General features: G+C 45.6%; 53 protein-coding genes and 3 tRNA genes (2 of these 56 cut by a window edge). 28 read left to right on the top strand and 28 right to left on the bottom strand.

The window, feature by feature from the left end:
• The 8 genes in view from BUR09_RS05095 to fliQ are tightly spaced (at most 42 nt apart) and all read left to right on the top strand, a layout consistent with a single transcriptional unit that may run on beyond the window.
• Positions 1 to 26 carry the 3' portion of a flagellar motor protein gene (locus BUR09_RS05095; RefSeq protein WP_074215880.1) on the top strand. 736 nt of this gene lie to the left of the window's left edge, so the window shows 26 of its 762 coding nt (coding positions 737–762); its start codon lies off the left edge, out of view; the stop codon is at positions 24 to 26.
• 34 nt (positions 27 to 60) lie between these two features.
• Entirely contained in the window at positions 61 to 930 is an 870-nt protein-coding gene (locus BUR09_RS05090; RefSeq protein WP_074215879.1) for an OmpA/MotB family protein, read from the top strand.
• Positions 931 to 933: 3 nt separating this feature from the next.
• The gene (locus tag BUR09_RS05085; RefSeq protein WP_074215878.1) at positions 934 to 1,662 is read left to right on the top strand and encodes an OmpA/MotB family protein; all 729 of its coding nucleotides are present in this window, start codon (positions 934 to 936) and stop codon (positions 1,660 to 1,662) included.
• A 35-nt stretch (positions 1,663 to 1,697) separates the two neighbouring features.
• Complete coding sequence (locus tag BUR09_RS05080) at positions 1,698 to 2,177, top strand: flagellar basal body-associated FliL family protein (RefSeq protein WP_139296740.1); 480 nt, start codon at positions 1,698 to 1,700, stop codon at positions 2,175 to 2,177.
• Positions 2,178 to 2,219: 42 nt separating this feature from the next.
• A complete protein-coding gene (fliN, locus tag BUR09_RS05075; RefSeq protein WP_407645267.1) occupies positions 2,220 to 2,747 on the top strand; it encodes a flagellar motor switch protein FliN in 528 nt (175 codons plus the stop codon).
• A complete protein-coding gene (fliO, locus tag BUR09_RS05070; protein ID WP_084539343.1) occupies positions 2,740 to 3,174 on the top strand; it encodes a flagellar biosynthetic protein FliO in 435 nt (144 codons plus the stop codon). The genes fliN and fliO overlap by 8 nt, the downstream gene beginning before the upstream one ends.
• On the top strand, positions 3,095 to 3,904 hold the full coding sequence (fliP, locus tag BUR09_RS05065) for a flagellar type III secretion system pore protein FliP (RefSeq protein WP_245796707.1): 810 nt from the start codon (positions 3,095 to 3,097) through the stop codon (positions 3,902 to 3,904). Before fliO ends, fliP begins: the two co-directional genes overlap by 80 nt.
• Positions 3,905 to 3,915: 11 nt before the next feature.
• Complete coding sequence (gene fliQ / locus BUR09_RS05060; RefSeq protein WP_074215876.1) at positions 3,916 to 4,185, top strand: flagellar biosynthesis protein FliQ; 270 nt, start codon at positions 3,916 to 3,918, stop codon at positions 4,183 to 4,185.
• Between the two features lie 321 nt (positions 4,186 to 4,506).
• On the opposite strand, the gene BUR09_RS05055 is transcribed toward fliQ, so the two are convergent.
• Both BUR09_RS05055 and BUR09_RS05050 read right to left on the bottom strand, forming a co-directional pair.
• Entirely contained in the window at positions 4,507 to 6,156 is a 1,650-nt protein-coding gene (locus BUR09_RS05055; RefSeq protein WP_074215875.1) for an AMP-binding protein, read from the bottom strand.
• An 8-nt stretch (positions 6,157 to 6,164) separates the two neighbouring features.
• A complete protein-coding gene (locus tag BUR09_RS05050; protein ID WP_074215874.1) occupies positions 6,165 to 6,734 on the bottom strand; it encodes a cupin domain-containing protein in 570 nt (189 codons plus the stop codon).
• 239 nt (positions 6,735 to 6,973) lie between these two features.
• Here BUR09_RS05050 and hypF point away from each other — a divergent pair, with 239 nt between their 5' ends.
• On the top strand, positions 6,974 to 9,310 hold the full coding sequence (gene hypF / locus BUR09_RS05045; RefSeq protein WP_074215873.1) for a carbamoyltransferase HypF: 2,337 nt from the start codon (positions 6,974 to 6,976) through the stop codon (positions 9,308 to 9,310).
• Positions 9,311 to 9,524: 214 nt separating this feature from the next.
• Here the strand turns inward: hypF and BUR09_RS05040 are convergent, their stop codons facing one another.
• The gene (locus BUR09_RS05040; protein WP_074215872.1) at positions 9,525 to 10,016 is read right to left on the bottom strand and encodes a YchJ family protein; all 492 of its coding nucleotides are present in this window, start codon (positions 10,014 to 10,016) and stop codon (positions 9,525 to 9,527) included.
• Positions 10,017 to 10,370: 354 nt separating this feature from the next.
• Here BUR09_RS05040 and BUR09_RS05035 point away from each other — a divergent pair, with 354 nt between their 5' ends.
• From BUR09_RS05035 to BUR09_RS05010, 6 genes are all read left to right on the top strand, one after another.
• Complete coding sequence (locus BUR09_RS05035; RefSeq protein ID WP_074215871.1) at positions 10,371 to 10,769, top strand: PilZ domain-containing protein; 399 nt, start codon at positions 10,371 to 10,373, stop codon at positions 10,767 to 10,769.
• 337 nt (positions 10,770 to 11,106) lie between these two features.
• Positions 11,107 to 11,484 (top strand): hypothetical protein, encoded by a 378-nt coding sequence (locus BUR09_RS05030; RefSeq protein WP_074215870.1) that lies wholly within the window; start codon positions 11,107 to 11,109, stop codon positions 11,482 to 11,484.
• A 137-nt stretch (positions 11,485 to 11,621) separates the two neighbouring features.
• The gene (gene serS / locus BUR09_RS05025) at positions 11,622 to 12,911 is read left to right on the top strand and encodes a serine--tRNA ligase (protein WP_074215869.1); all 1,290 of its coding nucleotides are present in this window, start codon (positions 11,622 to 11,624) and stop codon (positions 12,909 to 12,911) included.
• A 70-nt stretch (positions 12,912 to 12,981) separates the two neighbouring features.
• A tRNA-Lys gene (locus BUR09_RS05020) sits at positions 12,982 to 13,057 on the top strand.
• Between the two features lie 137 nt (positions 13,058 to 13,194).
• A tRNA-Lys gene (locus BUR09_RS05015) sits at positions 13,195 to 13,270 on the top strand.
• 144 nt (positions 13,271 to 13,414) lie between these two features.
• Positions 13,415 to 13,490 (top strand) — tRNA-Lys (locus BUR09_RS05010).
• Positions 13,491 to 13,878: 388 nt separating this feature from the next.
• Here BUR09_RS05010 and BUR09_RS05005 read toward each other — a convergent pair.
• Together BUR09_RS05005 and BUR09_RS05000 are read right to left on the bottom strand one after the other, a co-directional pair.
• The gene (locus BUR09_RS05005; RefSeq protein ID WP_074215868.1) at positions 13,879 to 14,799 is read right to left on the bottom strand and encodes a dihydroorotate dehydrogenase; all 921 of its coding nucleotides are present in this window, start codon (positions 14,797 to 14,799) and stop codon (positions 13,879 to 13,881) included.
• Between the two features lie 10 nt (positions 14,800 to 14,809).
• Positions 14,810 to 15,628, bottom strand: coding sequence for a dihydroorotate dehydrogenase electron transfer subunit (locus BUR09_RS05000; RefSeq protein WP_074215867.1), 819 nt, complete (start codon positions 15,626 to 15,628; stop codon positions 14,810 to 14,812).
• Positions 15,629 to 16,131: 503 nt separating this feature from the next.
• Here BUR09_RS05000 and BUR09_RS04995 point away from each other — a divergent pair.
• A complete protein-coding gene (locus BUR09_RS04995; RefSeq protein WP_074215866.1) occupies positions 16,132 to 18,144 on the top strand; it encodes a peptidase U32 family protein in 2,013 nt (670 codons plus the stop codon).
• Between the two features lie 323 nt (positions 18,145 to 18,467).
• Here the strand turns inward: BUR09_RS04995 and BUR09_RS04990 are convergent, their stop codons facing one another.
• Positions 18,468 to 20,024 carry a TolC family protein gene (locus BUR09_RS04990; protein WP_074215865.1) on the bottom strand — a complete coding sequence of 519 codons (1,557 nt, stop codon included), beginning with the start codon at positions 20,022 to 20,024 and terminating at the stop codon, positions 18,468 to 18,470.
• 463 nt (positions 20,025 to 20,487) lie between these two features.
• Here BUR09_RS04990 and tolQ point away from each other — a divergent pair, with 463 nt between their 5' ends.
• The 5 genes from tolQ to pal all read left to right on the top strand — a co-directional run bounded on the left by tolQ (position 20,488) and on the right by pal (position 24,664).
• Positions 20,488 to 21,180: a protein TolQ gene (gene tolQ, locus BUR09_RS04985; protein ID WP_074215864.1), complete on the top strand. Its 693-nt coding sequence runs from the start codon at positions 20,488 to 20,490 to the stop codon at positions 21,178 to 21,180.
• Positions 21,181 to 21,184: 4 nt separating this feature from the next.
• Positions 21,185 to 21,610 carry a protein TolR gene (gene tolR, locus BUR09_RS04980; protein WP_074215863.1) on the top strand — a complete coding sequence of 142 codons (426 nt, stop codon included), beginning with the start codon at positions 21,185 to 21,187 and terminating at the stop codon, positions 21,608 to 21,610.
• An 11-nt stretch (positions 21,611 to 21,621) separates the two neighbouring features.
• Entirely contained in the window at positions 21,622 to 22,539 is a 918-nt protein-coding gene (gene tolA, locus BUR09_RS04975) for a cell envelope integrity protein TolA (protein ID WP_074215862.1), read from the top strand.
• Between the two features lie 25 nt (positions 22,540 to 22,564).
• Positions 22,565 to 23,908 carry a TolB family protein gene (locus tag BUR09_RS04970; protein WP_084539342.1) on the top strand — a complete coding sequence of 448 codons (1,344 nt, stop codon included), beginning with the start codon at positions 22,565 to 22,567 and terminating at the stop codon, positions 23,906 to 23,908.
• 210 nt (positions 23,909 to 24,118) lie between these two features.
• Positions 24,119 to 24,664, top strand: coding sequence for a peptidoglycan-associated lipoprotein Pal (gene pal, locus BUR09_RS04965; RefSeq protein WP_139296739.1), 546 nt, complete (start codon positions 24,119 to 24,121; stop codon positions 24,662 to 24,664).
• Between the two features lie 229 nt (positions 24,665 to 24,893).
• On the opposite strand, the gene BUR09_RS04960 is transcribed toward pal, so the two are convergent.
• On the bottom strand, positions 24,894 to 25,409 hold the full coding sequence (locus tag BUR09_RS04960; RefSeq protein WP_074215860.1) for a hypothetical protein: 516 nt from the start codon (positions 25,407 to 25,409) through the stop codon (positions 24,894 to 24,896).
• A gap of 96 nt (positions 25,410 to 25,505) precedes the next feature.
• Positions 25,506 to 26,477 (bottom strand): ABC transporter ATP-binding protein, encoded by a 972-nt coding sequence (locus BUR09_RS04955; RefSeq protein ID WP_074215859.1) that lies wholly within the window; start codon positions 26,475 to 26,477, stop codon positions 25,506 to 25,508.
• Between the two features lie 156 nt (positions 26,478 to 26,633).
• Here BUR09_RS04955 and BUR09_RS04950 point away from each other — a divergent pair, with 156 nt between their 5' ends.
• Positions 26,634 to 26,906 carry a DUF4911 domain-containing protein gene (locus BUR09_RS04950; protein WP_074215858.1) on the top strand — a complete coding sequence of 91 codons (273 nt, stop codon included), beginning with the start codon at positions 26,634 to 26,636 and terminating at the stop codon, positions 26,904 to 26,906.
• A gap of 365 nt (positions 26,907 to 27,271) precedes the next feature.
• On the opposite strand, the gene BUR09_RS04945 is transcribed toward BUR09_RS04950, so the two are convergent.
• Together BUR09_RS04945 and BUR09_RS04940 are read right to left on the bottom strand one after the other, a co-directional pair.
• Positions 27,272 to 28,597 carry a M14 family metallopeptidase gene (locus BUR09_RS04945; RefSeq protein ID WP_074215857.1) on the bottom strand — a complete coding sequence of 442 codons (1,326 nt, stop codon included), beginning with the start codon at positions 28,595 to 28,597 and terminating at the stop codon, positions 27,272 to 27,274.
• Positions 28,597 to 29,397, bottom strand: a complete 801-nt coding sequence (locus BUR09_RS04940; RefSeq protein WP_245796706.1) for a M15 family metallopeptidase — start codon at positions 29,395 to 29,397, stop codon at positions 28,597 to 28,599. The genes BUR09_RS04945 and BUR09_RS04940 overlap by 1 nt, the downstream gene beginning before the upstream one ends.
• A 448-nt stretch (positions 29,398 to 29,845) precedes the next feature.
• On the opposite strand from BUR09_RS04940, the gene dnaX reads away from it, so the two are divergent.
• From dnaX to recR, 3 genes are all read left to right on the top strand, one after another.
• A complete protein-coding gene (gene dnaX / locus BUR09_RS04935) occupies positions 29,846 to 31,744 on the top strand; it encodes a DNA polymerase III subunit gamma/tau (protein ID WP_074215855.1) in 1,899 nt (632 codons plus the stop codon).
• A gap of 108 nt (positions 31,745 to 31,852) precedes the next feature.
• Entirely contained in the window at positions 31,853 to 32,164 is a 312-nt protein-coding gene (locus BUR09_RS04930; RefSeq protein WP_074215854.1) for a YbaB/EbfC family nucleoid-associated protein, read from the top strand.
• Between the two features lie 13 nt (positions 32,165 to 32,177).
• A complete protein-coding gene (gene recR, locus BUR09_RS04925) occupies positions 32,178 to 32,783 on the top strand; it encodes a recombination mediator RecR (protein WP_074215853.1) in 606 nt (201 codons plus the stop codon).
• A gap of 325 nt (positions 32,784 to 33,108) precedes the next feature.
• Here the strand turns inward: recR and BUR09_RS04920 are convergent, their stop codons facing one another.
• From BUR09_RS04920 to ald, 17 genes are all read right to left on the bottom strand, one after another.
• Positions 33,109 to 33,318 (bottom strand): hypothetical protein, encoded by a 210-nt coding sequence (locus BUR09_RS04920; RefSeq protein WP_139296738.1) that lies wholly within the window; start codon positions 33,316 to 33,318, stop codon positions 33,109 to 33,111.
• A 46-nt stretch (positions 33,319 to 33,364) separates the two neighbouring features.
• Positions 33,365 to 34,150 carry a class I fructose-bisphosphate aldolase gene (locus tag BUR09_RS04915; RefSeq protein ID WP_074215851.1) on the bottom strand — a complete coding sequence of 262 codons (786 nt, stop codon included), beginning with the start codon at positions 34,148 to 34,150 and terminating at the stop codon, positions 33,365 to 33,367.
• Positions 34,151 to 34,165: 15 nt separating this feature from the next.
• Positions 34,166 to 34,930, bottom strand: coding sequence for a tRNA1(Val) (adenine(37)-N6)-methyltransferase (locus tag BUR09_RS04910; protein WP_074215850.1), 765 nt, complete (start codon positions 34,928 to 34,930; stop codon positions 34,166 to 34,168).
• 214 nt (positions 34,931 to 35,144) lie between these two features.
• Positions 35,145 to 36,353: an FprA family A-type flavoprotein gene (locus BUR09_RS04905; RefSeq protein WP_074215849.1), complete on the bottom strand. Its 1,209-nt coding sequence runs from the start codon at positions 36,351 to 36,353 to the stop codon at positions 35,145 to 35,147.
• A gap of 298 nt (positions 36,354 to 36,651) precedes the next feature.
• Positions 36,652 to 36,810 carry a rubredoxin gene (rd, locus tag BUR09_RS04900; protein WP_074215848.1) on the bottom strand — a complete coding sequence of 53 codons (159 nt, stop codon included), beginning with the start codon at positions 36,808 to 36,810 and terminating at the stop codon, positions 36,652 to 36,654.
• 17 nt (positions 36,811 to 36,827) lie between these two features.
• Positions 36,828 to 37,208, bottom strand: a complete 381-nt coding sequence (locus tag BUR09_RS04895) for a desulfoferrodoxin (RefSeq protein WP_074215847.1) — start codon at positions 37,206 to 37,208, stop codon at positions 36,828 to 36,830.
• 372 nt (positions 37,209 to 37,580) lie between these two features.
• A complete protein-coding gene (mltG, locus tag BUR09_RS04890) occupies positions 37,581 to 38,609 on the bottom strand; it encodes an endolytic transglycosylase MltG (protein ID WP_074215846.1) in 1,029 nt (342 codons plus the stop codon).
• Positions 38,610 to 38,618: 9 nt separating this feature from the next.
• Positions 38,619 to 39,050: a Holliday junction resolvase RuvX gene (gene ruvX / locus BUR09_RS04885; RefSeq protein WP_074215845.1), complete on the bottom strand. Its 432-nt coding sequence runs from the start codon at positions 39,048 to 39,050 to the stop codon at positions 38,619 to 38,621.
• Between the two features lie 75 nt (positions 39,051 to 39,125).
• On the bottom strand, positions 39,126 to 42,698 hold the full coding sequence (locus tag BUR09_RS04880) for an FAD-binding and (Fe-S)-binding domain-containing protein (RefSeq protein ID WP_074215844.1): 3,573 nt from the start codon (positions 42,696 to 42,698) through the stop codon (positions 39,126 to 39,128).
• A gap of 110 nt (positions 42,699 to 42,808) precedes the next feature.
• Complete coding sequence (locus tag BUR09_RS04875) at positions 42,809 to 43,846, bottom strand: DHH family phosphoesterase (RefSeq protein WP_074215843.1); 1,038 nt, start codon at positions 43,844 to 43,846, stop codon at positions 42,809 to 42,811.
• A gap of 1 nt (position 43,847) precedes the next feature.
• A complete protein-coding gene (locus BUR09_RS04870) occupies positions 43,848 to 44,354 on the bottom strand; it encodes a bifunctional adenosylcobinamide kinase/adenosylcobinamide-phosphate guanylyltransferase (RefSeq protein WP_074215842.1) in 507 nt (168 codons plus the stop codon).
• Positions 44,351 to 45,235 carry a cobamide remodeling phosphodiesterase CbiR gene (cbiR, locus tag BUR09_RS04865; RefSeq protein WP_084539341.1) on the bottom strand — a complete coding sequence of 295 codons (885 nt, stop codon included), beginning with the start codon at positions 45,233 to 45,235 and terminating at the stop codon, positions 44,351 to 44,353. Before cbiR ends, BUR09_RS04870 begins: the two co-directional genes overlap by 4 nt.
• 399 nt (positions 45,236 to 45,634) lie before the next feature.
• Positions 45,635 to 48,778, bottom strand: coding sequence for a UvrD-helicase domain-containing protein (locus BUR09_RS04860; RefSeq protein ID WP_074215841.1), 3,144 nt, complete (start codon positions 48,776 to 48,778; stop codon positions 45,635 to 45,637).
• Positions 48,779 to 49,151: 373 nt separating this feature from the next.
• Positions 49,152 to 49,889 (bottom strand): amino acid ABC transporter ATP-binding protein, encoded by a 738-nt coding sequence (locus BUR09_RS04855; RefSeq protein WP_074215840.1) that lies wholly within the window; start codon positions 49,887 to 49,889, stop codon positions 49,152 to 49,154.
• A gap of 9 nt (positions 49,890 to 49,898) precedes the next feature.
• Positions 49,899 to 50,570 carry an amino acid ABC transporter permease gene (locus BUR09_RS04850; RefSeq protein WP_074215839.1) on the bottom strand — a complete coding sequence of 224 codons (672 nt, stop codon included), beginning with the start codon at positions 50,568 to 50,570 and terminating at the stop codon, positions 49,899 to 49,901.
• Positions 50,571 to 50,685: 115 nt separating this feature from the next.
• Positions 50,686 to 51,426, bottom strand: a complete 741-nt coding sequence (glnH, locus tag BUR09_RS04845; RefSeq protein ID WP_074215838.1) for a glutamine ABC transporter substrate-binding protein GlnH — start codon at positions 51,424 to 51,426, stop codon at positions 50,686 to 50,688.
• A gap of 356 nt (positions 51,427 to 51,782) precedes the next feature.
• On the bottom strand, positions 51,783 to 52,886 hold the full coding sequence (gene ald, locus BUR09_RS04840) for an alanine dehydrogenase (RefSeq protein WP_074215837.1): 1,104 nt from the start codon (positions 52,884 to 52,886) through the stop codon (positions 51,783 to 51,785).
• 614 nt (positions 52,887 to 53,500) lie between these two features.
• Between ald and BUR09_RS04835 the strand changes: the two genes are divergently transcribed.
• A complete protein-coding gene (locus BUR09_RS04835) occupies positions 53,501 to 54,745 on the top strand; it encodes a M48 family metallopeptidase (protein ID WP_074215836.1) in 1,245 nt (414 codons plus the stop codon).
• A 478-nt stretch (positions 54,746 to 55,223) separates the two neighbouring features.
• Here BUR09_RS04835 and BUR09_RS04830 read toward each other — a convergent pair whose 3' ends face one another.
• Complete coding sequence (locus tag BUR09_RS04830) at positions 55,224 to 55,643, bottom strand: YccF domain-containing protein (RefSeq protein ID WP_074215835.1); 420 nt, start codon at positions 55,641 to 55,643, stop codon at positions 55,224 to 55,226.
• A 258-nt stretch (positions 55,644 to 55,901) separates the two neighbouring features.
• Here BUR09_RS04830 and gdhA point away from each other — a divergent pair, with 258 nt between their 5' ends.
• Both gdhA and BUR09_RS04820 read left to right on the top strand, forming a co-directional pair.
• Positions 55,902 to 57,248 (top strand): NADP-specific glutamate dehydrogenase, encoded by a 1,347-nt coding sequence (gene gdhA / locus BUR09_RS04825; RefSeq protein ID WP_074215834.1) that lies wholly within the window; start codon positions 55,902 to 55,904, stop codon positions 57,246 to 57,248.
• Positions 57,249 to 57,600: 352 nt separating this feature from the next.
• Positions 57,601 to 57,671 carry the beginning of a PEP/pyruvate-binding domain-containing protein gene (locus BUR09_RS04820; RefSeq protein ID WP_074215833.1) on the top strand. 2,917 nt of this gene lie beyond the right edge of the window, so 71 of the gene's 2,988 nt are visible here — the first part of the coding sequence; the start codon lies at positions 57,601 to 57,603; its stop codon lies beyond the right edge, outside the window.

The following is a 57,671-nucleotide window of genomic DNA, read 5'->3' as shown; positions in this document are numbered from 1 at the left end:
TCAGCGATCGCGCTGATGCTGCGTAGCAACTCCCATACTTCATGGTAACGGGAGTACATAATGGCTAAGCGCAAAAAGAAACAAGACGAAGGCGGTGGCGCTTCCTGGCTTATTACCTTCTCAGATATGATGACTCTCATGCTTACGTTCTTCGTATTGCTTGTAAGTATGGCGGTTACAGATGAAAGACGAAAGTTGGTTGTCCTGACCTCCGTAACCGGCGCATTTGGTGAAGGGCGTGGGAACTTTAACCCTGCCACTCAAAAAAATATTGATCGCGTTGTTGACCCGGGGCCTATGGATCTCGCCACAAACGACCTTTCTCCACTGAAAGATCTGTTGTGGGAGGATGACAAGGAAGACTTGAACTTTCAGGAAAACCAGTATGTCCAAATCTTTTCTATCAGTGAAGATGTGCTGTTCCAGCCGGGCACTACACAGTTAAGCGCTAAAGGTATCATACTGCTTAACCGTATCATGCCATGGATACTACGAATTAAGCACCCGCTACTGCTTGCCGGTCACACATCAAGCCTACGCGATGAGGCCGGTAAGGACTATGAAGTTTCCTTTACACGTGATTCAGAGCTTTCACCGACATGGAACCTCTCATTTATGCGCGTTATGAGCATCTACAGCTACCTTAAGGGGCGTGGAATTCCTACAGAACAGATGATGGTAGAAGCGTTTGGCAACTATCACCCACGTTGGAATGACAACACACCAAAGGGCAGAAAGAAGAACAGGCGCGTAGATATTGTGTTGGATAAACGCAATATGCAGTGGATCAAAAAACTGGAAGAGCTCACCAAGGAAGCGCCTAAGAAGAAAAATGAATTTGAATTTAAAGACTTCAAGTTCGATCTTAGCGTGAACGAAGGTGGAAGTAATCTTTCCAGTGCATCCGGTTCAACACAGGATGGAGTATAAGGCATGGCACGTAAAAAAAAGCAAGAAGAGCCAGAAGGAATCCCCGCGTGGCTGGTAACCTTCTCTGACCTTGTGACATTGTTGCTCACATTCTTTGTACTTATCCTCAGCATGTCTTCCATGGATAGGACTATGCTGGTTGAAATTAACCCGTTTGAACGCGGGTTAGGGGTTATCAATTACCACGGTTCAGGGCGCATACCACAACGTATCAAGCTTATTGTTGAACTGGTTTCCGACCCAAAAACTGCTTTCGAGCAGAGAGACAGAATTAAAGACTTGTTATTTCCGGAGGATGTTCTTCCACCGGATATTGATATGAGCACGCTGGATCGTAACTTACGCATCCTGCAAAAGCCGGAAGGTTTGGCAATCGCCCTCACAAATGATCTTGTGTTCGCACCGGGCAGTTACCAGCTTACTCCTTCCGCAAAAAAACTGCTCTCACAAGTAGTGCTGATGCTGCAATACACTTCAGCAGATACGAACATTTCCGGTCACGCAGATAATACAGGACGTAACAATGCTGCTAACTACCCGCTTTCCGGAAAAAGGGCGATGGCTGTACTTGAATTCTTTTTGACACAGGGTCTTAAGCCGGAACGTTTCTCCGTAAGCGGCTACGGTGCTGACAAGCCCCTCGAGTCCAATGCTACTGAGTACGGACGCGCACAAAATAGACGAGTAGAAATTCTGATTAAAACAACCCAGCGTCTTGGACGCTATGTATAAGAGATTGCTGCAAGAAACTGCAAAGGAGCTGTATCGTGATTGAAGAAGGAAAAGAACAGAATAAAAAAAGCGGAAAGATGAAATGGGTCATCATGCTTTTGATCCTTCTGCTTCTGGGAGGAGGCGGATACTTCGCCTATACAACTTACTTCCAGAAATCTACCGAAACGGCAGAGCCTCAGGATGTACAGCTTGAAGAAGTTGACCCGTCAGATTCTCAGGTTGTCACCCTGCCGAGTTTCCTTGTAAACCTCTCTGACCCACTCGGGCGACGCTACATCAAGCTCACCCTTGATGTAGAAGTTGCCAGCCCTGAAGCTGCACAGGTTCTGGAAAGTGCCAGCGCAAAAGTGCGTGACGCAGTTATCCTGCTTCTTTCCAGCAAGTCTTACTCAGACCTTGCCTCTCTTGAGAGCAAACTCCTGCTTAAAAATGAACTGGTGACACGTCTCAACCAGATCATTGGCAGCTCTAAAGTTGTTCGTGTGTATTTTACTGAACTGGTTATCCAGTAAGTTTAACAAGCTATTACTCCCTTTCAGAGAAGGAAGGTTATTATGTCTGAAGATGTGAACCAGGATTTACTGGCTGAACAATGGGCTGCAGCTCTTGAAGAGCAGGACGAAACCCCTATCGATGCCAATGCTTCTCAGAATATGAGCCAAAACGAAGCTCTTGCAGAAGAATGGGCAGCAGCGCTTGCTTCTGAAGAGCAGGAAATCATGCAGAAAGAAAAAGAGCAGAGCGCGCTTTCCAACAATGCTCATGAAGCTGAGTTCAAGGATTTGACAGAAGATGCAAAAGCAATCCGTCCAGAATCCGGCAAACACGAGCTCGACTTCATTCTTGATATTCCTCTCGATGTTTCCGCAGAGCTCGGTCGTACCCGTCTGCTTATCAACGAACTCCTCCAGCTTGGTCAGGGGTCCGTTGTTGAACTTAACAAGCTTGCAGGTGAACCACTTGAAATCTTTGTTAACGGCAAACTCGTAGCACGTGGCGAAGCTGTTGTTATCAACGAAAAATTCGGTGTGCGTCTGACTGATATCATCAGCCCAATCGAAAGGGTGAAGCAACTTGCATAACATTTTAGTGACAGCAGCCCATGCGGCTATTGACTCCTCCGGTGATATCGTCAACGGAACGTCACCCGCTGTCCCTGAGGTGGTTGGCTGGGGAAGCTATATTCAGTCCATCGGCATTCTGCTGCTGCTTTTAGGCGCACTGTACGGATTGCTCTGGTTTGTAAAGAAAGTCGGCATGAATAAAGGCTTTAGAGGCAAAAAAGGTGATCAAATCACACTTAACGTGGAAGAACGATTCCATCTTGGCCCTAAAAAGCAATTAGTCGTGGTACGCTTCTTGAATAAAAGGCTGTTACTGGGGGTTACGGACCACCAGATCAACCTTTTATCTGAAACGGAAGCGGAAGATGACACTAGCGACTCCTCTGACTCGAAAGAATTTAAAAAAATTATGGGACAGCTCCGCGACGCGGATTCTGACTCTTAGTGCTTTACTGCTGCTGGTTCCCGCTGCAGCGTTCGCTGCGCGGGACCTTGCAGTACCATCCCTCTCGCTGGCATTAGGTGCAGGCCAGTCAGAACCGGAAAACGTCTCCGTTCTGTTAGAAATCCTGTTCCTGCTCACAATCCTGTCACTGGCACCTGCCATTATGCTGACAGTTACCAGCTTTACCCGCATCATCATTGTCTTTTCCTTCGTACGACAGGCGCTAGGAACACAGCAGCTGCCACCTTCTCAAGTACTGGCAAGCCTCGCTATCTTTATGACATTCGTCATTATGCGCCCTGTAGGCGTGGCAATTAACGACAATGCACTGCAACCCTACCTGAGCGAAGAAATAGGCTTTACAGAGGCTCTGGACAAGGCTCAACAGCCTCTCAGAGAGTTTATGTTCAAGCATACACGCGAAAAAGACCTCTCTTTGTTCTATTCCATCAGCAAGATGGAACGACCTAAAACAAAGGAAGAAGTTCCAACCATAATGCTGGCAGCTGCCTACGTCATCAGTGAGCTCAAAACCGGCTTTACCATCGGCTTCCTCATCTACGTACCGTTTCTCATAATCGATATGGTAGTTTCCAGTATCCTGCTTGCTATGGGTATGATGATGCTTCCGCCAATGATGGTTTCCATGCCGTTCAAACTGCTTCTTTTCGTTCTGGTAGACGGCTGGAGCCTGCTCACCGGCTCTCTTGTAAACAGCTTCCTATTGTGAGGATATGAAACATGACTCCCGAATTTGTCATCGGCTATGCACGTAAAGCCATTGAACTTACGCTCATGATCTCACTGCCTATGCTCCTCGTAGGTCTCATTGTCGGTCTGATTGTTTCTATCATTCAGGCAGCAACACAGGTACAGGAACAGACTCTGACCTTCGTACCAAAAATTATCGCAATATTCGTCTCACTGCTCATCGCCTTCCCGTGGATTATGGAAAAAATGACTACGTTCACACGCGAAGTCTTTATCAATATCCCAACGTATATTCGCTAGATTGCTTTTTCGCCTTCGGTGACCCTGCGGGGCTTCTGCCTCCGGCGGCTCAAGAACCTCTCTTATGAATCTCCAGAAACCTTTAAGGGCGGAGATCTCCTGTTTCTTATGCCGCTGGTAGCCGCAAAAAGACTACCTTGCAAAACTCGTTATCAAAAAAACAACTGCTTAAAATAAAAAAGGTCTGTCCAAATAATTAAGGACAGACCTTTTACGTTTTCAAAGAAAGTTATAGCTAAGGTTTGTGAAACAAGCCTCTTAGACTGCCGAAGACAAAAAAAAGGGCGGAGCTGAAGCTCCACCCTTTTTAGTGATTCGTTGTTATCGAATATCGCCGAAGTACTCTTTGCAGTCATCGCGAAGCTTAAACTTCTGAATCTTACCTGATGCAGTCATCGGATACTCTTCAACAAAGGCGATGTAACGTGGAACTTTATGCCATGCAATTCTGCCACGGCAGTAGTCACGAACATCTTCCGGTGCAAGATCATAACCTTCTTTATTAATAATGAAGGCTGCAACTTCTTCACCGTATTTATGGCTTGGAATGCCAACAACCTGTACGTCGTGTACACCGTCCATGCCATAAAGGAACTCTTCTATCTCACGTGGGTAAATGTTTTCACCACCACGAATGATCATATCTTTAATACGGCCTGTAATGACGATATATCCGTCTTCATCCATGACACCGAGGTCGCCAGAATGCAGCCACTTATCTTCATCAATCGCTGCCGCTGTAGCTTCCGGCATTGCGTAGTAGCCTTTCATGACGTTGTAGCCACGACAGACAACTTCACCCTGCGTTCCGCGTGGACATTCTTCACCTGTTTCAGGATCAATAATACGCACTTCAATACCCGGCATTTTCTTACCAACAGTCTGGGTACGACGCTCGAAACTGTCATGCGGCAACGTCTGTGTCATTACAGGAGAACCTTCTGTAAGCCCGTAACAGATGGTTACTTCTTTCATGTTCATGTCTTCGATAACGCGCTTCATGAGCGGCTCCGGACAAATAGAACCAGCCATAATGCCTGTACGAAGTGAAGAATAATCGAACTTGGAGAACATCTTGTGCTCAAGGACTGCAAGGAACATTGTCGGCACGCCATACAGCGCGGTACAGCGCTCCTGATCCACAGAAGCCATGATGTGCACAGGTGAGAAGTTTTCCAGAATTACAAGCGCTGCACCATGGTTTACGGCAGCAAGAACGCCAAGCACGCAACCAAAGCAGTGGAACAGCGGAACAGGCAGGCAAAGCCTGTCTTTATCAGTAAAGTTCTGGTTCTCACCAATCCAGTAACCGTTAAGACCAATACCAACGTGTGTCAGCATAACTCCTTTAGGGAAACCTGTAGTACCGGAAGTGTACTGCATGTTCACCACATCGTATGGAGAAAGGGAGTCCTGCCGTTCCTGATATTCGTCGTCAGATACCATTGCTTTCATCGCCATGATTTCCGGAATGGAATACATACCACGATGCTTCTCAACACCAAGGAACATCACGCGTTTCAAAGACGGAAGCTTGTCCACACTGAGCTTACCGCGAGACTGGTGACGCAGCTCTGGAATCATATCGTAAATAGTCTGAACATAGTCATGATCGCGATAACCATCCATAATAAAAAGGTTTTCGCATTCAGACTGAGATAGCAGGTATTCTAGTTCGCTTTTACGGTAGTTGGTATTTACGGTTAGTAGGATGGCACCAATTTTTGCTGTCGCAAACTGTAGTGCAACCCAATAAGGAACGTTTGTTGCCCATACGGCAACTTTTTCGCCCCGCTGGACACCAAGAGCCATAAGCCCCTGCGCCAGATCATCAACCACCTTGCCAAATTCTTTGTAGGTCTGCCTGTAATCACGGTCTACGTATACAACAGCATCGTTATCCGGATACTTTGCAACGGCTTCATCAAGAATCTGACCAAGGGTTCTTTCGCGAAGTTCGAATGCTTGCATGGAATTTCCTAGTCAGGGTAATAGATTACTGCGTAAATTTCAGCGTCTTCACCATCTGCCGCACCTACATAATGCGGAACGATGGAGTTAAAATAAGCACTGTCGCCAGCTTCAAGGATATGTTCTTCTTTACCGTAACGAATAAGCAACTTGCCGGAAGTAACAACGATAAACTCTTCACCCTGATGTGAAGAAATTTTACGGTCTTCTTCTGGTTCCGGTGTAATATGGATGAAAAAAGGTTCCATATTACGATCAGTTTTGCCTTTACCCAAAGAATGGAACATGAAGCTTGGGCTCTTATCACCAGCTTTTTGCATAGTCAGATCAGCTTCACGGCTAGCCTTACGTACGATCAGCGGATCAACAGAAATTTCATCATCCATAAATGTGCCGAGGCGAACGCCAAGCGCACGTGCAATTTTCTGCAAAGGAGCAATGGAAGGGTACAAATCCTCTTCTTCCAAAGCAGTTACAAATAATTCAGTCAAATCAGCTTCTTCAGCAAGCTCTGCACGGCTCAAACCGCGCTCTTCCCTAAACTTGCGAATGCGATTTCCTAATTTTTCAGTCGCCATAGTTTCTCCATACTACAAAATTGTTCAAACAAGACCTAACTGGTAGCCGACGTTCCAAGAATATTCAAGTGTTCAGGGACCATGAATGCCATTTATATGCTGCTCGCCAATCATAACGTAGTACTATAGTAAATTATTGTAGCATGTTACTTTTAAAACCATTTTTGGCAAAATTGTAATTTCTATATTTGCTTAGCACCGTCTCTTTTCTCTCTACTGTATTTACGGTATAGTTTTGTATGACTCATCTTGTACGCCGCAAGCGCTATATCATTACTGGTCAGGTTCAGGGTGTTGGATTTCGTCCATTCGTGTACCGAATTGCTTTGGAAAACAAAGTAACTGGCACTGTAAGCAATACTTCTGATGGAGTATTTATTGAGGTGCAAGGGGATGAAGAAGCACTAGCTGGTTTCGCATTCGACTTGGTAGACAAACTGCCGCCACTGGCGGAAGTTACTTCTAAAACAGAGGATGAACTTCCCGCTGTTGACGACGAAACAGAATTTACAATTTTGGCGAGCGAAGGCAAAAAGGGCAACCGTGTCCTTATCAGTGCTGACGTTGCCACCTGTGATGATTGCTTGCGGGACATGGCCGATCCAGAAAACCGCAGGTATGAGTATCCATTTACGAACTGCACCAACTGCGGCCCGCGTTACACCATCACAAAATCTATTCCGTATGACAGAGCCAAGACATCCATGTCATGCTTCCCTCTGTGCCCTGATTGCAAATCAGAATATGAAGACCCATTAGACAGACGTTTTCATGCACAGCCTAATGCCTGTGATGTCTGCGGCCCCTACGTCTGGCTGACAAAACCTGATGGGACTGAACAATGCCGCGGCACTGAAGCCATTGTGCAGACTGCCGAAGCTTTGGCAAATGGTCACATCGCTGCCGTCAAAGGCTTAGGAGGCTTTCACCTTGCTTGTATGGCAACAGGAGACCAAGGTCAGCAAGCTATAGAAACGTTACGCACACGCAAAAACCGCTGGGGCAAGCCGCTTGCCGTCATGGCAAAGGATATTGAAACCGCTCGAGCCATTGCGGACCTTACAGAAGAAGAGGAAAAGCTGCTGGTTACTAAGGAGCGACCTATCGTTCTATGCAAACAGCGCAGCGATGCACCCATTGCAAAAGCGCTCAATCCCGGCACGCAGTACATCGGCGTAATGCTCCCATACACACCACTACACCACATTCTCTTCAAATATTTCGCTCAAAAGATAAGCGAGCTGCCCGTTCTTGTTATGACATCCGGCAATATGAGCAGTGAACCTATCGCACTTGGTAACCGCGAAGCGCTCAAGCGCCTGCATGTCCTTGCAGACGTATTCCTTCTCCATAACCGAGACATTCTTGTACGTGTTGATGATTCCGTTGTGCGCGTTCAAAAAGGCACCGGTAAACCGCAATTCTTCCGCCGTGCCAGAGGCTTTACGCCTCGCCCTGTCTTTATGGAAAACAAAGCACCATCTGTGCTTGGTGTAGGACCAGAGCTTAAAAATACACTCTGCTACACACGCGACAATGAAGCGTTCGTTTCCCAGCATATCGGCGACATGCAGAATTTAGAGGTGTATTCCTTCTATGAAGAAATTGCAGAATTTTTACCTCAGATTCTTGAAATAGAAGTCGAAGCAGTCGTGCACGACCTGCATCCAGACTATATGACAACCCGATTTGCGCGCGACTACGGCCAAGAACGCAACATTCCGGTTCTCGGTCTTCAACATCACGCAGCGCACATTTACAGTGTACTGGCTGAAAACAAATTTAGCGGAACCGCCCTGGGGCTGGCCTTAGATGGAACTGGATATGGTGAAGACGGTACTATCTGGGGTGGCGAGCTATTGTGTGTTAACAACCAATCATTAAAGCACAAAAGACTCGGAAGATTGGCACACATTCCACTTCCAGGTGGCGAGACCGCCATTCATGAACCGTGGCGCATTGCACAAGGCATCCTCTGGAACGCAGGAATTAACCAATCTGAAAAAGAATGGACATGGAATAAGCAATTCAGCCAACAATCCAAATTCTTACCGCAGCTGCTGGAACGTAATATCAACACCCCGATAACATCTTCCTGTGGGCGCCTGTTCGATGCTGTATCCGCCATGCTCGGAATCTGTCACACCGTCACCTACGAAGGTGAAGCCGCCATCCTTTTAGAGGATGCACAAGACCTTTCAATTACAGAAGGTTACAATTGCCCGCTCAACACATCAGGTGAATTGCTCGAATTAGACAGCATTAACCTATTCCAGCAATGCTACGAAGACTGGCAGCGTGGCGTAGCCATAGGTATCATCGCCCGTAAATTCCATCTTGGACTTATCCATGGTTGCGCACAGCTCGTGGCACATGCAGCAAAAGATACAGACATAAACACAATTGCTCTTTCCGGCGGTGTCATGCAAAGCTTCACTGTAGGAACCGAATTACCGAAGGCACTCGCAGAGCTAGGCTTCACGGTGATACAGCATACACAGCTACCACCTAACGATGGATGCATCTCACTCGGCCAAGCCGCCTACGGCAGACAATGGCTACTGAACCAAAGCTAGTTAGACTGTATAAATTCCCCTGACTGGTAATATTGTAAAAAATAAGGGCAGTTGTTTTAGCAAACAACTGCCCTTAAAAATCACATTATAACAAGCCATAAAGCCCTTCCCGAAACTCAACCTGAGTAACAGACTACTTATGGCTAGAGCGTCTTCCCACCAAAAAAATTTCGGGAAGAACAAAGCACCGAAGCACTTCTATCAATTGTGATAACTAGTTCTTACCACAACATTTTTTGTATTTTTTACCGGAACCGCAAGGACAAGGTTCGTTACGGCCTACTTTAGGAGTTTCACGACGGTAGGTGTCGTGATTCTGAACCATTCCTTCTACGTAGTACCAGTCGTTGCCTTCTTTACGGAAGAAGCTGTGCTCGTGCAACTGCTGTGGCACACCGCCGAGTTTGTAGTTTGCTACAAACTCAACTTCACCAATCTCATCATTTTCACCACCATCTTTAGTGTCGATGATCTCAAGGCCAGTCCAAGTAATCTTTTCGGACCATTCTTTAATTTCGTCTACAGAAAGGTCACCACGCATATCCGGATGCATGGAAGTGCCGAGGTATTCGTAGAAACCTGTCGCATGCGCTGCGTAACGGGAACGCATAAGAGCTTCTGCGGTAGGAGCAGGAGTCTTACCAGCGATAATAGGTTCACAACATGCAGAAAATTCAAGATCGGAACCGCAAGGACATTTTGCCATGACTTCTTCCTCTATATCTATTTAAAATTTATTTGTTTATTTCGAGAGATACAACTTTCAAAACACAATGCCACAACTATTAAGGAGCAGCCCACCAAAGAAAAACGCATGTGCGTCGCATCCAACTACATTTTTCTAGACAGTCACAGCATGTTGTTGAGTGCCTACAACATTCAAATAAGTCTGGCAAGAAGACGATACTTGCCTAAAATAACAGGCAATTTATAATAGCCTCTATAAGTATTTACTGTGATATTCCCCGCAAGCACTCACTTAATGATTCTTAATACAACTATTAGGGACAAAACTACGCGGCACACACAACCCCTTTAATCAATATGGGACGATTGCAACATGCCACAAGAGGCTCATCATCAAGAACGCCGGGCAATACCACGTTACTCTTACCCGTTTACAGCATCCATTGCAGAATTTGTCTTTCCTATGTCCTGCCAGCCGGCATTTAAGGCAGAATGCATAGATATTACCTCCAAAGGAGCAATGCTCGAAGTCGGGTCAATAATCCCCAAAGGAAGTGTTCAACAAGTCTGTATAGACCTTCCCGGATTTGAGAAGAAATTACAAAACAGCACCCTTTTCACTAACGAGTTACCATACCAAGTTCGCGTAATAACTCGTGTAATCTGGACAAATGTTAAAAATGATACATCTGTCATTGGTGTTGAGTTTTTAAATATGAATAAAAGTGCCGAACAGGCCCTTGCACGTTATCTTAAAGAAAAACGGACCTAGCTGATTACACTAATCAAAATGTTGTCTGTTCCAACTCTTCAAAAAGAACGACCACACAGCGTTGTGTGGTCGTTTCTTTTTGTCTAATTAAGATAATTATAATTGATGATGCAAAACAACATCAAAACTTACCGATTTTAAAAAAAATAACTCCATCAACAACCTCTCGCAACGCACAGCCCCCGTGCGCTCCCGACATTTTGCTATTTTATGTACACACAAACTTCTTTATTGTTCATTGACACAAACTGACTGTTTTCGCATATTTGTAATGATTCAGCTACTTTGTTTATGTTTACCTCGTCCCTGCTTGGCAGGAGAAACAAAGGACACAGTCATGGCAGAACCTCGTACACCTCGCCAGAAACAGGAAGTGCAGTCTCTTCTTTCAGAATCGTTTAAGCAAAAAATTCAGCATTTTCCTATTCAAGAAGAAGTGCAGAACGATATTCAAAGAATTATGCTTGCCCTTGGATATGCCATCGCGCTCACCCCAACAGGAAGCACTGCGTTTACACGCCAGACAGAACACAAAGCAATTGATGTTCGTGTCTGGGTTATGAATGAACAACAAAATGGATGTCCAAGCTCGTTGCTCGAATCCGTCTGGGTTGGTTATTATACTCACGGAGATCAACGTGAAATGGTAGAAGACTTTGAATACCCACGCCTTATGGACTATCTGCAGGAACACCATCCAGAGATATTCAGTTAATTAAAAGCTGCATTCAATAAGAACCGGTAAAAACACTTCAGGTTACAAAATTATGGCGTCAGGTTATCTAAGTTGACGCCATATTTTCCTGCGGCTATGCTAACAAATCGTACAAAATTTCAAGGAGCCGCATTTCAATGCTCGATCTCAAACTTTTGCAGAAAAATCCGCAAGTTGTAGCCGAAGCTTTGGCTAAGCGTAACTCTTCTATTGATGTTGAAGAGTTCACTAAAATCGATACCCGTCGCAGAGAGTTACTCGTAGAACTTGAGTCTCTTAAAAACGAACGCAACAAAGCATCCGGTGAAGTAGCGAAGATGAAACGCGCAGGCGAAGATGCATCTGAACTTATTTCCCGTCTCGGTTCACTGTCCGATAAAATCAAAGAGCTTGATGCTGAAACGGATACTATCAAAACCGCTATGAATGAATGGCTTATTGCTGTTCCTAATATACCGCACGAAAGTGCTCCTGTTGGTGCAGACGAAGATGAAAACGTAGAACTGCACAAATGGGGCGAAAAACCATCCATGTCCTTCACTCCTAAAGAACATTGGGAGATTGCAGAGACCATGGGCGGCCTCGATTTTGAACGCGCTGCTAAACTTACCGGTTCCCGCTTCACAGTACTGTGGGGTTGGGCTGCTCGCTTGGAACGCGCGCTCATCAACTTTTTCCTCGATATGCAGACCGTTGAACACGGCTACACTGAAGTGTTCCCTCCTGCTATCGTGAACAGCACTACCATGACCGGCACCGGTCAGCTGCCAAAATTTGAGGAAGATCTCTTCCGCCTGAACCATAAAGACTACTACCTCATCCCGACTGCTGAAGTGCCACTGACCAATATGCACTCCGGTGAAGTTCTGGAAGAAGAAGACTTGCCACGTGCTTTCACTGCACAGACTCAGTGCTTCCGCTCTGAGGCAGGCAGCTACGGTAAAGACACTAAAGGTCTTTTCCGCCAGCACCAGTTTACTAAAGTTGAAATGGTTCGTTACGCGCATCCTGACAAGTCCTATGAAGAACTTGAAGAAATGCGTCAGCATGCAGAAAACCTCCTCCAGCGCCTTGGCCTGCACTACCGTGTAGTAACCCTGTGCACTGGCGACATGGGCTTCTCTTCCGCAAAAACCTACGACATTGAAGTATGGTTGCCGGGACAGAATAAGTACCGTGAAGTTTCCTCTTGCTCCAACTGCGTAGATTTTCAGGCTCGCCGTGCAAACCTCAGATTCAAACGCAAGGGCGCTAAAAAGCCTGAATTTGTGCACACACTGAATGGTTCCGGCCTGCCAACCGGTCGTACTATGATTGCGATTATTGAGAACTACCAGCAAGAAGATGGTTCTATCGTAATCCCTGAAGCTCTGCGTCCTTACATGGGTGGTATTGAAAAAATCACTCCTGAAATGGCAACTAAATAAAAAAATCACTTTTTTTTAAAAAAGTGTTTGACAAGATGAGTGCACAGCTATAGAACTGCACTCCTCAAACGGGTCGTTAACTCAGTTGGTAGAGTATCTGCCTTTTAAGCAGAGAGTCACTGGTTCGAGCCCAGTACGACCCACCACTGGATATAAAGACCGGAACTTCGGTTCCGGTCTCTTATTGCCCAATCGTTTGAGCAAGGCTTTTCGCGAGTCAATTTTTTTATTAAAAAACATTTGACATGAGGAAGCGAAGCCTATAGAAAATCATTCCTCGAGAGGGTCGTTAACTCAGTTGGTAGAGTATCTGCCTTTTAAGCAGAGAGTCACTGGTTCGAGCCCAGTACGACCCACCACTGAACTCACAAGCCGTATTCGGAAAACGAATGCGGCTTTTTTGGGTGAAAACGATGCGGATTATAGTTCGCGAAAGAAAAAAATATTTTTTCAGAAAAGTGTTTGACAAGAACACACGGAATCTATAAATCACATCTCCGAACGGGTCGTTAACTCAGTTGGTAGAGTATCTGCCTTTTAAGCAGAGAGTCACTGGTTCGAGCCCAGTACGACCCACCACTGGACTCATAAGCCGTATTCGCGAAAGCGAATACGGCTTTTTTCATATCTATTGTCCTGAAGAAACAATCAGCTCCGAACCTTTCTATCAGTTTTGGGCAACCCAACGCATGTTCTCACCACGCCTTATCGTTGTTGCCTACCTATCCTACACCCCATAAAAACTGCACACACAGTCCCTCTACAGCATTAGCAACAGACTTTCCCACTCCACTTCCTAAAAACCACTAAAAACTCCATGCAGCCTAATGCTACAGGCTTAAAGAACAAAAAAAGGGCTGCCCTCCATGCGAAGGACAACCCTTTTTTATATTCAACGATAGGTAATGAAGCATAACCCGCTAAAGGCAACTATCGCAAAGAAAGTTGCCCCTCGCCGGAGCAAAAACTACAGCTTCAAGGAACCCCTAAATTCTTCAAGATCAGTAATGTTCATTTCTTCCATAAGCAGCTCAAGCTGATTCACAAGACGGAAGGAAAAATCTGGACGCAGGAAGTTTGCTGTACCAACCTGTACAGCATGTGCACCTACGAGAATGAATTCAAGAACATCTTCTGCTGATGCAATGCCGCCCATACCGATTACCGGAATAGATACAGCGTTGCAGACCTGATGCGTACAACGCAACGCTACAGGCTTGATTGCAGGCCCTGAAAGACCGCCGATTACGTTTGCAAGAAGCGGCTTACGGCTACGAATATCTACACCCATACCGGACAAAGTATTGATGCATGAGATAACGTCTGCACCGGCACCTTCTACGGCTTTAGCGATGCTAGTAATATCTGTAACATTCGGGCTGAGCTTAATGATAACCGGCTTGCTGCCAGCAGCATTTTTTACGGCCTCTGTTACACGTGCAGCTTGCTTTGGATCTTGTCCAAAGAGAATTCCGCCTTCCTGCACATTCGGGCAAGAAATATTCACTTCAATTGCTGCAATACCTTCTTCTGCGGCAAGTACTGCGGTAAGTTCACCGAACTCAGCAGGGTCACACGCGTAGATATTGGCAATAACCGGCAGCTCTTCGGTTGGAAGCTTTGGAAGCTTTTCGGTGATGAATGTCTCAACACCGGAGTTTTGCAGACCAACGGCATTAAGCATACCGCACTGAGTTTCTGCAATACGCGGCATAGGGTTACCTGCACGCGGCTCAAGGGAAAGCCCTTTGACAACAATGCCACCGAGTGTTTTTAGGTCGCCGTATGGAGCGAACTCTACACCGTATCCAAATGTACCGGATGCGGTAAGAATCGGGTTTTTGAACTGTAAACCAGCAGAGCCTGGAAGCGTTACATTCATTGTCATTTAGGCCTCCTTACTCTTCATCAAGAATAATTTGATCTGACCAGAATACAGGTCCGTGCTCACACGCCTGTGCGCGTCCAGCTGCAACACCTTTGGCAGTCATTTTTTCTGTGGTTTTAGTTACACAACCCAAACATGCACCAACGCCGCACGCCATACGATTTTCAAGAGAAAGCTGGCAGCGAGCATTGTGCTTCGCAGCAAACGCCTGCACCGCACGCAGGAACGGAGTAGGGCCACACGCAAGCACAAGACCATCGCTTTCAGCGTATTCTTTAATGCTTGTTTCAACCAGATCAAGAAAATGCGCTAAGTCTTCAGGGCCACGTTCAAGGTGGCTTGCTGCTGTAATGCGTTCATTGATGGATTCAAATGGATAGCAGTTCAAAGGCATTCTATGCCCGAACTCCATATGCAGGTTCCACGGTTGTGGATGCTTTTGTGCGTAGGCAACCAGCGGCGCAATGCCGATGCCGCCTGCAAGCAGCAGAGTTGGGGTCTTATCCTCTACGGCAAACGGAGTGCCGAGTGGTCCCCATAACACAACTTTGTCACCTGTTTTCAGCTGTGAAAGACGTTTGGTACCACGCCCTACAACCTGAAAGAAAATTACGAGATCGCGCTTGCTCACACGACAAATAGAAAAGGGACGCGCCCACATCATATCAAGCGCCCACCCTTCCGGGCGAAGCATCACAAACTGGCCTGGCTGCCAGTCTGCCCATTCCGGGCGCTCAATGCGCAGGGCGAAAAAAAGACTTTCGCCGGATACTGTTCCAAAAGGAACATTATCAAGGACTGTTAGTGTAGTGCATTGTTCCTGATGCATAATTCCTGTAACCTTATTGCAATTTCTTCAGGCATCGTTTCTCTGCCCAAAGTGTGTAAATCCTGATAGCAAAGTATTACCCGAACGTCGGGCTGTTTACGTGTACGTTCTTTCTTCTCTAGCCGCAATCAATACTTTAGGGCTGCCTAGTAGTAATCAATTCAACTTTTCCAAATAAAACGCCCTAACGGCATTAACGTATCATAGAAATCGTAATCACTAAAACTCATCTACACATTTATTAATCATACAAACGCAGTAGAAAAGAAATTGCCGATACAAACTGCCGCTTTGACACCGATTGAACAGGGTATTTGTATAAATAATGTTAAAAAGAGTTTCCTTCAGGCGCGTATTAGAGTTGCCAAGGGGTAATTCAATGGTTATGTGCTACATCGCAGACTACGAAGAAATTTTTTTCCGCCAGCAAATTTTTATCAACCAATTGCCCGGCAATTGGCTTACCAACATTGGTACGGCGGAATTATAAGAGATAATATATTATGCAAAACAAACCTGAAATTCTGGCTCCTGCCGGTGATAAAAACGCGTTTCTCGCTGCCTTGGCTGCGGGTGCTGACGCGGTATACCTCGGCTTAAAACACTTCTCCGCACGTATGGCGGCAGACAACTTCTCCTCTACCGAACTTTCTAAAATGGTAGAACTTGCCCATAAAGAAGACCGGAAGGTCTACGTGGCAATGAATACACTTGTTAAGCCGGGTGATCCTGATTCCGCTGCACGCCTAATTGGTAGACTCCAGCGCGATGTAGGTCCGGATGCTCTCATCATGCAGGACTTAGGCATGGTTGAAGTGGCAAAACAGGTTGGCTTTAAGGGTGAACTGCACCTTTCTACACTAGCAAACGTTACCCACCCTGCTGCATTCAAAGTTGCGCAGGAAATGGGTGTAAACCGCGTCATCCTTCCACGTGAGCTGGATATTGATGAAGTTCGCCAGTGCAGTGATGCATGCCCTGAAAACATGTCTCTTGAACTTTTTGTTCACGGTGCGCTTTGCTACTGCGTATCCGGCCGTTGTTACTGGTCCAGCTACATGGGCGGTAAATCCGGTCTGCGCGGTCGCTGTGTACAGCCTTGCCGCCGTGTATACCAGCAGAAAGCCCGCAAAGGTCGTTTCTTCTCTTGTCAGGATTTGTCTCTGGACGTTCTTGCAAAGACACTGCTTCCAATTGAAAACCTCAAGTCATGGAAGATTGAAGGTCGTAAAAAAGGCCCTCACTACGTGTACTATGTAACTACAGCGTACAAACTGCTTCGTGATCACCCTGATGATCCAAAAGCACGTAAGCAAGCAGAGCAGATTCTGGAACAGGCTCTTGGCCGTCCTTCCACCCACAGTACATTCCTGCCGCAGAAACGTCGTTCCCCTGTTGATCCAGGCGAACAGACAAGCTCCGGTCGCCTTGTGGGTAAAATTACTGTGGAGCCGCCTAAAAAAGCGAAAAAAGGTGAACGTACTTATCCTAAGTACTTCTTCAAACCTCGCTTCGAGCTGCTTAAGTCTGACTTCCTGCGTATCGGATACGAAGACGAGCCATGGCACTTTACCGACCGCGTTCCGCACCCAGTGCCGAAAGGCGGCACCTTTGTTCTGCGTGCGCCAGCGGGTAAGCGCCCAAAAAGCGGCACACCTGTATTTTTGATCGACCGCCGCGAACAAGAACTCATCAAGATTCTCCGCGAATGGGAAGGCAAGCTCTCCCGCTGCAAGGGGAAAAAGAGTCAGGCTATTGATGTGTCCCTCAGCTACCCTTCAATTGGAAAACGTCCACGCTCTGTAACCATCCTGATGCGTGATCATCTTCCACACGGGAAGCAAGGAAAAGCAGGTAAATTTACCGATACCGCAAACGGTGTATGGCTCGGCCAGCGTACCCTGAAAACAATCGGACGTACCCTCTTTGGTCGCATGTCCTGGTGGTTACCGCCTGTAATCTGGCCAAACGAAGAGAACAAATGGCGTTCCATGATCAAGCAGGCGCTTCGTCAGGGTGCTCGTCACTTTGTACTTGGTTCCCCGTGGCAGGCGGTGTTCTTTGAAGGAGAACGCAATATTGACCTGATCGCAGGACCATTCTGCAACCCATCCAACCCTGCTGCAATTGCTGCACTGAAAAAGATGGGCTTCAAAGGCGCTATTATTTCTCCTGAGCTTTCTCAGGAGGACATTATGGAACTGCCGAAACAGAGCTGTCTGCCGCTTGGTATTGTTCTTTACGGCTACTGGCCAATGGGTATCTCCCGATTCCCTCTGGAAGGCGTAAAGCCTAACGAGCCTTTCTATTCTCCTAAAGGTGAATGTTTCTGGCTTCGTCGCTATGGTCAAAACTCCTGGATCTACCCAGGATGGCCAATGGATATCGAAAAGAACAAGCAACAGCTTCTGCAGGCTGGCTACACTATGTTTGTAAAGCTCATGGAAAGACCACCTGCAGCAGTACCGGAAGCAAAACGAACATCTCCATTCAACTGGGATTTGAATTTGATGTAACAAGACTGCCTCCGGCGCAATTTTCTTTTGCCCCCGGCGGCCAGAGAACCTTTTTTGAAAAAAGGCTTCTCTGAACTCTCCAAAAACTTTTACACGCGAGCCAAGCACGTTGTTAGAACCTCGCGGCTTATGCTCCACTACCTTTCAGTTAAAAAAGTGCTGTCCTTCACATGAGGGACAGCACTTTTTTCATTGTAAAAAGAAGTCAGGCATCGATTTTAATCATCTATCCTATCTACGTACTTCGCAGTACTCATCATAAAAAAAGACTGTTCCTACATAGGAACAGCCTTTTTATTGATAGTCAGTCAGTAACCTAGAAGCTAATTCATTGCGGAAGGATCATCCTTACGCTCAGCTTCCATATCTTTTTTAATATCATCGGCAAGATCTGCTTCCAGACCGTTGCCAGTTTCGTTAATCACGTCACTTGAAGTAAGGCCCGGAACTTTACGACCAGTTGCATTGTACAAGGACGCTACAGAAATCATGTAGTCACCACGTGCTGTAATCAAAGATGCTTCCGCAGAAGAAAGGTCAGCCTGTGCATCAAGTACGTCGGTGTTTGTGCCAACCTGTGCCTGATAACGGGCAACTGCCATACGATACGCTTCTTCCGCTGCAGCAACAGTTTTCTCTGCTACTTTAATACGTTTTGCAGCGTTAATGATGTTCAAGTAACGAGATTTAACTTCGAACGCTGCTTCCTGCCAAGTGCTTGCTTCGGAAGCTTTGTTAGACATTACAGTCTGCTTTGCACTGGTTGTTGCAAAGTAGGTGGTACCCCATGAGAAGAGGCTCCATGAAGCAGTTGCACCAACCGTAGTCTCTGAAAGAGGGGTTGGGTTACCGTCATTATCAAAGCCGTTTACTTCAGGACTATCACCATTCTTAGTCCATTCAAGCTTACCCTGAATCTGTGGGTAAAACTCGCTTGCTGCAATAGTTACATTTTCCTGAGAGATTTCAGTTGCCTTACGGGCAATGAGGATATCTGGGCGGTAATGAGCGGCAGTATCGAGACTTACCTCAAGCGGCTGTTCAAACGGGAAGTAAGCAAGCTCACCTTTGTAATTAATATGTGCGTTAACCGGAAGGTTGAGCAATGTATTCAAGCGAGCTTCCTGAATAACAACCTCGTTTTGTGCAGAAATAAGAGTGTCTTCAGCCTCTGAAAGCTGAGCCTCTGCACGCAATACGTCAATGCGAGGTTTAAGGCCAACATCGTAAAATGCCTGTGCAACCTTAAGCTGGGAAGCAAGACGCTCTACGGAGTCTTTTGCGGACTCTACATTTTCGCGTGCTGACAAGAGGTTAATAAAATTCTGCTGAACAAGGAAAATCAAGTTTAATTCTGCCTGACTCAGTGCAAGATCCTGACTCTGTGCATTTAATGCTGCACTGTTGTATGTAGCAAGAATTCTAAAACCAGTAAAAATTGGCTGAGTAACATCCACAGCCCACTGGTATGTGCTATGGTTATTGAATACACTATTATCTGTATGGGATGCAGCATATGTTGTGCTTAAAGCTGGCCCAAATGCACCCCGTGCTGCTTTTCTGCTTTCTTCAGCACTGGTTGCGCCTCTACGGGCTGCTTCAATAGAAGGGTTGTCAGCGAGAGCTTTTTCAACCGCTTCTTTCAAAGTATACGTTCCTGAAAATTGAATATCAGACGTATCTTCAGATTTAATTGCTTCTGCAGCCTGCTTCATCTCTTCAGCCACAGCAGTACGTTCTTCAGGGGATGCTTCACGGTCAACTTTCACATCCTGTGTAACGTCTTCATTCGGGGTCATCTCTTCAGCATAAACAGGTACTGCCATAAGCATACTCAGTAAAACGAGTAACAGCAGCGATTGCCAACGTAGGCATCTCATGGTCGGGTCTCCTTGCGTTTGTCTCATCGACTCGCAGCTAGCACCAAAAAATACATATTCTCAAAAGAATACATACTTTTACATGCTGCTTCAAGGGTAAAGGGATAAAAACACTGATCTATACGTAATATAACGCCGTGTTTCAGGTATGCTTCCGTGTGTGAGGAGAAGCACTGAATGATCAGGATAATTCCTAAGTAGTTAGAGTGCATTCAAACAATGTTTGAAAGTGCTATTTTCTACTAAAAGCCACGTACTAACGCAAGGCACTTTCGGTTACAAGTGAAAACAGCGCTCCTTTTTACCTGATGTTGCAGGATATTTTGTAAATGAACTTACGTTCCCATCGTATAATTTAAAAAATATTAATTAGATATGGAAGAACTTTAAACCGTAACTTATTTAGGGTACAACGCTTCAGACTTAAAAATAAAAATATCCGTAACATCAACCGGAGAAATATATGGGCGATACCAACATCTTCATGCTCATCGGGCAAGCAACAATTGTTGTAAAGATTGTACTTGGTTTACTTGCTACCATGTCCATCATTAGTTGGACAATCATGTTCAACAAGTGGTTCACACTCAGTTCTGCAAAAAAACGTGCAACAAAAGGTATTGAAGCATTCCAGAATGCGAAGACACTACGCGATGCTGTTCAGGCAGTAGGCACTGACGCATCTTCTCCGCTCTACTTTGTTGCACAGCAGGGTGTAGACGAATACACCCGCCTTCGTGAATCCGTGCATTCTTCAACAATTATTGCAGACAACGTTCAACGCTCTTTGGAACAAGGCGTATCTATGCAGTCTGCTTCTCTTTCCTCAGCACTTCCTTTCCTTGCAACCTGCGCAAACTCTGCACCATTTATCGGCCTGTTCGGTACTGTATGGGGCATTATGCACTCATTCCAGACCATCGGTCAGATGAAGTCAGCTGCCCTTGCAGCAGTAGCACCGGGTATTTCTGAAGCTCTAGTTGCAACAGCAATCGGCCTTGCAGTCGCAATTCCTGCTGCCATTGGCTACAACATGTTCCTTGGAAAATTGCAGGACATAGAAGTACAGCTTAATTCATTTTCCGGTGTTTTCCTAAACCGCGTCCAGCGCGAACTGCACACCCAGCGACCTAAGCGAACCACCGGCGAGGCGTAGCCATATGGCAATATCTCTCGGAAATAAAAAAGGCTTTGTAGCCGAAATTAACGTGACGCCTTTTGTAGACGTTATGCTGGTTCTGCTCATCATCTTTATGGTGACAGCACCACTCATGACGCAAGGGCTGGACGTTGAATTACCGCAAACAGAAACAGTCTCAGCGCTACCATCAGATAAGGATCATCTGATACTTACAATTGATAAAAACGGTAAGATGATGCTTGATGAATATGCGGTAACAGAGCAAGACCTTCCCGGGCATCTGGAACGTCTTGTAAAAAAACAAAATAAACAACTTTTCCTACGTGCAGATAAGCACGTAGCATACGGAAGTGTTGTAAAAGCCATGGGCATCATAAAAGGTGCCGGCATCAATAATTTGGGAGTTCTCGCTGAAAACCCAGAAACTGCGACAGCAAAAAAATAGGTACTTGTAACATGCGCTTTTTGAGTATGTTGTTCTCCCTATGCCTTCATTTAGGGCTCATTGTCGCAATCCTCTATTGGCCTGCTTCTACACTTAAAGTTCGGCTTGATGTGCCGGTTTACAAGGTTAAACTTGTGCAACTGGCTCAAAAAGCACCTAAGCCACGCCCTAATCACTCGAATACGGTCGTCAAAGAGGCAAAGCTCCAAAAAGAAGCCCCGAAAAAAGAGGCCCCTGCAAAAGAAGCCCCGAAAAAAGAGGCTCCAAAGCAGGAAGCACCGAAGCAGAAGGCACCGGCAAAGGCCAAGCCCAAGCCAAAAGCAAAGCCTGTTAGCGTAAAAAAGAAGGAACAGCCTAAGAAAGCGGTAACTAAAAAGAAAAAACCGCCAAAAAAAGAAGCTGTAAAAAAAGCTAACACCAAGGAAAAACCACAAAAAAAGAAGGCGAAAAAGAAAACGCCACCTAAACCAACCCCAGAAGAACTTTTGCAAAAAGCTCTTGCTTCATCTAAAGCTGCTGTAAAAAAAGACAACCAAAAAAAGGCGCATGATCTTGAAAAGGAACTCGCGGCCTTACAAAAAGCAGTAGCAAAAGAAGATGCTAAAAAAGCTGAACAAGGTATTGAAGGTACACCGCAAGATGGTGTTGTAGGCAGCATTGAGGATTTATATGCATTAACAGTTATGGACGCCATTAGACCTAATTGGCGATACCCGAAACTTGCCACACGAACCACTCTTGTTGCACAGGTACGAATAATGATTTCTAACTCAGGGGAAATCTTAGACGCGAAGCTCTTAAACTCTTCAGGGCGTCCAGATTTCGACTCTTCCACACTGCGCGCAATTGCTGACACAGAGCAATTACCAACGCCGCCAAACCCTGATCTTAACGAAATCACCCTGAACTTTAACAGTCAGGAAGACTAACTGACATAACGTCTGGATGGAAATAATGAAGCGCCTTTCTATACTGACATTACTGGTCTGCATGGCTTTTGCTGCAGCAACATCCGCCAGCGCCCGCTCATTGGAAATTGATATCTATGGACCGGGTCAAAACAGCATAAACCTCATCCAGTCTAAACCAGTTATTCCCTCGCAAGCACAAACAAGCCCGCAAATTGTGCAAAGCGCAGAAACTCTCTCTAAACTTATCAACAACAACCTGTACTATCTGCCGTTTATTTCGCTGATCAAAGATCACACCATCCTTGGCGGCAATACCGTAGCCGGTGGTACCGGAAAAACTATTGATTTTAAAAAGTACCAGCTCGCAAACGTAGACCTGCTTGTTACTGAGGTTTGGCCTGCAGTGCCGGAAGGCGGACGCCCAAGAGTGGAGTTACGAGCATTTGAGGTATTTACAGGCAAGCTAGTTCTAGGTAAGGCGTACTCCGAACTTACACCGGAAAACCTTCCGAACGTAGCTGACAGATTTTGTTCTGCTTTGATGAAGAAGTTAACAGGACGTGGTGAGTTCTTCCTCTCCACACTTGCTTTCGTAAAAAAAGCTAGTCCTGAAAAGAAAGATATTTGGACAGTTCGACCTACAGGTCGCGAACTGAACAGACTGACTAATATGTCCGGGCTTGCCATGTCACCGACATGGTCACCTGACGGCCGATACATTTTATTCAGTCATATTGGCAAAAGATACCACTCTCTGGGAATCTGGGATCGCCTGACCCAGCGAGTGCAGAAAGTTAAATTCCCGGGCAACACCATCATAGGCCCTGCTTTCTTGCCAGATAACAAGGTAGCAGTCAGTCTTGCTGCCGGTGGCAATCCGGACATTTACCTTTTGAACCACCTCTTTAAACGCGAAAAAACTCTTGTACAGAACTGGGCAATCGATGTTTCTCCAAGCTTCGATGCTACAGGGACGAAGATGGTGTTTGTTTCCAGCAGACGCGGAAACCCGCACATCTTTCTCAAGGACCTGACAACAGGTAAAGAGACCCGTATTACTCGAACTGGCAAATACAATACCAGCCCGTCAATTTCACCTGATGGGGAACTGGTCGTATTCGCACGCAGGACACCGCAAGGTCACAGAATTTTTGCCCTTGACCTCGTCACCGGCAAAGAAAAGCAGATTACCTTCGGGCCAGGCAATGATGAAACGCCTGCCTTTGGTCCCGATGGCTTTTTTGTAGCCTTCTCATCTAACCGCAGCGGCGAATACAAAATATATCTTACTACCCGCCACGGGGGGACTCCAAGGATTGTAAGAACCGGCCGTGGAGAAGCAACTCTGCCAGCATGGGGCATGGTTCCGGCTGGGTCAGCTCGGTAACATTTCCATTCTAAGTGTTATCGCACTTGCCAACAGCCTGAAACCGTGTAAGAAATGGACGGAGTTTTTTTGAATTTTTCAAGAATATAGGATATTAGGGCGCATTGTCGTAATATAAAATATTCATGCTGTTCAAATCGGTTTTTAAATGCTTGCTATAAAAGCGATTCTATCGCCAGAGTCCTTTTTTGCAAACTTTAGGAGGATGCAATGATGAAACGATTCGGTTTGGCGCTGCTGCTCATCATGGTTATGGCCATGAGCTTCGGTTGTGCTAAGAAACAGGTAGCTGTTACCCCTGAAAATGCCTCTGGCTCCGCTGTTGTTGAAGCTCCAGTTGACAACGACACTGCTTCAATAGACGCAGCTTCTCAGGCACAGGAAGCACAGCTTGCAGAAGAAATGGCAGCAGCAGCTGTAGTTATGGCTGACGCACCAATTTACTTCGACTTTGATAAATTTGACATTAAGGCTGAGTACCGCACAGTGCTCAAGCACAATGCTATGATGCTTAAAAAGTACCATATGATGCGTGTTCTTATCGAAGGCCACACTGACTCCCGCGGTACTTCCGAATACAACCTCGCACTTGGTGAACGCCGCGCACGTGCTGTTCAGGATTACCTGATCGTTCTTGGCGTACCTGCAACTCAGCTCGAAATCGTTTCTTACGGTGAAGAGCGTCCAGCTGTTCAGGGTACTACTGAAGCAGTATGGGCTAAAAACCGTCGTGCCGAGTTCAAACTCATCAAGTAATATAGCTATTCTTTAGCATATGAACATAAGGCGTTTCCTTAGGGAAACGCCTTTTTTATTTATGATTAAACCTGCTCAGCTCCATTACGAGACTATAAGCAGCATTGTGCAAAGCCAATCTTGCTGCGCTGAAAAATGTTTTCTGCACAAAACACAAAAAAGCAGGCAATAGAATTTTTCCATCGCCTGCTTTTTTGCGCTTTTACAAATAGCTGTGATGCAGCGGTTACTATTGCTCCTTCGTGGTAGTATCCGTTGCTGTAGCGGCTTCAGCTGCTTTCATCTTTTCACGGGTTTCATCAATGTAGCTTTTAACTTTGTCAGACTTTTTCCACTCTGAATACATGGAAAGCCAGTTGCCAAAGTCAAGGAAGCTCTGATCCAGCTGAGACTCATGTCCTTCAACCCACATGCTGAAAAGATGCATTTCGAACTGGAAGGTATTGCTGTTGAAAACACGCTCTGCCATGCCTGCTTTCATGCTGTTACCATCTAACTCGTTTGAAACGTGTACAACGATTGCTTCACGGGAGGTTTCGGGAGTGATTTCTTTGTTGTTAAGCTCATCAGCAAGGGAATGAATATGCGGCCAGTTCTCACGGATACGCATGTCTGCCTTTTCAGGGATACGTATGAAGAGCTTGCCATCTTCCTCTTCGCTAATGAAGTAGAAGCGTAACCAGTTCTCAAAAATAAGAACTTCGCTGATAGATTTAACTGCCTTAGAAAATTCTGTAACCGCCATGTGGCACTCCTTTCTCTGTTTCTCCCACTGAATGGGTACCAATAACTATGGTCATTAGATGCCCGTACGTCAAGTGACTTTTTTCACAATCGACACTTACGCGTATAAGTGACACAATACATGGTGGTTTTTATCAATTTCCAACCATTGTGGGAGTACTTTGCTGCACACTGGCATTGCCTGTTTACATCGTGGATGGAAAGGGCAACCTGCAGGAGGAGCCAGCGGACTTGGCAAGTCTCCAGTTTGATTACTACCAACACTACGTCGTCCCGGAACTGGTACAGGGACGGCATCAAGCAACATTTGAGTGTATGGGTGCAATGCTTTGTCAAACAGATCCTGCGTGCTTGCAAGTTCTACCAATCGCCCAAGATACATTACGGCGATAACGTCACTTACATGTCCAATCACCGCTAAATCATGCGATATAAACATGTACGTCAGACCGAAGTCATGTTGCAAATCAGCTAGCAGATTCAACACCTGGGCCTGAACGGAAACGTCCAGCGCAGAAACAGCTTCATCACAAACAATAAAATCCGGATTCAGCACCAGTGCACGCGCAATGGCTATTCGCTGCCGCTGTCCGCCGGAAAACTCATGTGGATAGCGACCGTAGTGTTCGGCACGCATCCCAACACGTTCCAGCAACTCATTTACAGCTTTCTTGCGGTCTGCTGAGCTGCCGACACGGTGTACATCCAGTGCTTCCTGAATGCTTTTACCAATGCTTTTTCGGGGATTCAGAGACGACACTGGATCTTGAAAGATCATCTGAATACGACGCGGTAATGAATGGATAACCTCATGACTTCCATGCCAGATAGACTCTCCTTCCAGCAAAACATCACCGGAAGAAGGTGGAAGCAAATGGGCAACAATTTTTGCCAACGTAGATTTGCCACAGCCGCTCTCGCCCACCAGCCCCAGTGTTGTACCTTTTTCGATACATAAGCTGACGTCTTTTACGGCCATAAGCTCTCTTGGAGCAGCTGAAAACAAAGGCTGCTCTACAGAAAATCTACGGGTAACATTTTTGAGTTCTAAGAAAGTGGTAATACTCATTTCTCCAGTACGTTAGTGTCCAACGTTGCCATAATAGCAAAGTGTTTTTGAGTTAGCAAAAACCTATCGCTACGTTTTATGATTACAAAACTGCCTCACAACGCTTTATTGACAAGGATTTTGAAATGAGCCACTTTCCACATCCGAGGATTAAACATGGCTAAAAAACGTACTAGAAAACCACGTCCACCTTTACCAGCACCTAGCTGGTCCAGCATGCTGTATGCAAAAATCGAAAAGAAATACATCGGCATGTTTCGCTTTCTGCTCGAAGCACAAGACAACCTCGGCTACGCATCCGTAGTCGATAACTACGACTGCGTGCTCAAAATTACCTTCTCTCCGCATCAGGAACGAGAAATGCGTGCCTTCCTCAAAGGAATGCAGCAGACTATTCCATTCGAAGTTTTTGAACGCCCTATGGATTAAACGTTCACAATGCCTCCGGCGGCGCTTGCCAGCGAGGCCTTAAGAACCCTTTTATAAAAGGGCTTCTTAAGAATCTCCTAAAATTTTTAGCTGCGAGATAACCACGCATTTTATCTACCCTCGCGGCTTATGCTCGACTACCTTTCATTAAATACATAAAGGGTTGCCCTAGCTATATAGGACAACCCTTTTTTGTTATGAACGAAATAGTATTTCCTGCTTAGGAGCAATAGGGTAGCCTCATTGCGGCTTCCAACGTCATAAAAAAACGAAAGACTTTCGCCTTTAAAGGTTTCTGGAGATTCTTAAGAACCTCTTGCAAGAGGTTCTTAAGCCGTCGGAGGCAAATGTAACCCCACTAGCAACTAGCGACTAGCAACAGCGTTGTTGTTAGTAAACCTGACAAGCACCATACCGGAGAACTTATCACCACGGTATGTTTCAACACGGTAAATACGACCGCTTTTGTCGAGCGAAAAACGTGTTGTAAGATCTTCTTTGCGCACAAGCACGTCAGACTCTGCACCTTTATTCGGTGCAACGTACCCGATAATGTTAACGCGATACCCTTTAAGTGAGTTAACGCTGAAATGACTGTCCACGTCAATAATAGTGCCCATAGGCACTTCCTGTGAACGTCCGTCTACAACTACCTGCAAAGATGAGAGGCTATCGTCAAACTCAAAAAATTGAGGCAACAAATTCGTCAAGTTCCTATTTCCATAGTATATTTTATACCCATTGGGGGCATCAACCATGGTTAACAACGGCTTGGATGCTTCAAACTTGCTGGCTAGACTTTTGTTCATGGGAACGTAATTAAGATACTTGCGAACATTGTCGAGATCGAGCTGAAGCTTACCTCCATAAAGAGCAAGCGTTACCTGGCTGAACATGGCCTGCTTAATCGAACGTGGATTCATATCAAAATCACGGGAAAACTCGATACCCGCCTGTTTCAAAAATGACTCAAGCACGGATAGATGGTAGTAAGTACGTGTGGGTGTTCGGAACGACTTGCTAGCCTCGATACCAAAGGCAGGCTTACCATGCCTAACAGCAAAGTACGTAAGCGACTTCTCCATTTCATGGTCACCTTCACGCGTACGGGTGTTTTTTAAATGGAACTTATCGCTTTTCTTAAGCAAACCTGCATTTACCTTTTTTACAGCAGATTCAGCCATCACTTCCAAATTTCCGAACAACGGATGCTCAATATCTTTCTGATCAATAATGACGCACTGCCCCCAGAATCGAGGGTTATGAAGCTTATCTAAGTACTTTGGATTATAAAACCCGCTGCCATCATGCAGGTTAAGAACAAGATCAACCTGCTCATTACGAATAATCTCTTTTATCCGCTGTACTGAACGGTAATCTGGATCATTCTTATCCAGCGCCGCAAATTTACGATTCATATCACCATATGAACCACGAGAACTTTTAATAATGCTTAAAAAATTTAAGTTAGGAACAACCCATACATTACCTTTAGTGATTTCATAATGAGATACAAGCATTCCCGCAGCGCTAAAGCCACCCGGCTCATCACCTTGAATTCCACCAACAACAAGAATTGTCGGCCCATTGGGATCATTACCGAGCTTATGCAATGAAAAATCCAATGGATTTTGCGCAAAAGCTGAAATCGCGGTCAGAGTAATAAGGATGAAAGATAGTAACAGTCGCATTATGAGCTTACCTTAACATGCCAGGGTTCGTACCGTACTCCCAGCAGATTTCCTCTGGGGTAACGCAGTGTCAAATAACCAAGTTCGTTTAATTTGCTGAAGACGCGTGTCTCTGTGAAACGTGAGGTAAAGTTAAACTTACCGTATTTTCTCTGTCCCACATCAAAATCACTGATGCCATGAAAGGAATAGCCTGGAGGAGCCAGTGATCGCGAAGCCAAAGACAAGTTGCCACCGTTACTGCTCGCTTTCATCAGAAACAGGTGGAACTGCTTCACAACTCCGCGCACACCTGATGTCAGAATTACATCAGAAGAAAGGGCACTTTTAATCTCTTTCCATACCTCATATGGGTGTCCCTTAAAGAGATAGTGCCCGCTGTAGCGAATTTTAATGACATTCTTCCGATTAATTTTCTGTGTAAATGCAGTAATAGGCTTATCACCATAAAAACCTAATTTACTGGCATCATAGTAAAAAACCTTTTCAAGAAATACTTTTTCTTTCTCGGAAAACGCGCCAATACGTGAATATTGTTTCCCAAAAGTAAACGCCTCATCAATACTGATAAGGTTAAAATTTCCGTATCCTACAGTACGCATTACGCGAGTAAGCTTTGCAGTACACGCTTTAAGCAATGCCAAGTCGTCACCCATCAGCACAATGTCATCAGGATGTACAGAATCAAAATGACTCATCTTGGAAATGTAGTCTCTTACATGCAAATCAAACTGTCCGCGTTTTTCTTGAGGCTTTTTCTCAAGCAACGGTGCAGCAAGCACATCGCATGGTATTGTCATCAACGATGCAATACAAATATGTCGTAAAAAAGATCGCCTGTTCATTCATCACTCGAGAAAAACATACATACAGCTCAGCACTATGCTGCTCATTTCAAAGGGAAACTACGTTATTTTACCTAAAAACTAAACCCCGTTAATCATGGTTTTACAACGACACTTTGCACCGCCTTAGCCACTTCTAATAGTAATATGTTGTAAAAAGTACACATAAAAACATAAGCGATGCAGTAACACCAACAATCACAACAGTGTAGGGCTTCTTTTTTCTCATAATTTCATGAGCCGAAAAATAATGAACAAAACCATCCATACCAAGGGTTCACCTTGCCTTTGGCCTATTTTTTTTTTAGCGTGTCTAGTTGTAGTTCTTTTTGCGTATTCCCCGTTTTAAGTACGCATTCACAGGGCACACGAATCCCAAATTTTTGAAATTTGCAGGACCATAATGAGTACAGCAGCATTAACCACAGCCTACAGACCTCAACGCTTTGCCGACGTTGCCGGACAGGAAACAGTAAAATCTGTTCTTTCCCGTGCAGCTAAAGAAGACAAAGTAGCTCCGGCCTACCTTTTCAGCGGCACACGCGGTGTTGGTAAAACAACCATTGCCCGTATTTTCGCAAAAGCACTTAACTGCAAGAACGCTCCGACAAACGAGCCGTGCAATGAGTGCGAACATTGCAAAAAAATTACACAGGGCATGCATGTAGATGTGGTGGAAATTGACGGTGCTTCCAACCGTGGTATCGACGATGCACGTAGACTGCGTGAATCCATCGGCTATGCAGCAATGGAAGGGCGTTACAAAGTTTTCATTATCGACGAAGCACACATGCTCACCCGTGACGCATTCAACGCGCTGCTCAAGACTCTTGAGGAACCGCCAAAAGGCGTCACTTTTATCCTCGCCACCACAGAATCGCATAAGTTCCCGATCACCATCATTAGCCGTTGTCAGCACTACACATTCAAGATGCTCACAGAACAGGAACTTGTAGATCATCTGACCAAAATTCTTGAGCTTGAAAAACGCGAATACGATCCCGCAGCCGTGCGTCTTATCGCACGCCGCGCAGCAGGTTCAGTGCGTGACTCCATGTCCCTGCTTGGACAGGTTCTTGCTCTGGGGAATGATCGCCTTGAAGTGGCAGATGTCCGTTCTATTCTTGGCCTTGCAGGACAGGAACTGTTCTTCAGCGTTATGGAGGCCATGAAAAATCAGGACGTTGTCGCCCTTTCTCAGGTTATCCGCGACATCCTCGAACAAGGCGTTGATATCGGCTTCTTCCTTCGCGAACTTGGCAACACATGGCGCAACCTGTTCATGCTAAAACAGGCAGGCGAACAAGCGCTGCCCCTGCTAAATCTTCCAGAAGCTGAAGCCCAACAATGGCTTGCTCTGGCACCGCAGTTTGCCTTGTCTCATGTACATGCCTGCTGGCAGTTGACTCTAGAAGGTCAGCGTCGCGTCTTGAATAGCCTTGAGCCAGCAATGGCGCTTGAATTGCTGCTGCTGAACCTTGCATTCCTGCCCAAACTTATTTCTACAGAAACGCTTTCCCGTGGAACAGGTACTCCACAGCAAGCAGCAGGACAACGTCCAGCACCTCAACAGAGTGCCCCGACAACAGCACCACAGGCTCCTACGCAGATGACGCCGCAAGCCGCTCCACAAATGCGACAGCAGGTGGAACCGCAGCAGGCTCCTGTACAGCAAAGTGCGCCATCACAAGCACAGCCGCCACACAGGCAACAGGCACAACGTCAGCAACCTCCTCATCGGCAGGAGCCACCACATAGGCAACAGCAACAGCGTCCACAAATGCAAAATAGTATGCAGCCGTCTATGCCCCCTATGGATATTCCTCCTGCGGAATTGCCACCGGAACTTGGCGGAGCGAACCACAGTATGAGCTCACCGCCACCGGACCTCCCGCCATCCGGCGGAGGAGATGGATCAAGTAATAATCAGCCGTCCGATCTTACCCGATGGAGCGAATTCTTAGAGTCCTGTCAAAAGCAGGACGAGACGGGCGGCAAGAGTTTACAATACCTCGCTAAGGCTACCGGTAAACGTGTCGGTGACACCTTGCAGATTACTGCTGCAGGACGCACCCAGTACGATATGTTAAATGACAAAGACATCATCGCTCGACTTACACGTAAAGCCAATGAATGGTACGGTACAAAAACCGTAACATTAATAGAGCCAGCCACAGAGGCGCGCAGCTATCACGAATTAAAAGAAGAAATTGAATCGGACCCGGCAGCACTGCTTCTTAAAGAAGAGTTGGGGGCAGAGTTGCTTACGTTCAAACATAAAGACGACCCAAGCCGGAAATAATACCTTCCGGCAAGCATGTAGGGATGTCATTAAGGCTCCCCATCACCATACAACAATGCAGGATTCTATCCTGCTTATAAAAAAGATAACATTCTCAAGGAGACTACCATGCGTGGAATGAACGATATGCTTCGTCAGGCTCAGATGCTTCAGAAAAAAATGACCAAACTTCAGGACGAACTTGCAGAACGTGAAGTAACCGGCACTGCTGGCGGCGGCATGATCACCGTTGTATGTACCGGTAAGCAAGAAATCCGTTCTATTACTATCGACAAAAACGCTGTAGACCCTGAAGACGTAGAAATGCTGCAGGATCTCGTACTTGCTGCAACCAACGACGCACTTCGCAAGTCCAAAGAAATGGCTGAAAGCGAAATGGGCGCCCTTACCGGCGGCATGAACATCCCAGGCATGTTCTAAGTCAGGATTACCAGTGCAACAGCTTCCTGAACCGCTTAAAGTTCTAGTTGGACAGCTCTCCAAGCTGCCGGGGCTCGGTCCTAAGTCCGCACAACGGCTTGCAATGACGCTACTTAAGTGGCCGGAAAAGCAAACCCGCGATCTTGGACAGAATATCCATGATCTGCGAGACAAGCTGCACCTATGCGACAGATGTGGTGCTTTGTCAGATACCGACCCTTGTGCCATTTGCATCAACGAAAGCCGTGCAACAGATACCCTGTGTATCGTTCCGGAATGGGATGCTATGCTCGCACTTGAAGAAGGCGGCTTCTACAACGGGCAGTACTTTATCATCGGCGGCCTCATCGCACCGTTGGAAAATGTTACTCCCGAACAGCTGGAGCTGGATAAACTGAAACAGCGCCTTCTCGAAGGCAGCATTACCGAGATTATCTTCGCACTTGGCACTACCATTGAAGCGGAAAACACCGTCTCCTACATCAAGGAGCTCGTAAAACGGGAGTTCCCGCACATCAATGTCAGCCGACTGGCGCAAGGTATTCCTCTCGGTTCAGACGTAAAGTTTGTGGATAAAGCAACGCTACGGCAATCGCTGAATTACAGGCAGAAACTGTAAGGTGATATTGCCTCCGGCGGCTTAAGAACCCTTTTGAAAAAGGGCTTCTTAAGAATCTCCTAAAACTTTTAGCTGCGATATCAGCACGTTTTTTACGTAACTTCGCGGCTTATGCTCCACTACCTTTCGTTGAATAAAAAAGGGCTGTTCCTCATATGAGGGACAGCCCTTTTCGCTTCACAAATTATCACAGAAAGATAATCCCCTTGCGGCTACCAACACCATAAACAACGGGCGGTCTTCGCCCTTAAAGGTTTCTGGAGATTCTTAAGGACCTCTTGCAAAAGGGTCTTAAGCCGCCGGAGGCAAATAAGTCGCATGGTCATTACTTGCGACGAGTCACAAGGTTCAGCAACAAGCGCGCAATGAACCATGCACTGCCGAAAAGGATGGCAAGCGAAAGAAAATAAAGCGGCGTGTTAGCCGCAAGCTCAGAGTTGCGTAGCATGGTTATGCCGCTAAAAATAATGGCAGCACTGATTATGAGCTGAAAGAGATGATTCGAATCACGAATCACCTTACGTCGTTTGCTCATAAAAAAACTCATGATCCAAACGATCACGAAGAAAAGTACTGCTATTTTAAACATCGTCTTCCTTAGACTCCTCAGGCAGCTTTGCAATGCTCTGAATGCGTTCTAAGCTTTCAATCTGCTTATCCTTAGGAAGAATCTGGAAAGGCACAATAACGCCGTCAGCACCGCAGGCAAGACCGTTTTCGACGGACGTGCAGTAGCCATCAAATGTTGCAGCTCCATGGGTACCTGTTAAAAGCACAGGCGCGCTTGCTTCAGTAATAGCCTGTGCAAAGCTTTCCGGATGCCCAGAGTAAGGAACAGCTATAATGTCTGCACCGAGCTCACTGCCAAGCATTATTGAATCTGCGATAAGCGCGCGGTCATACTCTTGAACGATGCGGTCACCTTTAGCGTAAATTGAAAGGAGTACAGGCAAACCATAAGAATGAGCCTCCTCGCTAATACTACCGAAGTCCAGAAGCATCTTTTCTTCATATTCATTGCCTATAGCAAGTTGCAGAGCAACGGCATCGGCTCCGGAACGTAAGGCTTCAAGAACAGAGCAGACAACCGTGCGGTTCCAAGACGGCACTGCATGCTTGCTTGCTAAAGAAAGCTGTACAACAAGCGGAAGTGAAGAGGGAAATGTGAGCCCATAGGTTCGTGCAAATCCTCCGGAAACGAGAAGCGAGTTAAGAGGATGCTTGCTAATGGTATCAACGCAGGCGGACGCAGATACAGATGAAGTAAAACCACCGTCCATCCGAGACTGTTCAAAAGAAACAATAACAGGTTTTGAGTTGTTTTCTGTTGAAAGCAGACGTTCTCTTCTACGATACATACCGATCATACGCGCTCCTGAGGGCTACCGCCCGCGTGCATTACATTCCAAATATGGGCAATATTCCAATGTCCCGTCAGTAAGGGCTGTGCTGTCGCCCATGCCGCTGTACATAACAAGCGGAGATTCAACTACTACACCGCAATTACCGTTTTTTCGGGCTTCAAGCAATACCAGCGTACTGTTTTGATCTGCCTTGCTGTGAATGAATTTCATACGCTTAGGGGTTAATTTGTTCTGCGAACAAGCGTCCATAAGCTCTTCAAGACGTTCCGAAGGAAATATGCAGCAGAATGCTCCCTTATTCTTTACCAGAAAAGCCGCTGCCTGCACAAACGCTGCAAGCGCTCCCTCTGTTTCAAATAAGGCACACGTCCTCTCTTGTGTAGCTGCGTGACGTCCTTGATTCTGTCTACGATACGGTGGATTTGAAACAACTACGTCAGCGCTTTCAGCCGCGAGCCCGCATGCACGAATCGCCCCGACATCAGCCAACGCACCGTTAAATCGCTCTGTAACGCCCAAATGCTCCGCATTCTGCTTTGCAGCATCAAGCAACACTTGCTGTAACTCAACCCCTGTCACAACAAGCCGCTCGTTTTCAAGCAGCATAGTCAGGCCGATAACGCCACAGCCCGTACCAAGATCAACAGCAGACCGGTACTTTGCTGCGCCCGCAAATCTAGCCAGCAACAAGGCATCCATTGAAAAACGAAACGTCCCTTCCGGTTGAAAAAGACCACGCGGAAAGTATTCCCGTGCCTTCGCTATCTCTTGTTCATTACTCATCGCAGTCCTTTAGCACATCTTTAACGTCTAAAGAAAACCATTCATAACAGGTTTATTATTTTAAGAAAAAACAAACGAGACCGAATCTCATAGCTCAATCAACACCCTCTTCATCAGCATAAAAAAGGGGTGAAGATATCTCCCCACCCTTTTTATCAAACGTCATTAAGCCGTGATCGTATTTAGCAAGCTAGAGCTACAGGCAAAAAACAGTCTATTCACCACACTTCTCTTTGAGTGCTTTAGCAAGCTCAACACCCATTTCGTAGCATTTTTTGTATGAGTCGTGAGTTGGTACAAACTGGTTTTTCACGCCATCAACAGGCATTTCAAAGCCCATATCGACAAGACTTTCAGTAAGAGACTTTACGCACTCACCGGACCAACCAAAGGAACCGAAGGCGCCACCGATACGATTCTGAGGACGAAGGCCTTTCATGTAGGTAAGCATTTTAGCAACTTCTGGCAGGATACCGTTATTATGGGTCGGAGAACCGAACACAATAGCAGATGCTCGACCAAGCTCTGTCATAACTGCGCTATGGTGGTCAGATTTAAGAGACATGATGCGTACTGGTACACCTTCGCTCTCAAAGCCTTCAGCAACAGCGTAAGCCATTTTCTCAGTGGAATGCCACATGGTATCGTAGATGATGACAGCACGTTTTTTCCATGCCTGCTCTGCAAATTCACGGTATTTATCAAGGCACCACTGAATATCTTCTTTACCACGGAAAATAAGACCGTGGTCTGGTGCGAGCATGTCGATTTCAATACCCATTTCTGCAATTGCATCGAGAGTTTTGAGTACTAATGGAGAGAATGGAAGCACGATATTGTGGTAGTACTCAACCATGTCGTATTCAACAACAGCGCGATCTACTTCGTCTACAAAACGCTCAGTGCTGGAAATGTTCTGACCGAAGATATCGTTACAAATAAGAAGCTTATCCTGCGGGATATAAGACACCATGGAATCTGGCCAGTGCAGCATACGAGTTTCGATGAACTGAATATCACGAGAACCGATATTGATGGAATCACCTGTTTTTACAACTTCAATTGGCCAACCTTCAGTATTGTAGTGCGCTTGCATGGAACGCTTACCGAGTGGTGAACAGAAAATTTTTTCCGGCTTGCAAAGTTCTACAAGCTTAGGAAGACAACCGGAGTGGTCTGGCTCAAGATGGTTACAAACAATGTAGTCAACTTTCTCCAGCTCAGTCACATTGGATATACGACAAAGCATAGTTTCAAGAAAGTTGCTCTTAACAGTATCAAAAAGAACAGTTTTTTCATCTTTGATGAGATAAGTATTGTATGTGGTGCCCTGTGGAGAAAGAGAGTAACCGTGGAAGTCACGGCTTGTATAATCAACAGCACCTACCCAAAATACGTCTTTTTTAATTTCAACAGGATGCATCATGTTTTCCTTATTGCTTACCCTAGCTTAGCGCAAAAGGGTCTTAGGGAGAAATTTTTAGCTGTTCAGAGCAACCGACGATGCGGTTCACGCTTTCACGCGCATAGGTCCATACCTTGTTATAACTGCTTTCCCTCTGAGGAGCAGTTAACACGCGATTGTTATTCGCCACAGGCAACGTAACATACTGGAGCTATAGCCAAAAATCCGATAGCACGCCCTCCATTGCCTGTACAGAATAAGCGATATACATTCACGAAAAAGCCCCCCTCCAGCTGAGGGGGGCTTACTTACTTACTTAAGCTGGTTCGAATTCGCTCTTTGGAGCCCCGCAAACCGGACAAACCCAATCTTCAGGGATATCTTTGAACTTAGTACCCGGCTCAACGCCATTCTCCGGGTCACCTTCAGCAGGATCGTACTCATAACCACAAATTACGCATACGTATTTTTCCATCGTTCTTCTCCTGCTAATTACGCTTCTGCTTTCCAATGACCATGGAGGTTACAGTACTCACGAGCAGTAACTGTTTCTGCCTGAATACAGAACTCTGCCTCTGGAGCATCGCCAGGATTGAGGAACTTTGTGTAGCTTACGCCGTCTGCGACAAGTTCGATCCACTGAATCCAATGAGTGTCAATCATAGGGTGAGCAACTTCACCGACTTTCACAAGGTAGCCGTTCGCGGTTTTTTCGATAACTGGAACATGTTTTTCGCGTGCTGCGTCAACAGTACCTTCAACCTGCAAAACCATATCTTCACCACAGCAAACCAAAGCCGGGCCGCCACCTACAAGAATTTCAACCATATTTCCGCAGTGCTCACATTTGTAAACTTCGAGACGATTTGGCATCGGGGCCTCCTGATCGACATTGTATTATTAAAATTCAGAGTAAAAATCTTTCCAATAACCAGAAATTAGAATGCAGCGTCAATATACACTTAAAATAGTATCAGTTCAACGCGATTAGCAGGCATTTACTTGTTCCTGCCCTTCGTTGAAAAAAGATATACGCAGTTGAAAAGAAATAATCAAGCTATTAATAACTGTTCCTAATAAGAAAATTTACCTGTTTTATTAACACCCTGATATTACAAGACTCTAACATACAGATTTTTTTATCATAATCATAAAAAAAGACAGAGAGTTACTGACTCCCTGTCTTTTTTGCACAAAAAATATCATCAAAAGCAATGACCTATTATGTCGACTTGTGACGCAATGCTATTTATTTCTACGAAGCTGAAACTTACGAACAGCTTTATTGTGCTCTTTCAATGTCTTGCTAAACTTATGAGATCCGTCTCCTCGTGAGACAAAATACAGGTAATCGTGTTTTGCAGGTGTATTCGCAGCCTTAATTGCTTCAAGACCAGGAGAACAAATAGGCCCTGGGGGCAACCCTCTGTGCTGATAGGTATTATACATATTCTCTTTATTACGAATGTCGGAGCGACGAATGTTGCCGTCAAAATATTTACCCAGACCATATATGATAGTCGGGTCAGCCTGCATGCGCATCCCCTTCTCAAGACGGTTTGCATACACGCCTGCAACAACGTCACGCTCTTCAGGAATACCGGTTTCCTTTTCAACAAGCGATGCTAAGATAATAAGCTTCTTTATATGTTCAGGACCTGGCTTAGCTTCTCCCCACAACATAGCAGTCTTCTGCCAAAACATATGCACAAGCATGGACGCTACTTTTTCGGCTGAGGCTTTGTTCAACACTCTCGGCTTGTTCAACTTGTAGGTTTCAGGAAACAGGAACCCCTCTGCATCTGAAAAAGGAATATTATGCTTTCTCAGAAACTCTGGGTCATGAATAACACTGGAGAAATCTTCCGCTTTGGCAAACCCTTGTTGTTCTATTTTTTGAGCAACAAGCCACCAGGGAAGTCCTTCCTGAAAAGACAGAGTATAAAGAACACCTTTACCGGTTACGAGCTCCTGAAGCAGACGCTCTGGAGTCCAGCCAGTATTAAGAAGATACTCCCCGGCCTTCAGATTATGCTGCTGCTTGCGGATACGAACCAACAAACGGAATGCATAAGGGTAGGTAACAGCACCTTGGCGAGCCATGTCATCAATGACCTGACTAAAGGAAGCCCCTTCAGGAACCACCAAAGGAATTTCATGTAACTCCTTCTGCATCGGAGAACGAGTATACGTTTCAAACGCAAACCAGGCACCGCCAGCCGCAAGTACTACCAGTACCAGCAACGCGCTACATATTTTAGTAAATGTACCCATAAGAAACTGCTAATCGTAAGATTGTCTGTGTTCTTCATCCAAATGCAGGAATGATTCTAAGATACGCACTGCAGCCTGCTGATCAACCACTTTATCAATCTCGTGGCCTTTTAATCCGGCATCACGCAATTCAAGCTCTGCCTCAAACGAGCTAAGAGCCTCTTCGATGATAAAAATCGGCAGCTCGCAACGTCGACGCAGTCGCGCAAGGAAATTGCGAACCTGACGGGACATAAGCGTTTCTTCACCGTCGAGGGACTTAGGCATCCCCACAACAATTGCAACAGGTTCTTCCTTTTCGATAAACGCCAACAGCTCCGCGAAAAACTTATCGCGGGTTTTCATAACCAGTGTTGTCCGCGGAAATGCCATGTTGCCCCCAGTGTCACTGGCAGCAAGTCCCGTCCGCTTTGTTCCGTAGTCTATAGCAATATACTTCATGAAATATTCTTTTGTCCTTAGTACGCAAAGCTCCCCTTCTGAATATAAACAAGTTCAGAAGGGGAGCCAACGTCATTAAAGACTTTCTGTATCTACAATTCGCTTCGAATCCTTCTGAACAGACTCAACAGCAATGCGTTTTATGTATTTTTTCCAATCTGCACCGTAAAGTGCTTCAGCGATGTATTCAACCGTATGAAGAACAGACCGTTTTTCATGCAGGTTAAGGAATATACGCGAGATACCAACCTTACAGGACGGACACCCTACAACAACAGGAGTATCATCTGTCAGAGTTGGCAGCACATGCGTTAACGACGCTTCCTTTTTCGCACGCAGCTTGTTGTAAATGTCCGGACTGGTCAAAGCACCCATGCCCGATTCACCACAGCAACCTGGATTCACAGTAACATCTGCACCGCACAGCTCGCCCAATGCTTTTGCATAGACTCCTGCGGCTTTTTTCTTATGAACACCTGTCCACTCTGCGTGACAGGATGGATGGTACAGCACTGATTTTCCTGTGGCTGCGTCTTTCAACGCATCTTTGCCCATACGTTCGATAAGGAACTGTACTGCATCCTTATGCTCAAGCTTGAGATTCAACGCTTCAGCAAGATCATATGATTCAAGGCCTTCACGACAGGAACCACAGGCGGTAATGGTATGCGTAATCTTAAGTCCCGCGCGTACAGCATCCGCAAGAAACGCTTTCATTTCTTCAATGTTAGCAGCACGGTTCTTCTTGTACTCTTCGTCCTTACCGGCAGCCAGCAACGGGTATCCGCAGCACATATGACGCGGAGGCATAATGACAGCCACGCCAGATTTAAGCATCAACATCAACGCAGCAAGGCCGATATTCCTATAAAAGAGGGAACCACCACATCCTGGGAAGTAAAATACTGCTTCCAGCTCTTTCTTGTCCTGTACATTATCAGGAATAAAGATTGAGCCTTTGTCCAGACGAATAGCCTCATTAAGGCCACGGTACCCTACTTCAGGGCCAAGCCCTGAGAACAAAGGGTTGTTAATACCGGAGCGCAATGAACTTGGAATAAGACGCAGCATTTTATTCTGCACGCGCTGCCCCATAGAAGCCAATTTTGCAGCACGCGGAACACGGTTCGCAACGTCTGACACAAGGTAGTCGAGCACCTTGGATTTAATCGGATGTCCGCCTGCGCCTTCATCTTCCACAAAAGCACGAAGTTCCAATGCAACCTTGGAAGAATCAATCTTCACAGGACATACAGACATACATTTGCCGCAGCCTGTACAATGCTCCATGAGCTTACGTAACTGCGCCATAAGGTTGTCATCCGGCTTACCTTTGTTCACCTGAGAATAATATACTGCTTCCAGCAATGCACCGAGGCTCAGGTTTTTATTTCGCGGATGGTACAACAAGTCACCATGCGGGTAGAACATCGGACATACCTGCTTACATTTACCGCAACGGGTACATACCTGTACGTTAGCAAGCAGATTAATGAGACGTTCTTTTTCCGGCAGACCGGATGCCTGAATATCGCGGATTAAGCGGTTAAATGAGAATGTAAACGGCTTAACCGGAGTATCACGCTGAGTAAGTTTTGCAGGGTTCAGAATGGAAAGCGGGTCAACTCTACGTTTAAACAGGGTCAACTCTTCCATTTTCTCCGCTGCAAGGAATTTAATTTTTGTAATACCTATGCCGTGCTCGCCAGTAACCTCACCGTTCATCTCCTGCGCTTTCGCCATAACTTCCTCTGCCACTTCTTCTGCATGATGCAGCATGACAGGGTTGTTGGAGTCTACAGGAATGTTCACATGACAGTTACCGTCACCGGCATGCATGTGGTTTGCAACGATGATGCGGGTTGCGAGCATCTCATCAACAATCTTTTTAAGATTGCGACGCTGATTCGGGTAGCGTTCCTGGGCTTTTTCAAAATACGCCAGAGCATGCTCAAGCATTTCCTGATCAGAAAGCTCGGAAATCGGCACATCACCTTTTGCAACCTTGGATGCAAAAGTAAACGCACGGTTGAGCTCTTTATCTTCAAGCGGCATACCGCTCAAACGACCGCTCTCCCCAAGAGCGGTACGGAAAGCTCTACCCATGCAGCGCTGGTTCAAGTGTTCAATAAAGTCAGAGAACTCTGGAATCACATCAATCGGAATAACGATATCTTCGTTGATTTTAAAACCGGAAGTACGACGTGCAATAGCGGACAGTTTGTGTCTGTCTTCCCAGAAGAGCTCTGCTTCAGCTGCATCCTGTGCAACAAATACATCCACCCCTTCGTACGGAGTACAGATTTCCACGATATCCTGAACACTCTTATCCAGAGCAAGCACATCGTTAGAGTTCAACTCAACAATCAGAACTGAAATCGGGCGTTCGTTATATTTTGCAGATTTTGTGCAGTATTCAATTGCTTCAACATATTTAACGCCAAACTCTTCCAATGCAGAGATTTTTACAAGATCACCCTGCTTGCGAATGGTATCACGTAAGGCAACAATGTCCTTAATCACAAGCATTGCGTTGTGCATGGAGCGTCCAAAGAACTCCAGTACAAGCACACGGTCATATTTCTGTTTCGGGTAACAGATGAAGGTTGCCTCAGTGATGATTCCATCAGTGCCTTCTTTCTGCACACCCGGCAGACCGCCGAGGAACTTGTTTGTAACGTCCTTACCAAGACCTGCTTTGCGGATTTGATCACCGCGAAGAGAAATAACAGTACGAACACCGCCGGATACATCTTTTACCTCGAATACAGCGGTCTCATCTTCCATAATCTTATGGCGTGGATGATTAACGCGCTCAACATTGATGATTTCGCCTGTAGGCGTAACCATGGTGTAGCTAAGAATGTTGTCGAGAGTTGTTCCGTATTCAAAGGCAAAAGGACCGCCGGAGTTTTCCGACACGTTCCCGCCGATAGTGGAAGCAGTCTTGGATGCTGGGTCAACAGTAAAGAGCATTCCTCCTTTATCTGCGGCGTTGATGGCGTCAATGGTGATAACGCCAGCCTCAGTGGTAAGAGTCATATCTTTCTTGTTGACAGATTTGATAGCGCTCAACTTCTGCAAGCTCATCACAACAGTACGTTTGCGTGCCGGAATAGCACCACCGGTACAACCGGAAGCACCGCCACGCGGAATGAGCGCAAATTTCATTTCATTCGCAAGGCGCACAATAGCGCTTACTTGCTCAGTTGCAGAAGGCGCAACAACGAGCAGCGGAAGTTCCATACGCAAGTCAGTTGCGTCTGTGGAACACTCCACTAGCGATGCAGGACGCAGATCAATATTGTTTTTTGGAATGATCTGTCCAAGTCGACGTACCAGTTCACTCCGGAATGCCATATCTGCCTCATAGGCACTCCAGAACATGGTGATACCTTCACTCAATGTGTTGGCGTAATGATGTGCAAGAGCAGGTTCTGCTCTATCAAAACGCTTAGTTACACTTGTGCGAACAGTTTCTGCGTCGATAAACGGGTTGTAACGGACAAGGAAGAGTTCTTCAGCAAGCGCAATAGCTAACTCACGAACGGCTTCCGGCCAATCTTCAAATTCATCAAGATCAATCCGCAACACCCTATGGACAAGAAACTCGGAACCTATAGAAATATGTGGGCCTTTGTGCGGCATGATCAATTCTCCCAGTAAATAAGAACGAAGCCAATGAGTCTACTTTTAGTTCTTTAAGAATGCAAGAACAGCGTCATAGCACTCTTTACTGGTAGAAGATGCACACAAAATTATTCCACACAGACGTTTTCAGGCTCCTCATCAGAAGGTTTTACGCATTTGATTACGCGATTGCGGGTAGGAGAAACAAGGCGCTTAAACACAAACATCTCCACATCCTTACCGTCCAGTTCTTCAATAGGAATCTCTGCACGAGCCAATGCTTTATGACCACCCGCAGAGCCTACGTCATTAAACTGGCAGTAAGCAAACTTCCCTAAATCACGGTTCACACCATCACCACGGAAAATAATAACAGCCTTATCCTCATAGACGCCACACACAGCAACCCAACGCATTTCGTGTACACGCATGAAGAAGTCTGCAATCACAACAAGAGAATCTGGATTATCCACCATGCCTACAAACGCGTACCGACCGGAACCAACCTTATGCATTCCGGTAATGGCGCGGGAGAAATATTCCAACCAATCGTAATGCATTTCACTTCGGGCAATACGGGATAACAATTGGTGGTTTGCAAATTTACTCAAGTACTTGAATGCGCGAAGGTCGACTTCGTGAAAATTTCGCTCAAAGTCATTTGTATCAGTTTTAATGCCGTACATGAGTGCTGTTGCCAGCAACTTACCCGGACGAATTTTCATCTGATAAAGGTATTCTGTAAGGATGGTGCTGTTTGAGCCGTACCCGGGGAGAATTTCGTAAAAATCAGATTTTACAGGGTAATCATTATTAATCGGATGGTGATCAATAACAATCGAGTAATCCAGTTCGCTAAACAGCGGATGATGATGCGGCTGTGAGTCTACAATCGCAAACTTGTCGTACTGCGCTGTAACCTGCGGGGTTAATTTAACCATAGGAATACGCAACAAGCGAACCATCGCAAGGTTATCCGGACGTGTAATCTCATTAACACGAGCAATATCCACATCCGCGACCCTGTGACTCATGATACGTTTAAGCGCAAGAGCAGACCCCATAGCATCCGGATCTGCATTGATCGTAATAAGCCAGCGCTCATTACGGGAGAACATTTCCTGAAGCTGTTCGATCTGCGGTTTTACATTACGAAAATACGACATGTTACGCCTTTTTTACATAGAGCGGAATGCCCGCTATCATGAGACAGACTTCATCACTTACCGCTGCAACAGCCTGATTGAGTGCACCTAATCTGCGAATGAATTGACGAACCTGAGAACTCGCCGCAATTGGGCCTAGTCCCGCTTCGCAAGAAACAATAGTAACTTGAACATCATCAGGCACTAATGAAAGGCTGTGCAAAAGCGCATCTTGCGCCTGCTGCCACTGATCACAGCATGCAAAAACCCAAAAATCCAGACTGTCGATAAGAATTGACTGATACTCCAGTATGGACTTTTCTAACAATCGGGGCAATTCTATTCCTGTTTCTTTCACAGGAATTTCTGGTATTCTTGCCAGCCGATGATCCAGGATCTGCTGACCGAACGTAAAATCCTGCGCCTGCCCAGTCGCAAGCAAAAGAGAAGGACTATTTCCTTCATACAACCGCTGCAAGCCAAAGTCTGACTTGCCGGACTTGTCTCCCCCAAGAATAAGTCGGATCATTCTATTGCCCTTCCATCAAAAAACAACTCTTCAACAACCGGAATAGTTGTCTCAATATGCTTCCAATTAAACAGCTCGTACACAAGCGTGCATTCCTGCCCACAGGCTTGTAGTACCTTGCGTGCTACATCCCTTCCGGATTCATCGAGATGCTCCAAGCCTACATGTTTACTTCGCCCCTTAGCCGTTGTTACGTCCTCGGGAGCGTTTACATGAATCATACGAAGTCGATCAAAAAGATGACTATGACCAAGGAGCGCATCATGCCCGTATGCAATGATATGCCCTATGTCAATGCACACTCCCAGTCCCAAATCCCCGATGACAGGAGCAAGGTCAATCAGATCTGCGCCTTCAATATTCTCTATTAGTAAGTCATTACAGCTAAATCCATGACTATTCCATGCGCGAGCAAGCACTACTAGTAACTGTTGAGCCGCTTTCACAGAAAATGCATTTTCTCCCTTTGTCAGCGGTGGATGCAGCACAGCCTGCCGAACATCAAGAAACGCCACTTTATCCATTAACCGAAGTACCGTGTCAGCTACAACCTCAGCATTCGACCATGGTAAGTCTAAGGGCAAATGCATGTGATACGTCAAATCCAGCTCAGCCAAATTCTGCGGTAAGTCATCCTCGCTATAGGCAAGACAAGACTCAGACTCAAAAAACAATAATGAGACCTCGTCTACCTTATCCTCAAGGAACACGCAGTTTTCGTACACGCTGCCAGGCATAACCCACGAAGGCGCAGCCGTAGTCACAGGAATCTGCCTCCGAGAGTTTTGCAAGGTTGTTGCCTCTGGGGGGCAGGTACCGCCCTGTATCTGCAAAGTAACACCGTCACCTTGTCCCTGTTCAGGCGATTTTTTTTTATCCATAAAATTATATTTCCGGCTTACGTGTCGTTATGGTCTCTGAAAATGAGAATGTGACGTGTTCGACGACACTACGAGACATTTTCCCTAGCAAATAAATGTAGCATACTATGCCCAGTTCAAACGTAAGTTATACCATTGATACGAGCACTACAACAAACTTAGGACTCATATTCACAACTAGAGGTAACAAACCTTATAAATTGATTTTTATACAGACTTATTGCTTACACTGAAGGCAGAAAAAAACGCCATGCAATCTATGCTCGTAAAGCGCCCCATCGGTTACGAGCATCCTCTACCCAGAACATCAAGCCGGTCAAAGGAGGCTCCCTCTTGCGAGGTGGAGGTGCAAAGCCCTTCCCCATCGAAGACAAAACTCTCCCCAACACACCGCATGATTTAAATCAAACTAAGCTGCGTCTCTGTATGCTTCTTTTTAGCCTTAAGCGCGGAATGCATAAGCCCTTCGGCGGGCAAGTCTACCAAGAATCGTGACGGCGCAAGGTGCACGGTATGACCGTAAATCATACGTTTTGAAGAATGACTAAGGAACAAAAGCTGCTCAGCACGAGTAATGGCAACATAGAGCAGACGTCGTTCTTCATCAATATCGTAATGATCAGATATGCTGGAGGCAGTTCCTGTCAGGGTGTTCATGCCTGAATATGGCATAATACCATCTTCAAGCGCTGGCAGAAACACAGCTTTGAATTCAAGTCCCTTGGATGCATGCATGGACATAATCTGCACTTTTTCACTTTTCTGGCGCACTTGGTCGAGCTCGGTTTGCAAGTTTATCCAGTTAAGCAATCCAGCCCAACCGTTATGTTCCTTGTAGTGCTTCAAAAGCTGCTTAAAAGCTGATGACTTCCAGAATAAGCGATCAAACGGAGGTATATCCTCCAGATACACGGCAATACCTTCAGGTCCTTTAGCCAGTACAACATCAGGACATGGTATCTGCTCTTCACCTTCTTTACTGGAAATGCCTACAAATCGTCCTGCAGCAGCAAGAATAAGCTCCACACGCGGGTCTACCCAAAAGGCTTCCTGCTCCGGGACAGCGCATGGGATACCGAGCCTGTTAAGCGTCTGGCTGATAACCGGAATTAGTGCTTTGAACCGCACAAGAACAGCAATGTCACCGGGTGAAAGCTCGCCACCGAGAAGCCGCTCTTGCCTGCCGTCCTGCAATGAATGACTGGTTTGTCCGAGCAAGCCTCGAACCTGTTCACCAATCCATGAAGCTTCTGCTTCAGAGGTCGGTGCTTCAAACATTCGGACTTCAGCTTCTAAAGACCTTTTGGCCTCAATAGCCTTTGCCTCACGGACTGGCTGCATAAGTGCACTTGCGTAGTCTACAATATGCTGTGAAGAACGATAATTTTCAAACAGCTGAATAGTATTCAGAGATGAAAGTTCTTTTTCTAAATACGACTTCACACCGCCATGAGCGCCCCTAAATCCATAAATAGACTGATCAGGATCACCGATACCAAAAAAGCCCTGGCCGTTTTGTTTATCCTGAGAAACAAGCTCACGGACTACTGCCAACTGAAGCGGAGACAAATCCTGAATTTCATCGACAAGTACATGTATCCACGGATGTACAAAAACATTGTTACGTAAGGACTCCAGCCAAAACTCAAGAAGATCTGTGTAGTCAGCAAGATTCCATGAATTTTTAAGACTAGAGTAATTACTGAATGCATCCTGCATCTCAACAGAACACGGCTCCATTCGTTCGCGACACAGGGATATTGCTTCCCATGCTTTTTTACACTGCTGCTTACTTATTTCAGCATTGGCTTCAGCAAAGACACGCTTTGAGCTTTCCTCAGAAAGCAACGTCGGTGCATCTGAATTAGAATTCTGCCAATATTCAAACGCAAGACCATGCAGAGTATCTGCGCGAGGAATAGATAATTTATTCTGAATAGAGTCTGCGAGGCGCGTTGTCAGTTCTTGCGCAGCTCTACGGGTAAAAGTGAGTGCAAGGATTTGCCGCGCCTTAACCCCTGAACCGAGCAAATATTCAATACGTCCGATGAGGGTACGTGTTTTACCTGTCCCCGGCCCTGCCATAACAAGCACCGGATCTGGTGCAAACTTGATGGCCTTCTGTTGTGCATCGTTATAAGTAATGCTCTCAGGCTCATCCTTACGTTGCTGTACTGCTGTCTCAAACCTAGGCGTGATTGAAGCTTCTTCTTCAGATGTAAGTCCGCTCACCTTTTCAGGCACATCAATAAGCATTTTTCCGTGCTTAAATTCATTACGCTCTTTTTGAGAGAACACACGGACCACACCATATTCGCCATCAAAGCCCGGTTGGCGAAGCACTTCACCTTTACGCATTCTGCTTACGGCTTCCGCAAGAACAGGATGTATCTTCTTAATATCCTCTTCAGGAACATCACGAAGAATTGCCATTTCTGAACCGAGCTTGCGGATTGTTTCAGAGTAAAGATCCATAACCTTTTTCGCCTTAGGCCCTACGCCAAGCACCTCACTCATCAGTTCAGGAAGTGGAATCAGCGAACTAAAATCACCAGCTTTGGACGGCTGTTTCGGAATATCTCTGTCCGCAAGCGAAAGAATTCTATGCAGAACCCCTACGGTCAACGGTTTGCCACACACAGGACAAACACCATCACGCGTCAACGTTTCGCGCGGCTCCATAACAACGTTACATTTACGGTGACCATCTAAGTGATACTTACCTTCTTCTGGAAAGAACTCCATGGTACCGAGGAACTTGTGGCCAAGCCCTTCGCCACGCAAACTGCGGTACATCCCTTCATATGAGATATCACCAGCAAACAGATTGCATTCCCGACCGAGCTTATCACCGGAGTGTGCATCCGAGTTGGAAACCAGAGCAAAGCGATCAAGCGCGCTCCACAACCAGTTCATCTCTGGGTCGGAAGAAAGACCTGTTTCAAGTGCAAAAATTTCTGAGGCATAATCGCCATAACATTCTTCTATTGTGTCAAAGCCAGATTTTGAGCCGAAAAGAGAGAACCACGGCGTCCAGATGTGGGCAGGAATAAGGAAGGCTAATGGATGAGTTTCAAGTACGAGATCAAGAATATCACGCGAATCCATCCCGAGGATAGGGCGACCGTCTGACGTAATGTTGCCTATCTCGCCAAGGCGGTTACTGAATCTGCGAGCTGCTTCAAACGTAGGCATGTACACTAAGTTGTGCACCTTGCGCACCTTGCCGCCCCGTTTGTAGATTGAACTGATTTCCCCCTGCAACATAAACAGAGACCGACCATGCATTGAATAATCGCCAAACCGCGGTATCTCTTTACCGAGATCTGTTGCATCCTTCAGCCGAAACAATCCGCTTTGGCTATCTTCCACAAGCTGATCTTCCAACTCATCCAGCCATTCTGGATGCGTAAGGTCGCCCGTACCAATGACGTCAAGTCCCTTAACCTCAGCCCAGGCGGCCAGGTGACGCGGTGTCAATTTTTTACTGGTTGCACGGGAAAAACGGGAATGAATATGCAAATCGGCGCGAAACTGTTTCATGGAGCAACTATCCTAGCTAGAGACGTTGCCTGCCAAACGCAGACAGTAAAAATGAATCCTTCCTTTCCATACCTGTACCAGAGGAATACTCCCTAGACAATTACGTAACCTATTCACTTTTCTATGACTCTACCGACACATTTTAATCGTGGCTTTTGTCTGCAAGGACAGCCCGTTTTTTCACCCCTTCGCGGCTTCCACTCCATTACCTTTCGAATAATAAAAAAGGGCTGCCCTTCATATGAAGGACAGCCCTCTAGCTATTTCATGTCATTGGAATAATGCCGCGTGAGAAATATATCTACGGGTGTTCTTCGCATAATAAAAGTTTCTGGAGATTCTTAAGCCGCCGGAGACAAAAAAAGACCACCAACTACAATTTGCCTAAAAAATCTTTAAGACGTGGATTCTTAGGGTTAGAGAAGAACTCATCTGGAGCTGCTTCTTCCTGAATCACACCATCAGCAATAAAGATTACGCGGTCAGCAACTTCGCGTGCGAAGCCCATTTCGTGGGTTACTACCACCATGGTCATGCCTTCGTCGGCAAGATTTTTCATTACGTCGAGAACCTCACCTACGAGCTCCGGATCGAGTGCAGAGGTAGGTTCGTCGAAAAGGATTACTTTCGGGTTCATTGCCAGAGAACGTGCGATTGCCACACGCTGTTTCTGACCACCAGAAAGCTGATCCGGATATGCTGCTGCCTTATCCGGAAGACCTACTTTCTCAAGCAGGCTGAGTGCAATTTTATCTGCTTCTGCTTTATCCATTTTACGAACTTTTATCAGTCCGATTGTAATGTTCTGCAGAACAGACAGGTGCGGAAACAGGTTAAACTGCTGGAACACCATACCTGCTTCGGAACGCACGTAGTTGATGTCGGTCTCTTTTGCGTAAAGATCATAACCGTCTACAACGATAGAACCTGAGGAAATTTCTTCGAGACGGTTAATGCAGCGCAGAACAGTAGATTTACCAGAACCGGATGGGCCGAGGATTACAACTACTTCACCCTGCTTAACGCTAAGATCTACGCCTTTAATAACTTCTATGTCACCGTAACTTTTGTGCAGGTTACGGATTTCAATCATATTAGATGTATCGCTCATCGAGTGCTCCTAGCGGCGGCTGCGTGCCATCAGTTTTTTCTCATACCAACGTAAACCTTTCGCAATAGAAAGGGTCATACAGAGGTAAACGATCGCTACAGTCAGGTATACTTCAAAGGAACGGAAGTTAACCGCAACAATCTCCTGACCGGAACGGGTAAGCTCTGCTACGCCGATAACGGTAAGAAGTGAGGTATCTTTAAGCGAAATAATAAACTGGTTGCCCAGTGGTGGAATCATTCGACGGAATGCCTGAGGCCAGATAATGGAAACCATTGTCTGATGACGGGTAAGACCAATAGAGCGGCCAGCCTCAAACTGTCCCTGATCGATAGACTGCACTGCGCCACGTACGATTTCCGCAATGTATGCACCGGAGTTAACAGCGATAGTGATAATACCAGCTGTAATAGGATTAATACGGACACCGGTAACAAGCGGTACACCAAAGTACAGGAACAAGGCCTGAACAATCATCGGAGTACCACGAATAATTTCTATATAAATGCTCGCAAGAGAGCGATTAATTCTATGCAGAGAAAGTCGGCCAAGGCCTGCGACAGTGCCTATCATAAAGCCAAACGCAAGGCCAAGGAGAGTGATATAAATTGTCAGCTCAAGCCCTTCTACAAGAAGAGGAAGAGTGTCAATCATCACTTCTGGTTTAAACTGGAATGCCATAAAGTGTATCTGCCTTTGGGGTACTTTTGCTAAAAATATTTAGCGGATAAAATATACATAGGGATGGCACAACGCCATCCCTATGCTTTAAATACTATGAAAGAAAGGATTACTACTACTTAGCAGGCGCGTAACCAAACCACTTAATAAAGAGTTCTTCATAGGTGCCGTCAGCTTTCATTTCTTTGAGCGCTTTGTTTACGCCTGGAACAAGCTTGGAACCTTTAGGGAATGCGATACCGTAGGACTGACCCTGATAGATAGGACCAACTACTTTAACCATACCCTGACCTGCTTTTGCTTCGAAATCTTTAACAACAGGCATGTCAAAGATAACAGCATCAGCACCGCCAGTCATCAGTTCCATGAACATGTTATCATTGTTAGGGAAAAGTTTGATATTCTTCTTAGGTACGTACTGCTGAGCAAGGTCAACAGAAGAAGTAGCAAGCTTGGTAGCAACGATTTTGTCTTTCAAATCGTTGATGTCTTTGATGTCGTTGTTATCAGCACGAACAAGGATGACAAGACCGGAATCGTAGTAACCATCGGAGAAGTCTACAACTTCTGCACGGGAAGGTTTAATGGTGATACCTGCAACAGCAGCATCAATGGAACCAGCCTGAAGGCCAGGGATAATACCGTTAAAATCCATCGGCTGGAATTCGTAATCAAGGTTCATTCGTTTCGCAACTTCTTTCCACATGTCGATATCGAAACCAACGTATTCACCGTTCTGTTTAAATTCAAACGGCTTGAAGTTGGTGTCATGTGCAACAATCAGCTTCTGAGCAAAAGCAGAAGAAGAAAATGAGAAAACAAGTACAGCTGCCAAGATGGCGATAAGACGTTTCATAAAATGAACCCTCCTAAAAAAGTGATTACGATAGCTACTATGTAAAATTCCTACTATTTCGTTTTTTCGTTGAACGAAAGTTTAACGAAAATGTGTTCTCAAACCGAGAGAGTATTAGCAGATGGAATAAAAAAAATCAAACAAGCTGTAATTTTTTTCGTTTTTGTTAATTGTAAATAGCTTTTTACATTTTACAACAATTCGCCCTAATAATTCCAATGCAATACCCCTTGCTTTGTAAACACGAATAGCATTCTATCTTTAACAAAAATGTAAGCAATATTATAATGTCAAAAAAAAGTCCGACCCCTAAAAGGAGGTCGGACATCAAAAATAGCAAGCACTTAGATATTAACTTACAGTACGTCTTCAGGAGAAACGGAGAATAATTCGAATGCCTCACCAACGGCAGGACATGTCAGCTTACCTTTATAAGTATTAAGTCCCAACGCAAGGGCACGGTCTGCACGCAAAGCATCTAGGCCTTTGTTTGCAAGCTGAATCGCATATGGCAAGGTCTGATTACTAAGAGCAAAAGTAGAAGTACGTGGTACCGCGCCAGGCATATTGGTAACACCATAATGCACTACACCATGCAGATCGAACACAGGATCCTCGTGAGTGGTAGGCTTAATGGTTTCGCAACAACCACCCTGGTCAATGGCCACGTCTACGATAACCGAACCTTCCTGCATGGTCTTAACCATATCTTCTACAATCAAACTTGGAGCTTTTGCCCCCGGAATAAGGACAGCACCTACAACCAGATCTGACTTCGCAACCCATTCACGGATATTAGGTTCAGTCGATGTAACAGTTCGAATACGATTACCGTATACATCATCAAGATATTGTAAGCGCTGATGATTAACATCAAGAATAGTTACGTCTGCACCAAGACCGATCGCCATTTTAGCAGCATTCATACCTACCACACCGCCACCAATTACTGTAACACGTGCCGGAGCAACTCCTGGGGTCCCACCAAGAAGGACACCACGTCCGCCGTTTGTCTTTTTAAGAAAGTTAGCGCCTTCCTGTGTCGCCATCCGTCCTGCAACTTCAGACATTGGCATAAGAAGCGGCAAAGCACCATTCGCCAGCTGTACGGTTTCATATGCAACGGCAGTAGTTCCCCCTTCCAGAAGAGCAGTAGTCAAATCACGCTCAGCAGCAAGATGGAGGTAGGTAAAAAGAAGCAAACCATCTCGCAGATACTGATATTCCGAGGCAATAGGTTCTTTAACCTTAATGACCATTTCAGCGCCCCAAGCCTCTTCTGCAGAAACCATGCTTGCACCGGAAGCAATGTATTCCTCATCAAACAATCCGCTTCCGCGACCAGCATCAGTTTCTACAAGCACAGTATGCCCTTGACGGACAAGCGCTGCCGCGCCACCCGGAGTAAGAGCTACTCGATTTTCCAAAGTCTTAATCTCTTTTGGTACACCAATAATCATGACTTTCTCCTTGCACATTCAGAGGCTGTGATCTGGCTACGAAGCGACGTACTATGATGCTACCCCTGACTGTAAACATTAAAACTGTGATATACATTCACGTTAGTAACGCGTGTCATTTGGGTTACCTCCCCCTGTACAACCACCACAGTTTTGCGACAAGAGAAAAACAACTTTTATTCAGAAAACACCTTAAATTTACTGAGTTTTGCGAAAAAACCAAAACATATTGCAAAACTGCAACATGAAGATTGTTTTTATGGTAGGTAAGGCTGTTGTTTAATCAATCAGAAAGCTCAGACTTTTGGAAATTCCAAGCTTTCTGAATACTCGAAAAAATGCGTATATGATCACCCATGTTGCAAAGTTGCGACAATTGAGCATATCAGAAAAAAAATCTATTTTTTTGAAAAAACGTGCAGGAATTTTATTTTAAAAAGCATGATAACACCATTCAACACATTAATAAGACAGCCTTTTTTACTATGCAGAACAAATACCGTATACAAACAAGACACAGTGCTTATACCTAAGTAGATTATAAACAGATAACTAAGACTGTAATAATACCACCTGACACGGAGAACTCTCCATCTTTATCCTGAGGTAATACAATGACCTTTTTAACTGCCCTTATTCTCTTTTTCATCATCGGCGCGTGGGGACTTGAAACATGGGTAAGCAAACTCAACCTTCAATCACTAAAGCAACCGATCCCTGCCTCCTTCAAGCATGCGGTAGATGCTGAAAAGTATGCAAAGTCTCAAGCATACACACGGCACAATGACAAGCTGGCCTTCATTTCCGGTTTTGTTAACGTCATCGCAGTAGTGCTTTGCCTTTTACTTGGTATTTTTAATATCTTTAATGAATGGGCAGCAGCCATTTTCAATGGACAAATCATGCAAGGACTAGCTTTTTTCGGAATCGTTTCGCTAGCCTCAATGCTTATCTCCCTCCCGTTCTCTATCTACAAAACATTCGTGATTGAAGAGAAGTACGGCTTTAACCGCACTACCCCCAAACTGTTCATTACAGATCGCCTTAAAGGTATTCTGCTTGGAGTTATTCTCGGTGCGCCGCTTGCTGCAGGCATTTTATGGTTCTTCCAGACATTCGCCACGTTCGGGTGGCTTATCGCATGGGGATTTGCAACAGCTTTCCTCTTTGCAGTGCAATATGTTGCGCCAATCTGGATTATGCCACTCTTCAACAAGTTTACGCCACTGGAAGACGGAGAACTTCGTAAAGCAATTGAAGGATTTGCACACAAGAACGGATTTAATATCTCCGGCATTTTTATTATTGATGGCTCCAAACGATCCAACAAAGCTAATGCATTCTTTACAGGGTTCGGGAAGCAGAAACGTATCGCGTTGTTTGATACCCTTGTGAACACTATGAGCACAGAAGAAATAGTTGGAGTCCTCGCCCATGAAATCGGGCATTGCAAACTTAACCATATTAAACGGATGTTCCTCACCAGCATTATTACAACAGGCATCACATTCTTCTGCTTATCGCTGGTGCTCAAGTACGAACCGCTTTATGCTGCGTTTCATATAGAACATGTCACCATTGCTGTAGGTATGGTGTTGTTTAACTTCCTTTACACCCCCCTCTCTCTTATTATGACGATTATCGCTTCACATCAGTCTCGAAAATATGAATTCGAAGCAGATGCCTTTGCTGCCAGAACAACAGGAAACCCTTCAGCTCTATCAAAAGCGTTAATAAAGCTTTCTGTGAACAGCCTTTCAAACCTGACACCTCACCCAGCCTATGTAGCACTACACTACTCACACCCTCCAGTAGTCTCTCGCATCAAAGCGCTCAATAAAATTAAAGCGACACAATAGTACATCACTAGTATCACCGCACAAAAACAAAACATATATATACAAAAAGCGACACAGGATAACTCCTGTGTCGCTTTTTTATTTTTAAAAAGAGAAAGATAAAGACTGCATTGTTCAACACATGACTAGAAAACCACATGCCATATCTTTACTCTCGTACAAATACCATCTGTTATTTCATTAATTGTAACATTACTTATAAAAGACATAGTGATCAGACAATTTTATTCAGCCTTGTGATTTTATCCATCCAAAGCAAGGTCTATGAAAGTCAGTATCTCTACGAATAAACGTAACACCATCCCCCCTCAACACATGCGTAGCTATTTGTATTTTTTACGTATATGTCAAATCACACCTTTCATAAACACAAAAACGTCTGTAATAAGAGAGCCGAAACGCGGATTTTCGCCCTTTTAACTTGTAAGTCAAACTTACAGACATTCAAGTGGTCATAAAAAAAATGAAATGACCGTTTTTAACGGTTCAGCAAGGAGTTCGGATCATCTGCCGCCGTTTTTCCAATAGGAGCCAGACAAATTACGGCAAGTTTGAGGTGCTGGAAACCGAACGGAATGCCAATAATGGTAATAAAGTTCGCCAGCGCGAAAAACAGGTGTCCAATCGCAAGCCACAACCCTGCAAAAATGAACCAGATAATGTTGCCAAGAAGCCCCAAAAAGCCTGTTCCTATATCATGCTGACCGGTAACATCCACTCTGTTCACAACTTCTTTGCCAAATGGCCACAGAGTAAACTTAGCGATCACAAAACAAGAACGCGCCCATGGAATGCCGACAATCGAAATAATCATGATAATACCGGCTATAAACCATCCCAGTGCCATTTGTAGTCCTCCAAGAAATAACCAGAGGATATTCATTATAATTTTTACCATATGCTTCTCTATAATCTTGCAGTTCACCCTTGTAACAGGCGGAACTCATTTGACATTTTTGTAAGGAGTTAAAAAGAGAATCAGAACTTTTTATAGTAAATATGAAGTAAGATAAAAAGCAAGCTTATCCAGTTCACAATATTTTTGGCCTTTGTATTCCAACAATGCAAAAAAAAGTGCAGTATGTCGCCACTAATCTGTACATGAATTTAACTTTGTTTTTTGCTGCGCGTTATTGCAGCCCGAAGGAGTCCGGAAATGGATATTCTCGACCTTATTAAAAGCAGAGATCCTAATGAACGTGAATTTCATCAAGCGGTTACTGAAGTTATAGAATCTATCAAGCCTGTCCTTGATCGAAACCCTCATTACCGCAGCGCAAATATTCTTGAACGTATTGTTGAACCAGAACGAGTTATTATGTTCCGAGTTCCATGGGTCGACGATGACGGTAACATTCAAGTTAACCGCGGGTTCCGTATTGAAATGAACAGTGCCATTGGTCCTTACAAAGGAGGCTTACGCTTCCACCCTTCTGTAAACCTTGGTATCCTCAAGTTTCTTGCATTTGAACAAGTTTTTAAAAACGCACTTACCAGCCTTCCTATGGGCGGCGGTAAAGGTGGTTCCGACTTTGACCCTAAAGGCAAAAGCAATATGGAAATCATGCGTTTTTGCCAGAGCTTCATGACAGAGCTCTCCCGTCATATCGGTCCTAACACTGACGTTCCAGCTGGTGACATTGGTGTCGGCGCACGCGAAATTGGTTTCCTCTTTGGCCAGTACAAGCGTCTCCGTAACGAATTTACTGGCGTATTGACCGGTAAAGGCCTGGACTGGGGCGGCAGCCTCATCCGTCCTGAAGCAACAGGCTACGGCGCAGTATACTTTGCTGCTGAAATGCTTGCTGTTGACGGTCGCACCCTCAAAGATACCCGCAGCATTGTTTCCGGTTCCGGTAACGTTGCCCAGTACGCAATGGAAAAACTTATTGAACTCGGCAGCATCCCTGTAACCTTCTCTGACTCTTCAGGTTACATTTACGATGAAAAAGGCGTGGATCAGGAAAAACTGGCATTCATCAAAGAACTCAAAAACGTACGCTTCGGCCGCGTAAGCGAATACGCAGAAGAATACCCTGAAGCTGTATATGTACCAGTTGACCCTACTGCTGACTTCAACCCGCTGTGGGATCACAAAGCAGACTGCGCATTCCCATGTGCTACTCAGAACGAAATTAACGCAAAAGACGCTGCTAATCTGGTGGCCAACGGCGTTACTGTTGTTTCTGAAGGTGCAAACATGCCTACCGTACCAGAAGGTGTCGACCTATTCCTTCAGGAAAAAGTTATGTACGCACCTGGCAAAGCCGCTAACGCTGGCGGCGTTTCTGTTTCTGGTCTTGAAATGACACAGAACTCCATGCGTCTCAACTGGAGCCGCGAAGAAGTTGATAACCGCCTGCACACAATCATGAAAAATATTCACAAGCGTTGTCTGGATACCGCAGAATACTACGGCACCCCACGCAACTACGTAAACGGCGCAAACATTGCCGGATTTACCAAAGTCGCAGACGCTATGATTGATCAGGGCGTTGTCTAGCATACAACGACAATTGAATATCCTCGATATAGAGGCCCAAAAGAGGCATACATGAAACTCATGTATGCCTCTTTTTTTATATCTTAAGGCAAGGTATTCACACCCGCTATTAACGCTCATGTTCATTATTCAATCAAGCGGCATGCCCATAAACTGTTGTGATTCATTGCTCTAACAGTCTACTGATGCTACAGATTACATAAGAGCCACCTTTTTTCGAGGCAGCATAATACAATCAAGCGGCACTACTCTTTATTAATAGAGCATCAATCAAATTCCCGTAACAGCGCTGTTTCATGGTGGTTATTCACAGCAGAACATCCCCAATTCACACACAAACGAGCGGGGCACTATGGTACATTCTGAATTCTGTCACCGAATTACGGCTGAAAACAAATTTCAAGTATATCACGACCTTATGCG

The sequence above is a fragment of the Halodesulfovibrio marinisediminis DSM 17456 genome, assembly GCF_900129975.1.
Lineage (GTDB): Bacteria > Desulfobacterota > Desulfovibrionia > Desulfovibrionales > Desulfovibrionaceae > Halodesulfovibrio > Halodesulfovibrio marinisediminis.
Note: the sequence above shows the minus strand (reverse complement) of the source record. Positions and strands in the feature narration are given on the sequence as shown.

Coding starts and splice junctions, on each gene's coding strand:
- BUR09_RS04830 (WP_074215835.1), bottom strand. CDS start 55,643: ATGGTAAAAATTATAATGAATATCCTCTGGTTATTTCTTGGAGGACTA.
- BUR09_RS05050 (WP_074215874.1), bottom strand. CDS start 6,734: ATGGCGACTGAAAAATTAGGAAATCGCATTCGCAAGTTTAGGGAAGAG.
- hypF (WP_074215873.1), top strand. CDS start 6,974: ATGACTCATCTTGTACGCCGCAAGCGCTATATCATTACTGGTCAGGTT.
- mltG (WP_074215846.1), bottom strand. CDS start 38,609: ATGGGTACATTTACTAAAATATGTAGCGCGTTGCTGGTACTGGTAGTA.
- BUR09_RS05035 (WP_074215871.1), top strand. CDS start 10,371: ATGCCACAAGAGGCTCATCATCAAGAACGCCGGGCAATACCACGTTAC.
- gdhA (WP_074215834.1), top strand. CDS start 55,902: ATGGATATTCTCGACCTTATTAAAAGCAGAGATCCTAATGAACGTGAA.
- tolR (WP_074215863.1), top strand. CDS start 21,185: ATGGCAATATCTCTCGGAAATAAAAAAGGCTTTGTAGCCGAAATTAAC.
- BUR09_RS04910 (WP_074215850.1), bottom strand. CDS start 34,930: ATGAGTAATGAACAAGAGATAGCGAAGGCACGGGAATACTTTCCGCGT.
- BUR09_RS04920 (WP_139296738.1), bottom strand. CDS start 33,318: ATGAGCAAACGACGTAAGGTGATTCGTGATTCGAATCATCTCTTTCAG.
- BUR09_RS04945 (WP_074215857.1), bottom strand. CDS start 28,597: ATGCGACTGTTACTATCTTTCATCCTTATTACTCTGACCGCGATTTCA.
- BUR09_RS04915 (WP_074215851.1), bottom strand. CDS start 34,150: ATGATCGGTATGTATCGTAGAAGAGAACGTCTGCTTTCAACAGAAAAC.
- BUR09_RS04835 (WP_074215836.1), top strand. CDS start 53,501: ATGACCTTTTTAACTGCCCTTATTCTCTTTTTCATCATCGGCGCGTGG.
- BUR09_RS04895 (WP_074215847.1), bottom strand. CDS start 37,208: ATGCCAAATCGTCTCGAAGTTTACAAATGTGAGCACTGCGGAAATATG.
- pal (WP_139296739.1), top strand. CDS start 24,119: ATGATGAAACGATTCGGTTTGGCGCTGCTGCTCATCATGGTTATGGCC.
- BUR09_RS05000 (WP_074215867.1), bottom strand. CDS start 15,628: ATGCATCAGGAACAATGCACTACACTAACAGTCCTTGATAATGTTCCT.
- BUR09_RS04970 (WP_084539342.1), top strand. CDS start 22,565: ATGAAGCGCCTTTCTATACTGACATTACTGGTCTGCATGGCTTTTGCT.
- ruvX (WP_074215845.1), bottom strand. CDS start 39,050: ATGAAGTATATTGCTATAGACTACGGAACAAAGCGGACGGGACTTGCT.
- BUR09_RS04950 (WP_074215858.1), top strand. CDS start 26,634: ATGGCTAAAAAACGTACTAGAAAACCACGTCCACCTTTACCAGCACCT.
- BUR09_RS04905 (WP_074215849.1), bottom strand. CDS start 36,353: ATGCATCCTGTTGAAATTAAAAAAGACGTATTTTGGGTAGGTGCTGTT.
- cbiR (WP_084539341.1), bottom strand. CDS start 45,235: ATGGATAAAAAAAAATCGCCTGAACAGGGACAAGGTGACGGTGTTACT.
- BUR09_RS05090 (WP_074215879.1), top strand. CDS start 61: ATGGCTAAGCGCAAAAAGAAACAAGACGAAGGCGGTGGCGCTTCCTGG.
- BUR09_RS05040 (WP_074215872.1), bottom strand. CDS start 10,016: ATGGCAAAATGTCCTTGCGGTTCCGATCTTGAATTTTCTGCATGTTGT.
- serS (WP_074215869.1), top strand. CDS start 11,622: ATGCTCGATCTCAAACTTTTGCAGAAAAATCCGCAAGTTGTAGCCGAA.
- BUR09_RS04930 (WP_074215854.1), top strand. CDS start 31,853: ATGCGTGGAATGAACGATATGCTTCGTCAGGCTCAGATGCTTCAGAAA.
- BUR09_RS04990 (WP_074215865.1), bottom strand. CDS start 20,024: ATGAGATGCCTACGTTGGCAATCGCTGCTGTTACTCGTTTTACTGAGT.
- tolQ (WP_074215864.1), top strand. CDS start 20,488: ATGGGCGATACCAACATCTTCATGCTCATCGGGCAAGCAACAATTGTT.
- BUR09_RS04860 (WP_074215841.1), bottom strand. CDS start 48,778: ATGAAACAGTTTCGCGCCGATTTGCATATTCATTCCCGTTTTTCCCGT.
- BUR09_RS04850 (WP_074215839.1), bottom strand. CDS start 50,570: ATGGCATTCCAGTTTAAACCAGAAGTGATGATTGACACTCTTCCTCTT.
- ald (WP_074215837.1), bottom strand. CDS start 52,886: ATGATTATTGGTGTACCAAAAGAGATTAAGACTTTGGAAAATCGAGTA.
- BUR09_RS05085 (WP_074215878.1), top strand. CDS start 934: ATGGCACGTAAAAAAAAGCAAGAAGAGCCAGAAGGAATCCCCGCGTGG.
- fliQ (WP_074215876.1), top strand. CDS start 3,916: ATGACTCCCGAATTTGTCATCGGCTATGCACGTAAAGCCATTGAACTT.
- glnH (WP_074215838.1), bottom strand. CDS start 51,426: ATGAAACGTCTTATCGCCATCTTGGCAGCTGTACTTGTTTTCTCATTT.
- BUR09_RS04995 (WP_074215866.1), top strand. CDS start 16,132: ATGCAAAACAAACCTGAAATTCTGGCTCCTGCCGGTGATAAAAACGCG.
- BUR09_RS04880 (WP_074215844.1), bottom strand. CDS start 42,698: ATGCCGCACAAAGGCCCACATATTTCTATAGGTTCCGAGTTTCTTGTC.
- BUR09_RS04955 (WP_074215859.1), bottom strand. CDS start 26,477: ATGAGTATTACCACTTTCTTAGAACTCAAAAATGTTACCCGTAGATTT.
- BUR09_RS04870 (WP_074215842.1), bottom strand. CDS start 44,354: ATGATCCGACTTATTCTTGGGGGAGACAAGTCCGGCAAGTCAGACTTT.
- BUR09_RS04940 (WP_245796706.1), bottom strand. CDS start 29,397: ATGACAATACCATGCGATGTGCTTGCTGCACCGTTGCTTGAGAAAAAG.
- BUR09_RS05005 (WP_074215868.1), bottom strand. CDS start 14,799: ATGACAATGAATGTAACGCTTCCAGGCTCTGCTGGTTTACAGTTCAAA.
- BUR09_RS04855 (WP_074215840.1), bottom strand. CDS start 49,889: ATGAGCGATACATCTAATATGATTGAAATCCGTAACCTGCACAAAAGT.
- fliN (WP_407645267.1), top strand. CDS start 2,220: ATGTCTGAAGATGTGAACCAGGATTTACTGGCTGAACAATGGGCTGCA.
- dnaX (WP_074215855.1), top strand. CDS start 29,846: ATGAGTACAGCAGCATTAACCACAGCCTACAGACCTCAACGCTTTGCC.
- BUR09_RS05055 (WP_074215875.1), bottom strand. CDS start 6,156: ATGCAAGCATTCGAACTTCGCGAAAGAACCCTTGGTCAGATTCTTGAT.
- BUR09_RS04875 (WP_074215843.1), bottom strand. CDS start 43,846: ATGTCGTATTTTCGTAATGTAAAACCGCAGATCGAACAGCTTCAGGAA.
- fliP (WP_245796707.1), top strand. CDS start 3,095: ATGACACTAGCGACTCCTCTGACTCGAAAGAATTTAAAAAAATTATGG.
- BUR09_RS05030 (WP_074215870.1), top strand. CDS start 11,107: ATGGCAGAACCTCGTACACCTCGCCAGAAACAGGAAGTGCAGTCTCTT.
- rd (WP_074215848.1), bottom strand. CDS start 36,810: ATGGAAAAATACGTATGCGTAATTTGTGGTTATGAGTACGATCCTGCT.
- tolA (WP_074215862.1), top strand. CDS start 21,622: ATGCGCTTTTTGAGTATGTTGTTCTCCCTATGCCTTCATTTAGGGCTC.
- BUR09_RS04960 (WP_074215860.1), bottom strand. CDS start 25,409: ATGGCGGTTACAGAATTTTCTAAGGCAGTTAAATCTATCAGCGAAGTT.